We start from the raw sequence: 56894 nt of genomic DNA on the forward strand, positions 1-56894 counted from the left end.
GTTGCCCTGGGCGGACGGCTGCACGACCACGTATTTCTCGTTCAGGTGGAACAGCGCCAGGAAATCAACGAAATCGCTCTTGATGAAGCGCATGCCGCGCAGGTAGAGCAGTTCGTCGTCGGAAAATCGCAGTTCGCAGAGCTGGCGAATCTCGTCGCGGATGTCGTCGACATACGGCGTCAGGTCGACCCCGGCGTTGCGGCACTTGAAGCGGTATTCGACCTCGGCCTGCGGAAAGTGGTGCAGCACCACCTGCATCATCGTGAACTTGTACAGGTCGGTGTCGAGCAGGGAACGGATGATCATAGTGAAGCCAAGGCTTGGGGCGCGGCGAAGTCAGGCCACCATGCTAACCGAAAGTCACGCGCGGCATGGAGATGCCCGGCGGGGGCCAGGGGTCAGCCGCCGTCGAGCCCGCGCAGCGCCGGCGAAATCTCGCGTCCCGGCCGCTTCGACTGCAGGCACCAGAGCCGCTGACCCTGGTCGTCATGGCAGCTGACCAGCGTGGCCTGGCTGCGCGGCACGGCAGCGGGTAGCGGATCGGCGAAATTGGCCGATGCCACCATGATGCGCTCCTGGTACACCGACTGCCCGGCCCGGTCGAAGCGCAGCACCTGGATCAGGGTGTCCGGCGAGGGCTGCAGATCCTTGTCGCAGGGCAGGAAACCTTCGCGATTGCAGTTGGCCATGGCCATCCCGGCCGGGGTCCGGATCACGCTGAAACTGTCCCAGTCGAAGGCGGTCAGGACGGACAAGGTCACGGGCTGGTCGGTACGCGCTCGCCACGCCACCAGGCGCGACACCACGCTATCGGCCATCTCGCCCGGGCGGGGCGGCGCGGGCTGGGCGGCTGCCTCCAGGCCCACCATGGCGCAAAAAAGCACGGCGGCCCCGGTCAAAAACACCGTCCGACGACCCCTTTCGCACCCCATCAGGCTGGCTGCCATAAGCAAATCCCCTCGCAAGATTGCCCTCGATCAACGTAAGTGCATTGCACGGAAACGGAAGGAAAAGAGACTTCGGGGGTACCCGCCGGCCCGAAAAGCCACGCATAACACAGGGAAATACTAGCCCGGGCGGCCACCAAAAGGGAGATCGATCTGCCCGCAATCCGGCGCCGGAAGCCCCTTCGCGGCCAATTTCGCACCAAAAGTACATAAAGAAATAAGAAAACTATCTGACCCGGCTATATAGACTCACTATCCTTGCGAGAAGGCTCAGCTACAATATCGGTCTTTGAAAGGCCTCGGCCCTCGCTCGCCCCAAGTTATCCCGATTGACACGCGCGGTGTTTGGCGCGTAGCGGGCAACTCGCAAGAGCGACCGGCAAGAATCCGGCCTTGGACAAACTCCCCATCGAAGACCGATCCGTTTTTCTGGAACCGAAATGACTCACGTTGTCACCGAAGCCTGCATCCGTTGCCGTTACACCGACTGCGTTGATGTGTGTCCGGTCGATTGTTTCCGCGAAGGCCCGAACTTCCTGGCCATCGATCCCGACGAATGCATCGACTGCGCCGTGTGCGTGGCCGAGTGCCCGGTGAACGCGATTTACGCCGAGGAAGATGTGCCCGGCGACCAGCAGCAGTTCATTGACCTGAACGCCGAGCTGGCCCGCAACTGGCCGTCCATCACCAAGACCAAGGCCCCGCTGGCCGAGGCCGAGGAATGGAAGGACGCCACCGACAAGCTGCAATACCTGCAGCGCTGAGAAAAGACTGACGCACGGGTGACAGATACCTGCCGGCGGCACGCCGGATCTGCCTGCCCGCGTCGCAGAAAGCCGTCCCCACGCGCTTTCCCGTAATACCGGGCACCTGCCGTGCCCACAACGTATCAGGACGAATATGGACTTGAGCATTCCAAATCCCGTGGCCGACGCGACCCAGCAGGCTGGCGGCAACAACGGCGGCCAGCCGCTGGAAATCGACGCGCTGATCGTTGGCGCGGGCCCCGTTGGCCTGTTCCAGGTGTTCGAACTCGGCCTGCTCGAAATCAAGGCGCACGTGATCGACTCGCTCAAGGTGGTGGGCGGCCAGTGCGTGGAGCTGTATCCGGACAAGCCGATCTACGACATCCCGGCGGTGCCCATCTGCACGGGCCAGGAGCTGACCGACAACCTGCTCAAGCAGATCGAGCCGTTCTCGCCCACGTTCCACCTGGGCCAGGAAGTCAGCGTCGTCGAGCGCCGTGAAGACGGCCGCTTCTTCGTCGAGACGTCCCTCGGAACCCGCTTCATCACCAAGACCATCTTCATCGCCGCCGGCGTGGGCTCGTTCCAGCCGCGTACGGTGAAGGTGGAAGGCATCGACAAGTTCGAAGGCAAGCAGCTGTTCTACCGCGTGAAGGATCCGAGCCGTTTCCATGGCCGCAACCTGGTGATCGTGGGCGGTGGCGATTCGGCACTGGACTGGGCGCTGGACCTCCATGGCAAGGCCGAGTCGATCGTGCTGATCCATCGCCGCGACGGCTTCCGCGCCGCGCCCGCCTCGGTGGCCAAGATGCGCGACCTGTGCGAGCAGATGGAAATGCAATTCATGGTTGGCCAGATCGGCGGCTATGAAGAGAAGGACGGCGTGCTCACCGAGATCAAGGTGACGGGTGGCGACGGCGTGACGCGCCGCATGCCGCTGGACGACCTGCTGGTGTTCTTCGGCCTGTCGCCGAAGCTCGGCCCGATCGCCGAGTGGGGCCTGGACCTGGAGCGCAAGCAGATCAAGGTGGATACCGAGAAGTTCGAGACGAACATCCCGGGCATCTTCGCCGTGGGTGACATCAACACCTACCCGGGCAAGAAGAAGCTGATCCTGTCGGGCTTCCACGAAGCCGCGCTGGCAGCGTTCGGCGCCGCGCCGTACATCTTCCCGGACAAGAAGATCCACATGCAATACACGACGACCTCGCCGAAGCTGCACAAGGTGCTGGGCGTCGAATCGCCGGTGTTCGACTGACCTGTCGAAGGCCAACGCAAAAAAATCGCCTTCGGGCGATTTTTTTGTTTGCACAATTTAAAAAGCTGGCTATAATGCGGCCTCGCTGTTGAACACGGCAACGCAGCAAAAGGCGGAAACGCCCGGCGCTGGCCGGTTTCAAGGCGAACCAGAGTTCCAACGACAACTTCTGACGAAAACAAAACGTTAAAAAGTTGTTGACGAAACGAAGAGAAGCTGGTTATAATTTCTTTCTCAGCTGTTCCCCGATAGCTCAGTCGGTAGAGCGCCGGACTGTTAATCCGTAGGTCCCTGGTTCGAGCCCAGGTCGGGGAGCCAACCGATAGAAGAGGAAGGCCGATGCGAAAGCATCGGCCTTTTTCTTTTCAGCCGCGCATAGTCCCCGCGCGCCTCGCAACGGCCATCCCCTCCCCCGCACAAACGTTCCAGAAAGCCCTGGCCGATGTGGCTATGATGAACAGCCGCATACTCCGAACCAGGACCCCGCAGTGAGCCCCCAGAGCTGGATCGACCTCAAGCAGGATGCCGACACCGGCATCGAGACGATTCGCGCCCATTTCGAGGGCCATGCGTACGATCCGCACTGGCATGACAGCTATCTGGTCGGCTACACCGAACAGGGCATCCAGCAGTTTCATTGCCGCCGCGAGGTTCAGCGCAGCGTGCCGGGCAAGGTCTTCACGCTGGAACCGGGTGAAATCCACGATGGTTACGCCGTGGCGCCCGAAGGCTTTACCTATTCGATGCTGTATCTGGACCCCCAGTGGCTGGAGCGCGAACTCCGTGCGTTGTTCGACGATGCTCCGGCTCACTGCCAGCCCGCCTTCGCGCGTACGCTGAGCGAAGACCCGCAACTGATCGAAGCCATCGGCCATGCGTTCACGGTGCTGCAACAGCCGGAACTGCGCATCGTCCGGCAGTCCGCGCTCGACGCCCTGCTGGCCCGGCTGACGTCGAATCTGCGCTGGCGCACGGCACGCGCCATCGATCCGCGTCTGCCGCTGGCAGCCCAACGCGCGCGCGACTACCTGCATGACCACGTGGACCAGGACATCGGCCTGGACGACCTGGCCGCCGCCAGCGGCGTGGACCGCTACCGTCTGACTCGCGCATTCAAGACCGCGTTCGGCATTGCGCCGCACGCCTACCTGGTGCAATTGCGGCTGGCTCGCGCCCGCCATATGCTGGCCCGTGGCGCCACCCCCGCCGACGTGGCCATGGCGCTCGGGTTCGCCGACCAGAGCCATCTGGGCCGCTGGTTCCGGCGGGCCTATGGCCTGACGCCCGCACACTACCGCAAACGCTGCTCAAATCTTCCAGACGCCTAGGCAGCGCGGCCGCAACAATGGCCGCATGAGCGATACCCTGCCCTTCCTGCCCTTTCTGATGTTTGCCGTGGTGGCGTCGATCACGCCCGGCCCGACCAACGTTATCGTGCTGAGCCACAGCGCACGCCGTGGCGTGACGGCTACGCTGCCAATCATCATCGGTGGCTGCGGCGGCGCCGCGCTGCTGGTGCTGACTGTCGGCATCGGCGTCGGCGACGCCCTGGCCGCCTACCCGCTCCTGCAGCGCGCCATGGCCTGGACCGGCGTGCTTTGGCTGTCCTGGGTGGCCTGGCAGATCTGGCGCAGCCCGGCATCCGCCATGGCAACAGACGGCACGGAGGCACCCGGCAGGCCGCTCGGGCTCGCTGGCGCGGCCTGCCTACAGCTGGTGAACCCCAAGACGTGGATGATGGCGCTGGCCGTGGTCAGCGTCTTTGCCGGCCATGGGGCCGACCAGTCGCAACGGGTGCTGCTGCTGTCACTGATCTTCTTTGTCGTGTCCCTGCCGTGCATGGGGGCGTGGGCGGTGCTGGGCGCCGGGGCCGCTCGCTTCATTCGATCGCCCGTCCTGTTGAAGCGGTTCGAACGCCTCATGGCGCTCGTGTTGCTGGCGTCGGCTTGGGGCAGTCTGTTGCCTTGATGCAAAATCGTCGAAAAGGCGTTCTCACGCACATTTTCTGGGGTATAGTCTTGGATTGCCCTGAATAGCTTGACTCTCGCCCGGTATACCTGTAAAAGCTTACCGGCGTATTTCTTGCGCAATATCCACGGAAACAGGTAGTCGCCAAGTTTTTACCTAGCTAGGAAAATTTGGCCCGTCACCCCTGACACAGGCAGTATGGATTTCGGTCCGCAGCAGGTTCTAGGGGGCGCACCACGGCATTCGCCGCAGCGTGCGATACCAACGTCTCGGAAGGCTCCGGAGCCCGACGCGACACGTTTCCCTCCTATGAACCCACCGCCTCTGGCGGTTATTCCTGAAGGACTGAATTGACTAAGATCGTTCTGAAACCGGGCGAGCCCGTTGAAGTTGCAATGCGTCGTTTCCGTCGCTCCATTCTGCAGACTGGACTGATCGTGGAACTGAAGAGCCGCACCGCCTACGAAAAGCCGACGACCGAGCGCAAGCGCAAGAAGAAGGCTGCCGAGGCCCGTCTGCGCAAGCGTCTGCGCATGCAAATGCTGCCGAAGAAGCTCTACTGATTCGGGCTTTGCCAAAAGAAAAACCGCCAGTTCGCTGGCGGTTTTTTTTCGTCCACGCTCCCGGCCGCTGGGCGGGACACGATGAAGCGCTCAGGTACGCGTGGCAATCAGCGCACCGGCGCCGATCAGCGTGATGCCGCCCGCACGCTGCACATTGGCCTGCGCGCGCTGCGAGGTCAGCCGCGTGGCCAGCGAGCGCGCCAGCAGCGCATAGACCATGGCGTTGGCGGTGGCCAGCACCACGAAGGTCGGGATCAGGACCACAGCCTGCGGCCAGAACGCCAGATTGGCATCGATGAACTGCGGCACGAAGGCCACGAAGAACACGATGCTCTTCGGATTCAGCGCCGTCACCAGCCACGCCTTGGCAAATCGCTGGCATCCGCTACCGGACTGCGCCGCCACATCGAGCGAGCGCGCACGGCCGGCCGTGCGCAGCGCCTGCACGCCGAGATAGACGAGATAGGCGGCGCCCGCCCATTTCAGGCCCGTGAACAGCGTGGCAGAGGCTGCCAGGACGGCGCCCAGGCCGGCCATCGACAGGGTGAACGCGGTGAGGTCGCCGGCCGCCACGCCGGCCACCGTGGCGTAGGCGCTGCGGCCGCGGTGCGCCAGCGCATCGCCAATCACCAGCAGGATGGTCGGACCGGGAATGATCAGCAGCACCACGCTGGTCAATACGAATGTGATCCAGTGTTCGAAGGACATGGGTTCTCCTGTTGCGTCGTCGTTTTTGTTCGCAAGACGCCGAGAGTACGCCTGTCCGCCCGGCCCCGCCAGTCTGCCGATATGCCCCTGCGAATGGAATTGTCTTGCTGCGATGCGCCAACAATGCGTCACGCGATGGCCGGCATAATGGCGGATATCGCTCGCAAGGACTTCGCCTTGACTGCCATCCTCCAGATGCGCAATGTGCGCAAACGCTACGGCGACCAGCTCGTCGTCGACAACCTCGACCTGGAAGTCCAGCCCGGCCAGTGCTTCGGACTGCTGGGCCCCAACGGCGCCGGCAAGACCACCACGCTGCGCATGCTGCTGGGTCTGACCACGCCCGAATCGGGCACGCTGACGCTGTGTGGCGAACCCATCCCGCAGCGCGCCCCGCAGGCTCGCATGCGCGTGGGCGTGGTGCCGCAGTTCGACAATCTCGACCCCGACTTCTCGGTGATCGAGAACCTGCGCATCTTCGGCCGGTACTTCGGGCTGTCGTCGGCCCGGATTGCCGAGCAGGTGCCCCGGCTGCTGGAATTCGCGCGGCTCGAGAACAAGGCCAATGCGCAGGTGCGCGACCTGTCCGGCGGGATGCGCCGACGCCTGACCGTGGCGCGCGCGCTGATCAACGATCCCGACCTGCTCGTGATGGACGAGCCCACAACCGGCCTGGATCCGCAGGCGCGCCACCTGATCTGGGAGCGCCTCAAGTCGCTGCTTGCCGCGGGCAAGACAATTCTGCTGACCACGCACTTCATGGAAGAAGCCGAACGGCTCTGCAATCACCTGTGCGTGATCGATGCCGGGCGCAAGATCGCCGAGGGCAAGCCGCACGAGCTGATCGACCGCGAAATCGGCTGCGATGTGGTGGAGGTCTACGGCGACGAGCTCGAACCCCTGCGCGACACGCTGACGCCGCTGGCCGACCGCTGCGAAATGCGCGGCGAGACGCTGTTCTGCTACGTGCGGCAGCCCGATCCGCTGCTGGCCGCGCTGCACGGCAAGGGCGGCGTACGTTACCTGCACCGGCCCGCCAACCTTGAGGACGTGTTCCTCAAGCTGACCGGCCGCGAGATGAGAGATTGAGACACGGATGACCGAGATGAGCGAACAGGATCCACGCAATCCCGACATCGCAATTTCGCCAGGATCTGCGGCGTCGACAGCCCCCCAGCACTATCCCCAGCCCCTGCTGCCGCGCAACGAGCGCAACTGGATGATGGTCTGGTATCGCAACTACATGGTCTGGAAGAAGCTCGCCATCCCGTCGATGATCGGCAACCTCGCCGATCCGATGATCTACCTGTTCGGCCTGGGCCTTGGCCTGGGCCTGCTGGTGGGCCAGGTGCATGGTGTGTCGTACATCGCCTTCCTGGCGGCCGGCACCACGGCGTCCAGCGTGATGATGTCGGCCAGCTTCGAGTCGATGTATTCGGCCTTCTCGCGCATGCACGTGCAACGCACGTGGGAAGCCATCATGCATGCGCCGCTCACGCTCGGCGACGTGGTGCTCGGAGAAGTGCTCTGGGCCGCCAGCAAGGCCGTGCTGTCGGGCGCGGCGATCATGATCGTGGCTGGCCTGCTGGGCTATGCGCAGTTCCCGGGCGCACTGGCCGCACTGCCGGTGATCGTGCTGGCCGGCATCGCGTTTGCAAGCCTGGCGATGATTATCACGGCGCTGGCCCCAAGCTACGATTTCTTCATGTTCTACCAGACGCTGGTGATGACGCCGATGCTGCTGCTGTCGGGCGTGTTCTTCCCGCTGGAACAGTTGCCCGAGGGTGCGCAGAAAGCGACGATGGTCCTGCCGCTGGCGCACGCGGTGGCGCTGATTCGTCCGTTGATGCTGGGAAGGCCGGTGGAGAACGCCGCGGTGCATCTGGCCGTGCTGGCAGCCTATGCGGTGGTGGCGCTGGTGGTGGCCCTGGTACTGCTGCGCAGGCGACTGCTGCGCTGAGGCGATACCGAGGCAGAGGCCCTCTCCCGCCGACCGGGAGAGGGAACACGGATTTCGTTACTGACCCAGACCGCGCAGCAGATCGGCCTTCAGGTCATCCACCGATTCCAGCCCCACGGCCAGGCGGATCAGGCCTTCGCTGATGCCGGCGACGGCCTTCGCCTCCGGCGCCACGCGGCCGTGTGTGGTGGTGTACGGATGCGTGATCGTCGTGCGGGTGTCACCCAGGTTGCCCGTGATCGAGCACAGTTTCGTGCTGTCGATCACACGCCAGGCGTTGGCACGCATCTGCTCGGGCGTGGCGCCCTTCAACTCGAATGACACGATCGCCCCGCCACCGCTTTGCTGGCGCTTCGCGACCTCGTACTGGGGGTGCGAAGTCAGCGCCGGATGGAACACGCGGTTGACGGCCGGATGCGATTCCAGGAGTTGGGCCAGCGCCAGCGCGCTCTGCGAATGGCGCTCCATGCGGATGGCCAGCGTCTCCATGCCCTTGAGCATCACCCAGGCGTTGAACGCCGACAGCGTCGGGCCCGCCGTGCGCACGAACGGGAAGACCTTGCCCATGATGAAGTCGTGCCTGCCCAGCACGGCGCCACCGAGGACACGGCCCTGGCCGTCGATGTGCTTGGTGGCCGAATGCACCACCACGTCGGCGCCGAAACGGATCGGCTGCTGCAGCGCCGGCGAGCAGAAGCAGTTGTCCACCACGAACAGCGCGCCCGCGTTGTGCGCGATCTCGCCCACGGCCGCGATGTCAGACACCTCGGTCAGCGGATTCGACGGCGTTTCCAGGAAAAACAGCTTCGTATTGGGCTTTACAGCCGCACGCCAGGCGCCCAGGTCAGTACCGTCGACGTAGGTCGTCTCGACGCCAAACCTGGCCAGGACCGAGTTGAACAGCGTCATGGTCGACCCGAAGATCGAGCGCGAGCTGACCAGGTGATCGCCGGACTGCAGCGTGGACAGCGCCACCGACAGGATCGCGCTCATGCCCGACGCCGTGGCCATGCAGGCCTCGGCACCTTCCAGCGCCGCCAGGCGGGACTGGAACATCGACACGGTCGGATTGGTGAAGCGCGAATACGTGTAGCCCTCTTCCGAGTTGGCAAAGCGTTCGGCAGCCTCGGCGGCGCTGTTGAAGCAGAAGCTCGAGGTCAGGTACATCGCCTCGGAGTGCTCCATGAACTCGCCGGTGCGCAGTGTGCCTGCGCGCACGCCAAGGGTGTCAATGCCGTACAACTCGGGTTGGAACGGTTCGCTCATGCTGCTGTACTGCCCAATGTGATGGATTGTCGTTATTCGTTGCCGCCCGATCGTTGCAGGTGCAGCTGCGAACGTTCAGTTTCACCACCGTTGCTGCCTTCGCGGTCGGCCTGGCTGCGCGCCGTTTCCAGGCGGTCCAGGTAGGCCTCGTCGATATCGCCGGTGATGTACTTGCCGTCGAAGCACGACGCATCGAAGTCACGCAGGTTCGGGTTGATGTCGCGCACGGCCTGCTTCATCGATTCCACGTCCTGGTACACGAGCTGGTCGGCGCCGATCATGCGCGCCACTTCCTCGTCGGTGCGGCCGTGCGCCACCAGTTCGGCGCGCGTCGGCATGTCGATGCCGTACACGTTCGGGAACTTCACGGGCGGCGCGGCCGAGGCGAAGATCACCTTCTTGGCGCCGGCGTCGCGAGCCATCTGCACGATTTCGAACGACGTCGTGCCGCGCACGATCGAGTCGTCGACGATCAGCACGTTCTTGTCCTTGAACTCCACGCCCATGGCGTTGAGCTTCTGGCGTACCGACTTCTTGCGCACTGCCTGGCCCGGCATGATGAACGTGCGGCCCACATAGCGGTTCTTGAAGAAGCCCTCGCGGTACGGCACGCCGAGCGCGTTGGCTACCTGCATGGCGGCCGGGCGGCTCGAATCGGGAATCGGCATGACCACGTCGATCTCGCCGGCCGGCACTTCGCGGCGGATCTTCTCGGCCAGGTAGTCACCCATGCGCAGGCGGGCGTCGTAGACCGGCACGCCGTCGATGCACGAGTCCGGACGGGCGAGGTACACGAATTCGAAAATGCAGGGCGTCAGTTGCGGATTGTCAGCGCACTGCTTGCTGTGGAACTTGCCGTCCAGGTCGATGAAGATCGCTTCGCCCGGCGCCACGTCGCGCTCCATGGTGTAGCCCATGCCTTCGAGCGCCACCGACTCCGACGCAATCAGGTATTCCTTGCCGGTCGGCGTATCGACGCTGCCGATGCACAGCGGGCGGATGCCGAACGGATCGCGCACGGCCAGCAGGCCATAGCCCGAGATCTGCGCAGTGATGGCGTAGGCGCCCTTCACGCGGCGATGCATGCCGCTGACCGCCGTGAAGATGGTTTCCGGCACCAGCGACTTGCCATTGCTGGCGCGCTGCAGTTCGTCGGCCAGCACGTTCAGCAGCACTTCGGAATCCGAATGCGTGTTGATGTGGCGACGGTCGCGGCGGAACATCTCCTCGCGCAGCTGCTCCGAGTTGGTCAGGTTGCCGTTGTGGGCCAGGATGATGCCGTACGGCGCGTTCACGTAGAACGGCTGGGCTTCTTCCTCGCTCGACGCGGAGCCGGCGGTCGGGTAACGCACCTGGCCGATACCGGACGTGCCCGGCAGGCCGCGCATGTTGCGCGTGCGGAACACGTCGCGCACCAGGCCGTTGGCCTTGTGCATGTGGAAGGTGCTGCCATTGGCCGTGGCGATGCCGGCTGCATCCTGTCCGCGGTGTTGCAACAGCAGCAGGCTGTCATAAATGAGTTGGTTGACAGGGCTGGTGGAAACCACGCCGACGATACCGCACATGCCGAACTCCCAGGAAAGGCAAATTGATTCAGGGGCGCCATTCCGTCATGTACGCGACGGAACTGCGTTGATACTGCGCCGCGAGCGCCCAGGGTTCAAGCACTCGCGTCTTTGTTTCAGGTCTTTACGTACCTGGCCAGGTCGGGTGGCAGCCATTGGCGCAGCTCACCCATCGCCTGGATCACATACGGGCGCGACACCGCGTCGCGCCAGAACGGCTCCTCGGGCAGTTTCGTGAGCCCCGCCAGCACGACGATCAGCATCACGATCAGCACGCCCCGCGCCAGGCCGAACACCAGGCCCAGGCCACGATCCGCCGGCTTCAGGCCGGTCGTTTCCAGCAACTGGCCCAGGATCGCCCCGGCCAGCGCCGACACGATCCACGTGCCGAAGAACACGGTCAGGAAGCCCAGCGCACTGCGCGTCAGTTCGCCGCCCGGCAGCGATTCCGGCATCCACTTTGCGGCCACGCCGCCAAAGTGATATGCCAGCACGAACGCCACGACCCAGCCCACCAGTGCCAGCATCTCTCGCACCAGGCCGCGCAGCACGCCAATCAGTGCGGACGCCACCAGAATGAAGGCCACGCCATAGTCAAAAAAGGTAAAAGCCATGCGTGCGATGCGGGTTCCTGTCAGATGGGGGCAAACTGCCGCCCTGCAATCGGTACGTAACGGGACGTTATCGGCTACGTCGCTGCCCGGGAGGTTACTGCTCCACCACCTTCGAGGTCAGGCCGATCGACCGCACCTTCTTGTCGGCCGCATCGGCCGCATCGCGGCTGGCGAACGGACCGGCGCGCAGCAGGATGCGGTCGCCATCGGCCAGCGTCTTCTTTTCCACGAACGCCGGCACCTTGCTCTCCTTGAGCTTGGCCAGCCAGTTCTTCGCGCGCTCTTCCGACGAAAACGCGCCGATCAGGATCAGGTACTTGGTATTGGCGGCGGCAGGCTTGTCCGCCGGCTTGGCCTCGGCGGGCTTCGCGTCGGCCACTTTCGTCTCGACCTTCGCTTCAGCCTTGACCTCGCCCCTGGGCTTGTCAGCGGGCGGCGCGGTGACGATCTCCTCGCCTGCATCGAGCGCGGCGTCGTTGCGGCCGGCGTTGGCCGACGGCGGCAGCGCCTGGGCCTTGCGCGCCTCGACCTTGGGCTTCTGCGCGCCCTGGCCGTTGGCCACGCTGACGGCCACGTCGTCCGACACGGGGCGCGGCTTGTGCTCGAAGACGATCGGCAACACGATGACGGCCGCCGCAAGCAGCACCACGGCGCCGATCAGGCGGCGACGTGCACGTTGTTTCTGGGGGAAGTCGGGATCGAGGGTATCGTCCGCGTATTCGTCGGCCGTGCGGCGCGACGCGCCGATGCCGGCGCCGGTTTCCGCACGCGTGCGGCGACCGCGTTCGGGTGCCGGGTCAGTGCCCTTGCGGGACGAGAACAGCGAAAGCAGGCCCATAAATGCCCAAAGAGTGGTGTTCGGTGTGATGTCGTTCCGGCCCGGGAGTTCAGCCAGAAATGCAGCCTGGCATTCAGTTGGCCTGCGTGGCGCGATATGCCATCACGCCCGCCACGGTATAGAACGATCCGAAGACCAGGATTCTATCATTCTCGGTTGCACGCTCGACAGCATCGCGATACGCCAGTTCCGGACTTGAGAAGCACGCCGCCGTGTTATCCGGCCCTTCCCGGAAGCCCGTGGCGTCCAGTGCCTCGCGCAGGTCACTGGCCGTGGCGGCGCGCTCCGTGGGCAGGTCGCACAGGCACCAGTGATCGACCTTGTCGGCCACGTGGCGCAGCACGCCGGCGATGTCCTTGTCCGCCATGGCGCCGAACACCGCATAGGTGTAGCGGAAAAACCCCATGTTCTCCATGTTCTGGCCCAGCGTGGCTGCGGCATGGGGATTGTGCGCCACATCGAGGATCACGGCCGGACGCCCCGGCATCACCTGGAACCGCCCGGGCAGTTCCACGAACGCCAGCCCGTTGCGCACTTCCTGCGCACTGACCGGCAGGCGCGGGCGCATGGCCTGCAACGCAGCCAGCGCCGCCGACGCATTTAGCAGCTGGTTGGCACCACGCAGCGCCGGGTAGCCCAGGCCATTGAGCTTGCGGTCGCGGCCGGTCCAGTCCCACTGCTGGCGCTCCTGGCCCGGCGCGGCCTGGTGGCGGAAATCTCGGCCCACCAGCCACAGATCGGCGCCGATGGCCTCGGCATGGTCGATGACCGACTGCGGCGGCATCGGGTCACCGCAGATGGCCGGCACGTTGGGGCGGAAGATACCGGCCTTCTCGTAGCCGATCTTCTCGCGCGTATCGCCCAGGTACTGTGTGTGGTCGATATCGACACTGGTGATGACCGCGCAGTCCGTGTCGATCACATTGACGGCGTCGAGCCGGCCACCCAGGCCCACTTCGAGGATGATCGCATCCAGCCCGGCCGAGGCAAACATATGGATGATGGCCAGCGTCGTGAATTCGAAATACGTCAGGCTGATCGGATCCGCAAAACTCGTGCGGGCACGCTCCACGGCCTCGAAGTGCGGCAGCAGCTGCGCGTCGGTGGCTTGCTCGCCGTTCAGGCGGGCGCGCTCGTTGAACCGGATCAGGTGCGGCGACGTATGCAGCCCCACCTTGTAGCCGGCCTCCAGCAGGATGCATTCGAGCATCGCGCAGGTCGACCCCTTGCCGTTGGTGCCGCCGACGGTGAACACCGCGGCGTCGATGCGCAGCCCCAGTGCTTCCTTGACGCGCGTGATACGCGTCAAACCCATGTCGATGCCCACGGGATGGGCGGTTTCCAGGTGTTGGAGCCAGTCGGGGAGTGTGTGGAAGATGGGCATGCTGAGTTACGACACGACTAAAAACAAAATGGCGCGGGTGGGTACCCGCGCCATTGTCCTGCAAATCACGCTACCGCGTCAGGCCACTGCATCGGCCGGCTGCTTTTGCAGCAGCGCCAGCAGCTGGGCAATTTCCGCACGCAGGCGGCGACGGTCGACGATCATGTCAATGGCGCCCTTCTGCAGCAGGAATTCGGCGCGCTGGAAGCCTTCCGGCAGCTTCTCGCGCACCGTCTGCTCGATCACGCGCGGGCCGGCAAATCCGATCAGCGCCTTGGGCTCGGCGATCACCACATCGCCCAGGAACGCGAACGATGCCGACACGCCGCCCATGGTCGGGTCGGTCAGCACGCTGATGAACGGCAGTTTGGCATTCGACAGCTGGTTCAGCATGGCCGTGGTCTTGGCCATCTGCATCAGCGACAGCAGGCTTTCCTGCATGCGCGCGCCGCCCGTGGCGGTCACGCAGATGAACGGCACCTTCTGCTCCAGCGCGGCCTGCGCGCCGCGAGCGAAACGCTCGCCCACCACCGAGCCCATCGAACCGCCCATGAACTCGAACTCGAAGCAGGCCACGACCACCGGAATGGTGTGGATTGCACCGCCGACGACCACCATCGCGTCGGTTTCGCCGGTGTCATCCATGGCGGCCTTGATGCGGTCCGGGTACTTTTTCGTGTCCTTGAACTTCAGCGCGTCCACCGGCACGATTTCCTGGCCGATCTCGAAGCGGCCTTCCGCGTCCAGCAGCTTGTCCAGGCGCTCGCGCGATCGGATGCGCATGTGGTGGTCGCACTTCGGGCAGACGTGCAGATTGGCTTCCACGTCGGTACGGTACAGCGTCGACTCGCACGACGGGCACTTGACCCACAACCCTTCCGGAATGCCCTTGCGGGTGGAGGGGTCGGTCTGTTGAATCTTGGGAGGCAGGAGTTTATCCAACCAGCTCATGAAAGCTCCTTTCGGATAACTGCCGCCCGCGCATCGACGCCCCATTTTCGGGGGGCGGACACAGGGACGGCAGGGAATCAGGCCGCGAATTTACCACGCCCGGCACGTCTCGCCTAAGCAAAACGCGCCAATTGTGCCGCTTAAGTCTCAAACGGCAGCAATCGGCGACGTTTTTGCGGCGCTTATCGGGCAATCGTCACGCTTTGGACACGTTTTCAGGCGTCCAGTGCCTGGCGGATGTCGGCGATAAACGCGCGCAGGGCATCCACCGCCTTGTCACGCGGCGCATCTTCGAGCAGTTGCACCAGGCGGCTGCCGATCACCACGGCGTCCGCCACGCTGCCGATCGCACGCGCCGTTTGCGCATCGCGGATGCCGAAGCCCACGCCCACCGGCAGGTTGGCGTGCTGTCTGATCAGCGGCAGGCGCGCGGCCACGCTATCGAGGTCCAACGTGGCCGAACCGGTGACGCCCTTGAGCGACACGTAGTAAAGATAGCCGCTGGCGACCCTCGCCACGGCGGCAATGCGGTCGTCAGTGGACGTCGGCGCCAGCAGGAAGATCGGATCCATCTGGTTGGCGCGCATCAGGCCGGCAAACGACTCGCACTCCTCGGGCGGGTAATCCACCACGAGCACGCCATCCACGCCTGCCGCCGAGGCGGCCTTGGCGAACGTTTCCTCGCCCATGCGCTCGATCGGGTTCGCATAGCCCATCAGCACCACGGGGGTGGTGTCGTTGGTCTGGCGGAATTCCTTGACCCAAGCCAGCACCTGCGTCAGCGAGACGCCTTGCGCCAGCGCACGCTCGGAGGCGCGCTGGATGACCGGACCATCGGCCATCGGGTCGGAAAACGGCACGCCGAGCTCGATCACGTCGGCGCCGCCTTCCACCAGCGCGTGCATCAGCGGCACGGTCAGCGCGGGCGCGGGGTCGCCGGCCGTGATGAACGGAATCAGGCCCTTCTTCTGCTGCGCGGCCAGTGCCGCGAAAGTCTTCTGGATACGGGACATGTCGTTGGCCATCGGAATCAGATAAGGCGCTGCACCGGCGATGCCGCGTCGTTGGCATCGTCGTTGGCAGCGGCCGGGGTCGTTTCGGTGCCCGCGGGCAGGCTGTCGGCCACGCTGTCGGGCTGGATCGGCGCATACACGGGCTGCGCAGCCCTCACGCGATCGCGCACCAGCGCGGCATATTGCGGATTCATCTCGAAGCCGACAAAGCGCCGGCCGTGGCGCACGCAGGCCACCGCCGTGGTGCCGCTGCCCGTGAACGGGTCCAGCACCACGCCGCCCGGCGGGCAGCTCGACAGCACCATGCGTTCGACGATCTCCAGCGGCTTCTGCGTGGGATGATCGGCGCGCTCGGGGTCCTGCCGGTGGATGCGCGGCACGCTCCACAGGTCCTTCGGGTTGTAGCCCACCTCGAGCCACTTCTTGCCCTCGAAGCGCGGCCGGCTGCGGGCCTTCTTGGTCTCGGCATCGTACGGAATGCGCACCGGATCGAGGTCGAAGTAGTAGTCGCGCTGCCGGGCGAAGAAGCCGATGTTGTCGTGCACCGACGAGAACTTGCGCGTGGTGCCGCCCATGCTCGGCACGCGGCGATCCCAGATGATCTCGTTGATCATCGTCAGCCGCTTCTTGAGCATCACGAACAGCTCGGGCGAGTACTGCCACGTGCAGAACAGGTACAGGGTGCCCTTGGGGGCCAGCTTTGGGATGATGGCATCCATCCAGCGTTCGGACCATTCCAGGTAGGCGTCGCCCGACAGCAGGTCGGAATCGTTGCCATAGTCCTTGCCCAGGCCATAGGGCGGATCGGCGACGATCAGGTCGACCGATCCGTCCTCGATGCGCCGGATGCCTTCGAGCGCGTCTTCCTGGTACAGGCGGACGGCTTCGGTGTCGAGGATGTCGAACGGCGCCGCGGCGCCGCCCTCTTCTGCCGGGGTCGTGGTGTCGGGGGGCAGCGCACGCATTACAGCTTCAACCCCGCACGTTCGGCCACCGTGTGCATGTCCTTGTCGCCTCGGCCGGACAGGTTCACGAGCAGCAGCTTGTCCTTGGGCAGCGTCGGCGCCAGCTTGCACGCGTATGCGATGGCATGGCTCGATTCCAGCGCCGGGATGATGCCTTCGATGCGGCAGCAGTCGTGGAACGCCTTCAACGCTTCGTCATCGGTGATCGGCACATATTGCGCGCGGCCGATGTCCTTGAGCCATGCGTGTTCCGGCCCCACACCCGGATAGTCCAGCCCGGCCGACACCGAGTGGGTCTCGATGATCTGGCCGTTCTCGTCCTGCAGCAGGTAGGTACGGTTGCCGTGCAGCACGCCCGGCGACCCGCCGGTCAGCGATGCCGCGTGGCGGCCCGTGTCCAGGCCGTCACCGGCCGCTTCCACGCCGATCAGCTGCACGTCCTTGTGCTCGATGTACGGATAGAAAATGCCCATGGCGTTCGAGCCGCCGCCCACGCAGGCGATCACGGCGTCCGGCTGGCGGCCGGTCAGCTCGGGCATCTGCACTTTCGATTCCTCGCCGATCACGCACTGGAAATCGCGCACCATCATCGGATACGGGTGCGGGCCGGCTACCGTGCCGATGATGTAGAACGTGGTCTCGACGTTGGTCACCCAGTCGCGCATCGCCTCGTTGAGCGCGTCCTTGAGCGTCTTCGAACCGCTTTCCACGGGCACCACCGTGGCACCCAGCAGCTTCATGCGATAGACGTTGGCGGCCTGGCGGCGCACGTCCTCCGAGCCCATGTAGACCACGCACTCCATGCCGAAGCGCGCGGCGATGGTCGCCGTGGCCACGCCGTGCTGGCCGGCGCCGGTCTCGGCGATCACGCGCTTCTTGCCCATGCGCCGGGCCAGCAGCGCCTGGCCGATCACATTGTTGATCTTGTGCGCGCCGGTGTGGTTCAGGTCTTCGCGCTTGAAGAACAGCTGGGCCCCGCCGAGCGTCTCGCTCCAACGCTGTGCGTGGTAGATCGGCGACGGGCGGCCGACAAAGTGCTTCAGCTCGCGCTGGAATTCGGCGTTGAAGTCCGCGTCCTGCTGGTAGTGCGCATAGGCGTCGCGCAACTCGTCCAGCGCGTGGACCAGGGTTTCGGAAACGAAGCTACCGCCATAGGGGCCGAAATGGCCCCGGGAATCGGGCAAGTCGTACATGTCCAGGCTCTCAGGTGGCGCACCACGCACAATGGTGGTGGAGCGCATCAAATTCGGTATCGGGCGATCGGAGCGACCGGGGGCAATCGGGGATGGCAGCGCAGAGCCGGCGTGGCGTTACTGGCCGGCCTGTCCTGCATCCGCCCTGCGCACGGCGCGTACGAACGCGGCAATGCGGGCGTGGTCCTTCACACCCTTCGACGCCTCCACGCCGCTGCTGACATCCACGGCATAGGGGCGTACGCGTTCAATCGCACCAGCGACGTTTTGCGCGTTCAACCCACCACTCAAAACGATGCGAGGAGCGTCGTTTGCGTGCGGGCTGGTCAGATTGGGCGGAAGCCATTGAGCAGGAATCAGGGTCCAGTCGAAGACGTGGCCGCCACCGCCATAGCCTTCCACGAAGGCGTCGAGCAACAGGCCGGCGGCGTCACGGTATTGATCGGCGAATTCTACCAAATCAAGCCCCGGCTGGACACGTGCGGCACGCACAAACGGCAGCCTGCAGCGGCGCGCAATCTCGGTGCATTGCTGCGCCGTTTCGTCGCCGTGGAACTGGAGTAGCGTCAACGGCACACGCTCGGTGACATGCGCCACTTCCTCGGCATCGGCGTTGACGAACAGACCGGTCACAGTGACGAAAGGCGGCACCTGCTCGGCCAGGGCGGCCGCTCGCGCCACATCCACGAAGCGGGGACTCTTGTCGTAGAACACCAGGCCGATGGCATCGGCGCCGGCGTCAACGGCCGCGCGCACGTCCTCCGGACGCGTCAGCCCGCAGATCTTGATGCGGGTGCGGGGCGGCACGGGGCCGGAATCAGGCGCCATTGTCGGGACCATCGGCAAATACTCCGTGGAAGAAGCTGGCGGACGCGTCCGCCGTGGGTAGCTGGTACGGCTCAGGATACTTCACGTCGACCAGGTACAGCCCGTCGGGCATGAACGTCGGGGCGGCTTTCTGCCGGTTGCGGCCGGCCAGCACCTCGGCCATCCATTCGGCCGGGTAACGACCCCGCCCCACCGCCACCAGGCAGCCCATCAGGTTGCGCACCATGTGGTGCAGGAAGGCGCTGGCCCGGAAGCGCAGGAACACCCAGTTGCCGTCGTCCCGGATCGTCACGTCGTACATCGTCTTGACCGGCGACTTGGCCTGGCACTCGGCCGCCCGGAACGCCGAGAAGTCATGCTCGCCCAGCAGGCAGGCGGCCGCCGCGCGCATCGCGTCGACATCGAGCCGCTGGCCCGGCGGCAGCATCTGGTAGCCGGCGCGGCTGTGGATCATCGGCACGCGGTGCGGGCCGGTGTACAGCGCGTAGTAATACATCCGCTCGTAGGCGAGGAAGCGCGCATGGAAGCCGTCATCGACCGGCTCGGCCCATTGCAGCGCGATGGACGGCGGCAGGAACGCGTTGACGCCGCGCACCCACGAGAACTTGTCGCGATCCAGCTCGGTATCGAGGTGGATCACCTGGCCCAGCGCATGCACGCCGGTATCGGTCCGCCCCGCCACCGTGGTCAGCAGGCGCGTTCCGGCAAAACGCTCGATGGCGTCTTCCAGGTGGTCCTGCACGGTGTTGCGGTGGGGCTGCGACTGCCAGCCGGAAAAGGCCGAACCGTCGTAGTGGAGTCCGATGGCGATGCGATTCATGAATGTGGCGATGCCCAAAAACAAAATGCGCCGGAAGGGACGCTTCCGGCGCATCGCTTCGGGCTGCGGCACCCGTGTCAACGGCGTGCCGCAAACCCTGCATCATACCGGCCTTTGGGTCGGAACCCGCAGGCCAGCCCGCATCAGGCCACGTCGCGCAGCAGCGTGCGAGCCTCGGTCTGCAGCGGGTCTTCCGACTGCTCCACCACTTCCTGCAGCAGTTCGCGGGCACCTTCCTTGTCACCGATCTCGATGTAGGCGCGCGCCAGGTCGAGCTTGATCTGCATGTCGCGGCTGCCGTCCATGCCCGTGGCCGACAGCGTGCTGGCGGAAACGCCATGCGTCGAGTCGCCATTGCCCTCGGACGTGACACGGGTCAGGTCGATCGGCTCGACCAGCTTGCCGTTCTGGAGCATCGTCGGCGCGGGCAGCGGCACGGTCGACGCCGTCAGCGACGGCGCCTCGAACGTGGCCACCGAAGCCGGCTCTGCCGCCACGGCAGCACCCGGGCTCCCGGCATTCAGGTCCAGCGACAGGCTGGACATGTCGAACTCCAGCGGACGCGAGCGCGTCGGCGTATCAAGTGCCGGCACCCCGCCTGCGGGCAGGTCCAGGCCGGCGTCATGGCTTTCGTCCAGAACGTCGTCCAGACGCGCCACCGGTTCCGCAAGGTGCTCGTTACCGAATACCAGCGAGGCCGATTCCGGTGCCACGATGGGCTCCCCCGGCGCGGGCGCGGGGAAGGCATCGAGCGGCAGCGCCAGGTCGGGCATGGCCGATGCGTGGGGGGCCTGCTGCATCGACTGTGCAGGATCCTGCGTGCGCCACTGGTCGGCCACCGGCGTCGTCGTATCGGCTTCCGCCGTCGCGTCGGGCGCCACCGACAGGTACAGCGCGTTGCCCGGATCCAGCCTGCGACCCATTTCCGCGACCTGTTGCCAGTCCGCGCCTTGTCCGCCTACCTGGGCGAACATTTCTTCTGCGATCACTCGGAAACCTTCCACATCCTGACGAGTGTTGTAAATCTCCAGCAGCTTCAGGCGGATGGCCTGGCGCTCCGGATTCTGTTGCAACGCTTCGCGCAGGATTTCCTCGGCCTGCACGTCGCGTCCATACGCGATGTACACCTCGGCCTCGGCAATCGGATCCACTTCCGTCGCTTCGGGCGAGTTGTTGCCGATGCGGAAGTCGGCGCCAAACACGCTGTGCTGCGACGTGTCGACGCTCTGGCCACCGGCGGTGCCGAACAACGAGTGTCCGCCCGCCATGACCGTGCTTTCCTGGGACAGGATGCTGTCACCGAATCCGGTGTTTTCGCCCGCCTTCTGCTTCTGGCGGCGGCGATAGTACGCATATCCGCCAAGCAACGCAACCAGCACTCCCGCGCCCGGCAGCAGCATCGGGTTGGCGAGCAGTTCGTCGAGGAACGACGGCTGGGGCATCGGCTGGATGACCGGCGGCGTCTTTTTCGCGACGACCGGCGCCGAGGCGGCGGCTGCCGGTGCCGAAGCGCCTGCCTGCGGGGCGGACGCAGCAGCGGCAGCTTGCGGTGCCGACGCTGCAGCCGCGGCCGGGGCGGCCGCTGCGGGTTCCGGCGTAGCGGTGCTCGGGGCATCCGCGGCCTTGGCCGGCTCGGCCGGCACCACGGTCGGCGCAGGCGCGGCAGTATCGGCTGCCTTGCCAGCCGCCGGCGCGGCCGCGGCCGCAGCGGTGGCAGCGGTGGCAGCGGCAGCCTTGGCGCCCTGGTTGTTCTGGCTGTTCTGGTTGAGCTTGGCGATCTCCGCGTTCTTCAGCTCCATCAGGCGCTGCATGTCGGAGATGTTCTTCTCGAGATCGGCGACGCGCGATTCGGCGTCCTTCAGCTTGCGCTGGCTGGCCACGTCGGCTTCCGCCTTAGCCTGCGCGCCCTTCTCGGCCTTCGACAGCTTCAGTTCGTCACGCGGACCCGCGTTGGGCACCGTGGTGTCCTGCACCCGCGCGGTCACGTTGCCCGACTGCTCGCGGCCCGAACCGGCTTCCACCGACTTGGCGGCCGCCGCCGCGGCCAGGCGGCTGCGGTAGCTGTCGAAACCCTGCGTACGCGCCACCACTTCGCGGCGCGCTTCCCGCGGGCTCACCGACTGGGCCTGCTGGGCGCTCGGCACCTTCAGCACGGCGCCGGACTTGATCCGGTTGATGTTCCCGCCGATGAAGGCATTGGGGTTGTTGCGGTAGAGCGCCAGCAGCATCTGCTCCAGCGATACCGAATCCACGCCCTGCGAGGCATCGCCGGCGATGCCATACAGCGTGTCGCCTTGCTGGACCGTGTAGCTGCCATTGGCGGCGGTGCCATCGGCCACGGCGACCGGCGCGGCAGCGCGGCGCGGCTGACGGGCCGGGGCGGGGGCCGGGGCTGCCGTCGGCGCGGGGGCCGCGGCGGCAGGCGCGCCGGCGACGGGGGCCGGAGCGGGGACTGCCGACGGCGATGCGTCCGGCGTGGCGGCCTGCACCACGGTGGTGGGCGAGAACGCCTGGTTCGACGGCTTGGCGCCGGCCGGATCCAGCAGGAACGTATAGGCGCGCGTGATCTTGCCGCTGGACCAGCTCATGTCGACCAGGATGTCGACGAACGGCTCGCTGAGCGGCTGGTTGGACCGGACGGTGGCCACATAGGTACCGTTCGGACGCTTCTGCACGTCGAGCTTCACGGTCGAAATGGCCGACAGATAAGTCAGCCCGGCGCGCGAATAGGCGGACGGCGCGGCCAGCTTGACAGCCAGGCTGTCAGCTTCCTCGGGCGTCACGCCGGTGATATCGATTTCAGCCTGGAGCGGTTGCCCCAGATTGGATTGAACCCTTAATTGTCCGAACCCCGCGGCATACGCGGCAGGCTGCGCAAGCAGCAGACCAGCAGCCGTGATGGCCAGCGTTGACCAGCGCTGACGGACAGTAGGCGCATCTTTCCGGCGATGTAGGCTCACACTCACCTCGTGCTCCATTTATGGTTTTTAGTAGCAGAAATTAACCCGATCCCAACAAATGGCTGGCTGGCGGGCGACGAAACGGACAGGCTTGATACCCGCCCTGCTGCGCGCCCAATGTCGCGGCCGTGCATCCCCGATGCATGGTGGCGATGACCCCGTGGCCCAGCGCATGCCGGCTGTATTGTGACGCAAGCCTGCGAAAAAAAGCGTTCGGGATGCGACAACGCCGCGCACAGGCGCGGCGTTGCTTGGAAAGCGGCAGATTCTGTTGCCTCCCTGCAACGAAAGCAGCGAGGCAATCCGGGGGTCAACCCTCGATCAGAATGCGCAGCATACGCCGCAGGGGCTCGGCGGCGCCCCACAGCAGCTGGTCACCAACGGTGAAGGCGGACAGGTACTCGCCGCCCATCTGCATCTTGCGCAGACGGCCGACCGGAATCGTCAGCGTGCCCGTCACGGCGGCCGGCGTCAGGTCCTTCATGCTGGCTTCGCGCGTGTTCGGCACGACCTTGGCCCACTGGTTGTTGGCGGCCAGCATGCCTTCGATCTCGTCCAGCGGCACATCGCGGCGCAGCTTGATAGTGAGCGCTTGCGAGTGGCAGCGCATCGCGCCAATCCGCACGCACAGGCCGTCCACGGCGATCGGGCTGGCGCCGGTGGCACCGACGAAGCCTTCGCCACGCCCGAGGATCTTGTTGGTCTCGGCGCCGCCCTTCCATTCTTCCTTGGAAACGCCGTTGCCCAGGTCCTTGTCGATCCACGGAATCAGGTTGCCGGCCAGCGGCACGCCAAACTGTTTGGTTTCGTCAGCCGACAGGCCGTGCTGGGTCGACAGGATCTGGCGGTCGATTTCCAGGATGGCCGATGCGGGGTTGTCCAGCAGCGGCTTGACCGCGGCGTTCAGCGTGCCGAACTGCGTCAGCAGCTCGCGCATGTGCTGGGCACCGCCGCCCGAAGCGGCCTGGTACGTCATCGAGGTCATCCACTCGATCAGGTCATGCTCGAACAGGCCGCCCAGGCCCATCATCATGCAGCTGACCGTGCAGTTGCCGCCGATGAAGTTCTTGACGCCCTTGGACAGCGCGTCCTTGATCACACCGAGGTTCACCGGATCCAGGACGATGATGGCATCGTCCTTCATGCGCAGCGACGAGGCGGCATCGATCCAGTAGCCGTTCCAGCCAGCGGCGCGCAGGCGCGGGAACACATCGTTCGTGTAGTCGCCGCCCTGGGCGGTGAGCACGACGTCGCACTTCTTCAGTGCTTCGATGTCGTTCGCATCTTTCAGCGTGGTTTCGTTCCTGGCCATGGCCGGGGCCTTGCCGCCAGCGTTGGACGTGCTGAAGAAAACGGGCTCGATATGGTCGAAATCGCCCTCTTCCTGCATGCGCTGCATCAGGACGCTGCCGACCATTCCTCGCCAACCGACGAGACCTACAATCATGACTTACCTCGGATGTGATGTGAACTTCCCCGCCATTTTCCTCGCCCGGCGTGGCTGCGCGGGGAAGACGGGCAGGCACGACGAACGATCTAGGGGATCGTTTTGGTAATGGTTTTAATCGTCGTTGCGGTCAGGCCGAGCGAATCCGCGCCGATCGTGCCGCGGATAGCGGTGCGAGCAGCGGAGGCAGTCAGGAGGGACTGGTGGAATCGGGCCATGACGGGAGAGTCTACACGAATTTGCGGCGCTGCCGCAGGGGAAATGCGGGTGTTTTCGTGCTGGCAACGGGACTTCCTGCCTCTGCCGCGTGCGGCAGAGGGGTCGGGGAAGAGGGAATTGAGCATCAAATTGCGCATTTCGCACTTTCAGGCGCCCCGCCCTCTTCCCCGCCCCCTCCCCCGCGTTGCGGGAGAGGGGCGCAACACCGTCGGTGCCTGGCGTTACAGCGCAGCCAGCACCGCTTCGCCCATTTCCTTCGTGCCAACCTGCTTGCAGCCCGGCGTCAGGATGTCGCCGGTACGGTAGCCCTGTGCCAGCACCTTTTTGACGGCGTTCTCGATGCGGTCGGCCTGTTCGGCGCGGTTCAGCGAGTAGCGCAGCATCATCGCGGCGGACAGGATCGTAGCCAGCGGGTTGGCCACGCCCTTGCCGGCGATATCGGGCGCGGAACCGTGCGACGGTTCGTACAGGCCCTTGTTGTTGGCGTCGAGCGAAGCCGACGGCAGCATGCCGATCGAGCCCGTCAGCATGGCGGCCTCGTCCGACAGAATGTCGCCGAACATGTTGCCGGTGACGATCACGTCGAAGCTCTTCGGCGCCTTCACCAGCTGCATCGCGGCGTTGTCCACGTACATGTGCGACAGCTCGACGTCCGGATATTCCTTGCTGACATCGATCACGATGTCCTTCCAGAACTGGAACGTCTCCAGCACGTTGGCCTTGTCCACGCTGCACAGCTTCTTGCCGCGCTTGGCGGCCGCCTGGAACGCCACATGGGCGATGCGGCGGATTTCCGGCTCGCTGTAGCGCATCGTGTCGAAGCCTTCGCGAGCGCCCTTGAACAGGCCGTCCGGCGCCTCGCGCACGCCGCGCGGCTGGCCGAAGTAGATGTCGCCGTTCAGTTCGCGCACGATCAGGATGTCCAGGCCGGCCACCAGCTCGGGCTTCAGGCTCGAGGCGCCGGTCAGTTCCGGATAGCAGATCGCCGGGCGGAAGTTGGCGAACAGCTGCAGGTGCTTGCGCAGGCCCAGGATGGCCTGCTCGGGGCGCAGCGGACGCTCCAGGCTGTCGTACTTCCAGTCGCCCACGGCGCCGAACAGGATGGCGTCGGCATCCTTGGCCAGCTTCAGCGTGTTTTCCGGCAGCGGGTGGCCTTCGGCCTCGTAGCCGGCGCCGCCCACCGGGGCGGTTTCCATTTCAAACTTCTCGTCAAGGGCGTTCAGCACCTTGACGGCTTCGGCAATGATCTCGGGACCGATGCCGTCGCCCGGCAGGACTGCAATCTTCATGTGTCTTCCTATATAGGTGTGATCCGGTCGATCCGGCTCAGCCGACCACGCGGTTGCCCAGCCACGGCATCTTCGTCAGACGCTCGGCTTCGTAGGACTTGATCTTGTCCTTCTGGCGCAGTGTCAGGCCGATATCGTCAAAACCGTTCAGCATGCAGTACTTGCGGAACGGGGCGATGTCGAATGCATAGCTGTCGCCACCCGGTGTGACCACGACCTGCTTGTCGAGGTCGATGGTCAGCTTGTAGCCCGGGAACGCCAGCGTCTCGTTGAACAGGCGGTCGACCTGCAGGTCGGTCAGCGCCACCGGCAGCAGGCCGTTCTTGTAGCAGTTGTTGAAGAAGATATCGGCAAAGCTCGGCGCGATGACCGCGCGGAAGCCGTACTGCGTGAGCGCCCACGGGGCGTGCTCGCGCGAGCTGCCGCAGCCGAAGTTGTTGCGTGCCAGCAGGATCGATGCGCCCTGGTAGCGCGGCTGGTTCAGCACGAAATCCGGGTTCAACGGACGCTTGCTGTTGTCCTGGCCGGGCTGGCCCACGTCCTTGTAGCGCCATTCGTCGAACAGGTTCGGACCAAAGCCCGTGCGCTTGATCGACTTCAGGAACTGCTTCGGGATGATCGCGTCCGTATCGACGTTTTCGCGATCGAGCGGCGCCGCGAGGCCGCTGTGTACGGTGAACTTATCCATGATGTGTCCTTACTTCCGGGCAGCGTTCTCGAGCGCCTGCCCGGCAGCCTGCGTGTCCTTGCCAAAGCCGGCAATCGTGTTGCAGCCAGCCAGTTGCAGCATGCCCAGGCATGCCAGCAGTGTGATCACGATCTTTTTCATGTTGTCTCTATTCGAAAGCCGTGGTTGACCAGTTGACCCGTCGCGGCCGTTCAGCCGAGTTTGCGGATGTCGACGAAATGCCCTTCGATCGCGGCCGCCGCGGCCATGGCCGGGCTGACCAGGTGCGTACGGCCGCCGGCGCCCTGACGGCCTTCGAAGTTGCGGTTCGATGTGGACGCGCATCGCTCGCCCGGTTCCAGGCGGTCGGCGTTCATCGCCAGGCACATCGAGCAGCCCGGTTCGCGCCATTCGAAGCCGGCGGCCTTGAAGACCTTGTCCAGCCCTTCGCGCTCGGCCTGTTCCTTGACCAGGCCCGAACCCGGCACCACCATCGCCAGCTTCACGTTGGACGCCACCTTGCGGCCCAGCTTCTGCACCACCCACGCGGCGGCGCGCATGTCCTCGATGCGGCTGTTGGTGCACGAACCAATGAACACCTTGTCGATGTTGATCGACTCCATCGGCGTGTTCGGCTGCAGGTTCATGTATTCCAGCGCGCGCTCCATGGCGTTGCGCTTGTTCGAGTCCTTTTCCTTCTCGGGATCGGGCACGCGGTCTTCGATGCTGACGACCATTTCGGGCGACGTGCCCCAGGTCACCTGCGGGCGGATGTCCTCGGCGCGCAGCTCCACCACCTTGTCGAAGTGGGCGCCAGCGTCCGAATGCAGCGTGCGCCAGTAGGTGACGGCCTGGTCCCATTCCACGCCCTGCGGCGCGAACGGACGGTTCTTCACATATTCGAGCGTGACGTCGTCCACGGCTACGAGGCCCGCGCGCGCACCCGCTTCGATGGCCATGTTGCAGACCGTCATGCGGCCTTCCATGGTCAGGTCGCGGATGGCCGAGCCGGCGAATTCCATCGTGTAGCCCGTGCCGCCGGCCGTGCCGATCTTGCCGATGATGGCCAGCACGATGTCCTTGGCGGTGCAGCCACGCGGCAGCTTGCCTTCCACCTTGATCAGCATGTTCTTGGCCTTCTTGCCCAGCAGCGTCTGGGTGGCCAGCACGTGCTCCACTTCCGAGGTGCCGATGCCGTGCGCCAGCGCGCCGAACGCGCCGTGCGTGCTGGTGTGCGAATCGCCGCAGACCACGGTCATGCCGGGCAGCGTGGCGCCCTGCTCGGGCCCGATCACGTGGACGATGCCCTGGCGGTGGTCGTTCATCTTGAACTGCGTGATGCCATAGGCGTCGCAGTTGGCGTCCAGCGTATCGACCTGGAGCTTCGAGATCGGGTCGGCGATGCCCTGGGTGCGGTCGGTGGTCGGCACGTTGTGGTCCGACACGGCCAGGTTCGCGCTGATGCGCCACACCGGACGCTCCGCCAGCTTCAGGCCTTCGAAGGCCTGCGGGCTGGTCACTTCATGCAGCAGATGACGGTCGATGTAGAGCAGCGTCGTGCCGTCTTCCTCGACGTGGACGGTGTGGTCATCCCAGAGTTTGTCGTAGAGCGTCTTGGCCATGATGCGGGGGCAGACCGTCCGTTCGTATCCCGGGGGATGCGAACGGCGCGAATCCGCGCGTTGTTTGCAGGGGAATGTGTTTTCCGGATGCCTTCGCGGGCAAGCAGGCTATTTTGCTGCTTTTCCGGCGCAGCCGGTGATTGCTTGACATCGCAAGCGATTATGCCATGTGGCCCCGCCGCCGAAGGGCAGGCCGGACCGCCTGGGCGGCGGTCATTGGCGAAAGGGGGATTTCGCGGATGGCGAAGGGGCTCGCGCTGGCCCTGGTTTCTCCCCTCTACCGCGTGCGGGAGAGGGGAGCCGGTGCTTCAACCGCCCAGGTAAGCGGCCCTGATGCGGTCGTTGGCCAGCAGGTTGGCACCGGTATCGGCCAGCACCACCTTGCCGGTCTCCAGCACATAGCCGCGGTCGGCCACCTGCAGCGCCTTGTTGGCGTTCTGCTCCACCAGGAACACCGTGACGCCCTCTTCGCGGATCGTGCGGATGATGTCGAAGATCTGCGCGATGATCAGCGGCGCCAGGCCCAGCGTGGGCTCGTCCAGCAGCAGCAGGCGGGGCTTGCTCATCAGGGCGCGGCCGATGGCCAGCATCTGCTGCTCGCCGCCGCTCATCGTGCCCGCCCGCTGGCTCGCGCGCTGGTTCAGGCGCGGGAACAGCTTGAACACGTGCTCGATGCCGGCCTCGATCTCGTGACGGCTGGCAAAGAAGCCGCCCATCTTGAGGTTTTCGAGCACGGTCAGGCTCGGGAACACGCGCCGGCCTTCTGGCGAAATTGCCATGCCCATGCGCATGATCTCGTGCGTGTTACGGCGGGTGATGTCCTGGCCTTCGAACAGCACACGGCCGCTGGACGCGCGCGGCGTGCCGCACACGGTCATCATCAGCGTGGTCTTGCCGGCGCCGTTGCTGCCGATCAGGGTGACGATCTCGCCCTTGTTGACTTCGATCGATACGCCCGACAGCGCCTCGACGGCGCCGTAGTGAGTGTGGACGTTTTCCAGCTTCAGCATCAGTCCTCTCCCAGGTAGGCCTTGATCACGCGCGGGTCGTTGCGCACCTCGTCGGGCTTGCCGATCATGATCGGCTTGCCGTGCTCCATCACCAGGATGCGGTCCGACACGCCCATCACCAGGCTCATGTCGTGCTCGATCAGCAGCACCGAAATGCTGAATTCACGGCGCAGGCGGTCGATCAGTTGCTGCAGCTCGATCTTTTCCTGCGGGTTCAGACCGGCCGCCGGTTCGTCCAGCATCAGCAGGCGCGGCTTGGTGATCATGCAGCGCGCGATCTCCAGCCGGCGCTGGTGGCCGTACGACAGCGTGCCTGCCTCGCGGTTGGCCACGCTCGTCAGGCCCATGCGCTCCAGCCATTCGGCGGCACGCCCCAGGGCCTCGCGCTCGGCGCGGCGGTAGGCCGGCGTGGCCAGCAGCCCGCGCAGCAGCCCGGCCTTGACCTGCAGGTGCTGCGCAACCATCAGGTTTTCCACGACGGTCAGCTGCTTGAACAGGCGGATGTTCTGGAATGTGCGCACCAGCCCGTGGCGTGCCACCACGTGGCTGGGCTTGCGCGCGATCGAATGGCCGTCCAGCGTCACCTCGCCGGCGGTGGGCTTGTAGAAGCCGCCCACGCAATTGAACACGGTGGTCTTGCCCGCGCCGTTCGGGCCGATGATGGCGAAGACCTCGTCGCGGCGCACATCGAACTCGATGCCATCCACGGCCAGCAGACCGCCAAAGCGCATCTGCAGGCCCGATACTTTCAGCATTTCAGTGCTCATCGCGGCAGCTCCACGTGCGGACGGCTAGCGGGCAGCAGGCCCTGCGGACGCCACATCATCATCAACACCATCACCAGGCCGAAGATCAGCATGCGGTATTCGGCAAAGTCGCGCGCCACTTCGGGCAGGATCGTCAGCAGAATGGCCGCCAGGATCACGCCCAGCTGCGAACCCATGCCGCCCAGCACCACGACGGCCAGGATCAGCGCCGACTCGATGAACGTGAACGATTCCGGATTCACCAGGCCCTGGCGCGCGGCGAAGAACGCTCCGGCCAGGCCAGCGAACGATGCGCCCAGCGTGAACGCCGACAGCTTGATGCGCGTCGGGTTCAGGCCCAGCGAGCGGCAGGCGATCTCGTCCTCGCGCAATGCCTCCCACGCACGGCCCATCGGCATGCGGATCAGGCGGCTCGTGACGAACAGCGTGAAGCCCACCAGCAGCAGCGCCAGCAGGTACAGCCAGATCACCATGTGCTGCCCGGCATAGGGAAGGCCGATCAGGTCATGGAACGTCTTCGCGCCTTCCACGCTGGCACTGCGTGCCATTTCGATGCCGAACACGGACGGCTTAGGAATGCCCGACACGCCGTCCGGACCGCCGGTCAGGCTGGTCAGGTTGTTCAGCAGCAGGCGGATGATTTCACCGAAGCCCAGCGTCACGATGGCCAGGTAGTCGCCACGCAGCCGCAGCACCGGAAAGCCCAGGATGAAGCCGAACGTGGCCGCCAGGCCGGCCGACAGCGGCAGGCATTCCCAGAACGTCAGGCCGAAATACTGGTTCAGCAGCGCATAGGTATAGCCGCCGACCGCGTAGAAGCCCACGTAGCCCAGATCGAGCAGGCCGGCATAGCCCACCACGATGTTCAACCCGAGGCCCAGGATGACGTAGATCAGTGCCAGCGTAGCCACGTCCACCGCGCCGCGAGAGCCGAAGAACGGGAACACCACGCCCACCACCAGCAGCACCCAGATGGCCGACCGCTGCTGCCGGGCGCCCATTGCCGGCACCGACGGCAGCTTGACCGCGTTGCGGGCACGCAGCAGGAACGGCTTGCACAGCTGGAACAGGAACACCAGCCCCACGGCGATCCACACCGGACGCCAGTGCGGCTCCAGCACCACCTTGTAGCCGTCGAGCTTGAGCTGCAGGCCCAGCACCGGGATCGTCAGGATGGCCGTCAGCACGGCGGCGGTCACGGCATGCTTCAGCGTGTCCGAGACCGACGTTTGCGGGACCGACGCCCGCGAAATCGAAGTCGCTTGTGTCATGTTGCCCTCCCCTCAGACCTTTTCCACATCGGGCTTGCCAAGCAGGCCCGTGGGACGGAACAGCAGCACCAGCACCAGCAGGCCGAATGCCACGACGTCCTTGTACTCGGACGGCATGTAGCCCGACGCGAACGTCTCGGCCAGGCCCAGCAGCACGCCGCCCAGCATCGCGCCCGGAATGCTGCCGATGCCGCCCAGCACCGCGGCCGTAAAAGCCTTGATGCCGGCGATGAAGCCGATGAAAGGATTGAGCTTGCCGATCGTCAGCCCGATCAGCACGCCGCCCACGGCAGCCAGCATGGCGCCGAGCACGAACGTGAACGAGATCACGCGGTTCGTATCGATGCCCAGCAGGTTGGCCATGCGCATGTCTTCGGCGCAGGCGCGGCAGGCGCGGCCCATGCGTGAATGGCCGATGAACAGCGTCAGCGCGATCATCAGCACCAGCGTCACGCCGACGATCAGCAGGCGCGAATACGGCACGGTCACCGTGAAGTCGCCGCCCATCTGGAACTCGATGGCGCCCGAGATCAGGATCGGCACCGACACGTCACGCGCGCCCTGCCCGATCTGGACATAGTTCTGCAGGAAGATGGACATGCCGATGGCCGAGATCAGCGGCACCAGGCGCGGGCCGCCGCGCAGGGGGCGGTATGCCACGCGCTCCACGGCAAAGCCGTAGCAGCCGGTCACGACAACGGCAACGAGCAGCGCCGCGCCCAGCACCAGCGGCAGCGGATATCCGGCTTGCGCGCCAATGGCGGTCAGCGTCACCAGACCCACGTAGGCGCCGATCATGTAGATCTCGCCGTGGGCAAAGTTGATCATGCCGATGATGCCGTAGACCATCGTGTAGCCGATGGCGATCAGCGCATAGATCGCGCCCAGCGTCAGGCCGTTGACCAGCTGCTGGGTGAACTGTGGAAGGAATTCGTTCATGCGGGGGACCTTGTGGATCGGATGAGTCCGATGCGCGATGCCGACCGCCCTTATGTGGCGGCTAACCGACATCGAACCGATACCAAAACGCCCCGCAGGCCGGTTGGCCGCGGGGCGTTTCGCCAGGATGGCGCCGGGTTTAGTTTGCGGCGGTCTTCGTGGCGTCCTTGTGCCACGTGTAGACGACGAACTTGAACGACTTCAGGTCGCCCTTGGCGTCGTATTCGACCTTGCCGATCGGCGTGGTGAACGCGTTCTTGTGCATGTAAGCGGCCACCTTCGTCGGATCCGTGCTCTTGGCACCGGCGATGGCGTCGCCGATGATCCTGACGGCTGCATAGGCAGGCATCTGGAACGGACCGTTGGCGTCACGCTTCTTGTCGGCAAAGGCCTTCACCAGCGCGGCGTTGGCCGGGTCGGCCGAGAAGTCGGCGGGCAGCGTCACGAGCATGCCTTCCGAAGCGGGGCCGGCAATCGCCGTCACGTCCTTGTTGCCCACGCCCTCGGGGCCCATGAACGTGGCCTTCACGCCCTGCTCGCGCGCCTGGCGCAGCAGCAGGCCCATTTCCGGGTGGTAGCCGCCGAAGTACACGAAATCCACGCCCTGCGACTTCAGCTTGGTGATCACGGCCGAGTAGTCGGAATCGCCGGCGTTGATGCCCTCGAAGACCGCCACGGGGATCTTGGCCGCTTCCAGGTCCTTCTTCACCGAGCTGGCGATGCCCTGGCCGTACGACTGCTTGTCATGCAGCACGGCAACCTTCTTCGGCTTGACCTTGCCGATGATGTACTGAGCGGCGGCCGGGCCTTGCTGGTCGTCGCGGCCGATCGTGCGGAAGATGAAGTTGCGCTTCTTCGTTTCGGTCAGCTGCGGCGCGGTGGCCGACGGCGTCACCATCACGATGCCTTCGTTTTCGTAGATATCCGAAGCCGGAATCGTCGAACCCGAGCACACGTGACCGATCACGTAATGGATACCCTGGCTGACGATCTTGTTGGCCACGGCCACGGCCTGCTTCGGTTCGCAAGCGTCGTCCATCAGCACGGCTTCGAACTTGTTGCCGTTGGCACCGCCCGCCGCGTTGATCTGTTCGATCGCGGTCAGGGCACCGGCCTTGACCATGTCGCCGTACTGGGCGACCGAGCCGCTCATGGGGCCGGCAATGGCGATCTTGACGGTTTCGGCGTTGGCCGACGTGAAGGCAGCGAGACCGGCAGTGGCAAGCACGGCGGCCATGGCAGTGGACGTGAGACGGGACAGCGTCATCAGGAGCTCCTCGATTATGTATGGGTCATTCCGGGCAGAGTCGGCATGACCGGCGCAATCGAACAACACCCGCGAGGAAGAAGCGCCGCCTGACGTGGCGAACGTACGGCCCATGAGCGGAAACCGGGCCAGCGATGAAGACAATGAAGCGAATGCGGGGCCCGGCATGTGTCGGCGTACGCACATCTCAGGGATGCCGCGGCCGCCGTAAGTTCGGAAAGACAACGTTGATGCGTTCTCTATTGCGCAAGCGCTTCGCCTGCCCCGCTTCTCCAACACGGCTGGCCGGAAGGGTGGCCCGGCTGCCGGTCGGCAAAGCAGCCCGCATTATAGGGGGAAAGTTGCACCCTGATGAAGTGGAGTTATTCGGTTTTGGAGAAAATCCGACAACTTATGCATCCCGTTGCAACCGTGTGAAGGCAGGAATCGTCGTCAAATTCGTGTTTCACAACAATTGTGCAAAGCCGCATTTGTGGCTTTTTCAACGCTTTGCGCCACCTTGCGCAACCCGGCTGCCCAGGTCCCGGACCGGCATCGGCCCAAAAAAAACGCCCCGGCGGGCCGGGGCGTTCTTCGTGCAGCACGGACGCGGCTTAGCGCTTGGCCATGTCCGGCACGTTGCGGGCGGCGTTGCCATTGAACAGCTGACGCGGACGGCCGATCTTGTATTCCGGATCGGTGATCATCTCTTCCCACTGCGAGATCCAGCCCGGCGTACGTGCCAGGGCGAAAATGCAGGTGAACAGCGAGGTCGGGATGCCCAGCGCGCGCTGCACGATACCCGAGTAGAAGTCCACGTTCGGGTAGAGCTTGCGGCTCACGAAGTACTCGTCTTCCAGCGCGATCTTTTCCAGTTCCATGGCCAGCTTGAACAGCGGGTCGTTGTGCAGGCCCAGTTCGTTCAGCACTTCATGGCAGGTTTCGCGCATCAGCTTGGCGCGCGGATCGTAGTTCTTGTACACGCGGTGGCCAAAGCCCATCAGGCGCACGCCCGAATTCTTGTCCTTGACCTGCTTGATGAACTCGCCGATGTGGTCGACGCTACCGATTTCTTCCAGCATCTTCAGCGCGGCTTCGTTCGCGCCGCCGTGGGCCGGACCCCACAGGCAGGCCACGCCGGCGGCGATGGCTGCGAACGGGTTCGTGCCCGACGAGCCAGCCAGGCGCACGGTCGACGTCGACGCGTTCTGCTCGTGGTCGGCGTGCAGGATGAAGATGCGGTCCAGCGCGCGCTCCAGCACCGGGTTCACGGTGTACGGCGCGCACGGCGTACCGAACATCATGCGCATGAAATTGCCCGAGTAGGACAGGTCGTTCTGCGGATAAATGTACGGCTGGCCGATGTTGTACTTGTACGCCATGGCGACCAGGGTCGGCATCTTGGCGATCAGGCGGATGGCCGAGATCTCGCGCTGGTGCGGATCGTCGATGTCCATCGCGTCGTGGTAGAACGCGCTCATTGCGCCCACCAGGCCCGTCAGAACGGCCATCGGGTGCGCGTCGCGGCGGAAGCCGCGCAGGAAGAACTGCAGCTGCTCGTGAACCATCGTGTGGTTCATCACCGAATTCACGAACTCTTCCTTCTGCTTGGCGTTGGGCAGTTCGCCCTTCAGCAGCAGGTAGCAGGTTTCGAGGTGATCGCACTTCTCGGCGAGTTGCTCGATCGGGTAGCCGCGGTACAGCAGTTCACCCTTGTCACCGTCGATGTAGGTGATCTTCGAGTTGCACGAAGCGGTCGACATGAACCCCGGGTCATAGGTGAACTTGCCGGTTTGACCGTACAGCTTGCGAATGTCGATCACATCCGGGCCAACCGTGCCCTTGTAGATCGGCAGCTCAACGCTGGGGGAACCATCGGAAAACGATAGCGTGGCTTTCACATCGGACGGCGTCATGTCGATTCCTTCAAATACTGTGAATATTAATGTTGACCAAACTCAGACCGAACGCAGCAGGCTGAGTACCCGTTGCATCGGGGGCGTGTCGAGCTCACCGTCAAGCTCCTTGCGGACAAGCAGCAGGTCCATCAACTCGTTGTCGCTGAGCTCGAACAGCTCGCCCAGCGAAGCCACGTCCTGATCGGACAGGCTCTCCTCGTAACGGTTGAAGAAACGTTCGACGATGATGTCGTTCTCCAGGAGGCCGCGGCGGGCGCGCCAGCGAAGACGGGCACGTTTGTGCGGGTCGGCCTGATGGGAGAAAGTGGTGGAATGACTCATGGTCAGCCTTCATTGACCGGCGCCCCAGCCCGACTTGATACCGCATCGGGCTGACGCGCCGCTTACAACAACTTGCATTGACTGCAGACTGCCTGTCTGCACCGCGAACGGTGGGGGCGCAGAAGGCAGTTTATACCGGGCAATTAAACAGCGCGGCGAACCATCAGTTCCTTGATCTTGCCAATCGCCTTGGTCGGATTGAGGCCCTTCGGGCACACGTCGACGCAGTTCATGATGCTATGGCAACGGAACAGTCGGTACGGGTCGTTCAGGTTGTCCAGACGCTCGCTGGTGGCCTGGTCGCGGCTGTCCGCGATGAAGCGGTAGGCTTGCAGCAGGCCGGCCGGGCCGACGAACTTGTCCGGGTTCCACCAGAACGACGGGCACGACGTGGAGCAGCTGGCGCACAGAATGCACTCGTACAGGCCATCCAGCTCGTCGCGTTCCTGCGGCGACTGCAGACGCTCCTTCTCGGGCGGCGGCTCGTCGTTGATCAGGAACGGCTTGATCGAGTGGTACTGCTTGAAGAAGTTCGTCATGTCAACGATCAGGTCGCGCACCACCGGCAGGCCGGGCAGCGGACGCAGCACGATGCGGTCCGGCAGCTCGCGCATGTTCGTCAGGCAGGCCAGGCCGTTCTTGCCATTGATGTTCATCGCGTCCGAGCCGCACACGCCTTCACGGCACGAACGACGGAACGAGATGGTTTCGTCCAGCTTCTTCAGCTTGACCAGTGCGTCCAGCAGCATGCGCTCGTGACCGTCCAGCTCGACCTCGTAGGTCTGCATGCGGGGGGCGGCGTCCTTGTCCGGATCGTAGCGGTAGACTTCGAAAATACGCTTCATTTCTGGGGGTCCTGTTTTCTCTACGAGGCGGGTATCAGAACGTACGAGCCTTGGGCGGAACCGATTCCACCGTCAGCGGCTGCATCTTCACCGGCTTGTAGTCGAGGCGGTTGCCTTCGCTGTAGAACAGCGTGTGCTTGAGCCAGTTGTCGTCGTCGCGGTTCGGGAAGTCGCTGTGGGCGTGGGCGCCACGCGATTCCTTGCGGGCCGCGGCCGAGATCATCGTGGCCTTGGCCACTTCCACCAGGTTGGCCACTTCCAGGGCTTCCACCAGCGCGGTGTTGAAGACCTTGGACTTGTCCTTCAGGTGGATGTTGTCGGCACGCTCGGCCACTTCGAGGATGCGCTCGACGCCTTCGTCCATCAGCTTCTGCGTACGGAACACGCCGGCATGCGACTGCATGTTGCGGCGGATGTCGTTGGCCACGTCCTGGGTGTATTCGCCCGAGGTCGTTGCCTGCAGCTTGGCCAGACGGGCCATGGCGCGGTCGGCGGCATCGGCGGGCAGCGGCTTGTGTTCCTTCTGCTTGCTGGCGTTGGCGACGATGTGGTTGCCGGCGGCACGGCCGAACACCACCAGGTCCAGCAGCGAGTTGGTACCCAGGCGGTTGGCGCCGTGCACCGACACGCACGAGCATTCGCCGATCGCGTAGAAACCGTTGACCACTTCGTTCGGGTTGCCGTTCTTCGGCACCACGACCTGACCGTGGAAGTTCGTCGGGATACCACCCATCTGGTAGTGGATGGTCGGCACGACGGGGATCGGTTCCTTGATCGCGTCGACGTTGGCGAACTTCATGCCGATTTCGCGGATCGACGGCAGGCGCTTCATGATGGTCTCGGCACCGACGTGCGTCAGGTCGAGCAGCACGTAGTCGCCGTTCGGGCCGCAACCACGGCCTTCCTTGATTTCCTGGTCCATCGAGCGCGACACGAAGTCACGCGGCGCCAGATCCTTCAGCGTCGGGGCATAGCGTTCCATGAAACGCTCGCCATCCTTGTTACGCAGGATGCCGCCCTCGCCACGCACGCCTTCCGTGATCAGCACGCCCGCGCCGGCCACGCCGGTCGGGTGGAACTGCCAGAATTCCATGTCTTCCAGCGGGATGCCGGCACGCGCCGCCATGCCCAGGCCGTCACCCGTATTGATGAAGGCGTTGGTGGAAGCCGCGTAGATCCGGCCGGCGCCACCGGTCGCGAACAGCGTGGTCTTGGCTTCGAGGATATAGACTTCGCCGGTTTCCATTTCCAGCGCGGTCACGCCCAGCACGTCGCCTTCTTCGTCGCGGATCAGGTCCAGTGCCATCCATTCGACGAAGAAATGCGTCTTGGCGCGCACATTACGCTGATACAGCGTGTGCAGCAGCGCGTGGCCGGTACGGTCAGCGGCCGCGCAGGCACGTTGCACCGGCTTTTCGCCGTAGTTGGCGGTGTGGCCGCCGAACGGACGCTGGTAGATCGTGCCGTCGGCGTTACGGTCGAACGGCATGCCGAAGTGTTCGAGCTCGTACACGACCTTCGGGGCTTCACGGCACATGAACTCGATGGCGTCCTGGTCACCCAGCCAGTCCGAGCCCTTGATGGTGTCGTAGAAGTGATAGTGCCAGTTGTCCTCGCTCATGTTGCCGAGCGAGGCACCGATACCGCCCTGCGCCGCCACGGTGTGGGAGCGGGTCGGGAAAACCTTCGACAGCACGGCCACGCTCAGGCCGGCTTCCGCGAGCTGGAGGGATGCGCGCATCCCGGCGCCGCCCGCCCCGACGATGACCACGTCAAATTTGCGACGCGGCAATCCAGTCTTGACTGCGACCATTTATTACACCCTCCAGAGAATCTGAGCAGCGTAGCCCGCGCATCCGACGAGCCACAGAATCGTAAGAACTTGCAGCACGAGGCGCACGGCCATCGGCTTCACATAGTCCATCCAGATGTCACGAATGCCGATCCAGGCATGGAACAGCAGCGACAGGATGGTCAGGAACGTCAGGAGCTTCATCCATTGGTTGGCGAAGAGACCCGACCAGCCTTCGTAAGAAGGATTGCCGAAGGCGAGATACACCACGGCGAGCACCACGGTGAACACCACCATGATGACTGCGGTAACGCGTTGCGCGAGCCAGTCTTTCAGACCGTAATGCGCACCGACGACAAGACGCTTGGGACCGATATTGTTATTTGCCACGTGACTCTCCTCAGAACAGGCCGAAAAGCTTCAGCCCGAAAACCAGGGTGAGCAGCAGGCTGACGACCAGCACGGCCTTGGCCGACGTGGCCGAGGCGGGCTTCGAGACGCCGACGTGAACGTCCAGCAGCAGGAAGCGGATACCGGCGCAGAAGTGATGCAGGTAACCCCAGATCAGGGCCAGGATCACCAGCTTGACGAAGCCGTTGGACAGCAGGGCCGAGAACTTGGCGAAGCTCAGTTCGGAGGTGACGCTCTGTTCGAACAGGTACAGAACGAAAGGGAGGAGGAGGAACATCAAGGCACCGCTTACGCGATGCAGGATGGATACCTTGCCGGCCCAGGGCAACCGGTAGCGCGAGATTTGCGCGATACCGATATTCCGGAACTCCGGCCTGGCTTGTTTGGCGGCTTCAGCCATGCGAGACCCCATTTGCGATGAAAAGAAAACTGCAAAAGAACGACACTGCCATTACCCCCGATTGCATTGGCGCCGCACAGCGGTTACCGTGAATGCACCAGATTGCATCAAGCGTGTGGGTCCGCTGGATGCAAATGGATGCAGGGGAGCAAATCCACGTGATTTTAGCGCCTTTGTTGCGCGCCGCACCAATAATTTTCGCCTATCACGCACCAGCGCGGCGTGCCCGACAATCGCACGCGACAATGTGCGCACCACTCCAGACATGAATCGTCCAACCATTGCATTCATGAATGACAATGGTCGGCGCACGTCCCATACACGCATGACAATAGTCAGCGTGCGGAACAGACTTTCCATGGTCATGGCACTTCAGCTCAGGTCGTTCTGATAATAGTGGCGCGTCGTGACATAAAGCCCACGGCGAACTTCCACCGGGCGGTCGCCGTAGGTGAACGACACACGTTCCACCGACAGCAGCGGCGAACCGGGCGCCACGGACAACAGCTCGGCAGCCGTGTTATCGGCAGCAACGGCCCGGATCTTTTCCGTGGCGCGAATCATCCGCGTGCCGAACTCGGCCTCGAAGAGCGCATACATCGGGCCCTTCCATTCGTTGAGCTTCTCGGCCGTCAGGCCCTTGAAGTTGGCGCCCAGCAGCCAGATTTCGTCCAGCACCGTGGCTTCGTTGGAAAAGGTCAGCACGCGGCGGATCTGCACGACGCTGTCGCCGGTGCGAATATCGAGCAGCCGGGCGATTTCGGCCGGGGCGCGCAGCCGCTTGCATTCGAGCACGCGGCTGGCGCCGTAATGGGGTTCACCCTCGTCGGGTACCAGGCGAAGGAAGCGGAACTTGACCACATCCTCGTGATGGGTCGTCACAAACGTGCCCTTGCCCTGGCGGCGGGCCACCAGGTTGTCCGCGGCGAGTTCGTCGATGGCCTTGCGCACCGTGCCCTGGCTGACCTTGTAGCGGGCCGCCAGATCCATCTCGCTCGGGATCATTTCGCCAGGCTTCCACTCGCCCGTCTGCAGGCTCTGCATGATCAGGGCCTTGATCTGCTGGTAGAGTGGACTGAACGTCGGGGACGGCGCCGCGGCCGGCGTATTGGCCGATGCGGGCGTGGACGACTGCGTCCCGGCACCGCTCTGTGGGGCGGCAGATTCCGGCGCGCCATTGGCGGCGGCGGAGAGCGGGGACGTAGGCAGGGAAGACATAGCCCGGATTCAACCACAAAAGCGAGAATCGCGTCCAGCGCACTATGAAATGTCTTATGTCTTATATAAGACATATGAATTGACATCAATGAGGGCTCACCCTACACTCGCGCAGGTCCGCGCTACCGCCTCCGCCAGGTCTCTTCCGGGCTACCTGCCCACCTTTTGAAGCCTTACGGATGCGGCGCACCACACAGCAGTAGTAGACTTACGCCTTGTCGCCCTCGACGCCTGCCCACGGCGCGCGCGCTCCTCGTCGCGCCCCCACGGCAAGCCGCGGGCTCCCGGCGGACGCCCGCCTGCCCCGTGGCGACACGCGAACCAGCTCCCGGTGATGCGCCGGCCCGCTCCATACCCTGGATGGCCAGTTGCCACCGACCGGTTACCCCATCTTTTCGTTTGGAGACTTACTCATGGCTAAAGCCCCAATGCGCGTCGCAGTCACCGGCGCCGCTGGCCAGATCGGCTATTCCCTGCTGTTCCGCATCGCCAACGGCGACATGCTCGGCAAAGACCAGCCGGTCATCCTCCAACTGCTCGACCTCCCGCAAGCCCAGGCCGCCGTCAAGGGCGTGGTGATGGAACTGGAAGACTGCGCGTTCCCGCTGCTGGCCGGCGTGGTCATCACCGACGACCCCAAGGTTGCCTTCAAGGACGCCGACGTCGCCCTGCTGGTGGGTGCCCGTCCGCGTAGCAAGGGCATGGAACGCAAGGACCTGCTCGAAGCCAACGCCCAGATCTTCACGGTGCAGGGCAAGGCCCTGGACGAAGTCGCCAGCCGCGACGTCAAGGTGCTGGTGGTCGGCAATCCGGCCAACACCAACGCCTACATCGCCATGAAGTCGGCGCCGAACCTGAAGCGCGAGAACTTCACGGCCATGCTGCGTCTGGACCACAACCGTGCCCTGTCGCAAATCGCCGCCAAGACCGGCAAGCCGGTGTCGTCGATCGAGAAGATGTTCGTCTGGGGCAACCACAGCCCGACGATGTACGCCGACTACCGCTACGCCACCGTCGACGGCAAGAGCGTCAAGGACCTGATCAACGATCCGGTGTGGAACAACGACGTGTTCCTGCCGACCGTGGGCAAGCGCGGCGCCGCCATCATCGAGGCCCGTGGCCTGTCGTCGGCTGCCTCGGCCGCCAACGCCGCCATCGACCACGTGCACGACTGGGTGCTGGGCTCGAACGGCAAGGTCGTCACGATGGGCATCCCGTCGAACGGCGAATACGGCATTCCGAAGGACGTCATGTTCGGCTACCCGGTGACCACGGCCAACGGCAAGTACGAAATCGTGCAAGGCCTGGAAATCGACGCCTACAGCCAGGAAAAGATCAACATCACGCTCAAGGAACTGGAAGAAGAGCGTGCCGGCGTGCAGCACCTGCTGGGCTGATCTTCCCTAGAGCCTCCCGCTCATGAAACCGGGGTCCGCATCGATCTGAAAATCGGCGCGGACCCCGGTTTTTCATTTGGGCACCCGTTTTGTCTTCACAATAACCCCCCGCTCCATACGTATATCAACGTGCATCCATCCGAGGTCTTGTTCCAGGGCGAAGCCATTCCGGTACAACTGCCGGTCTGCGACCACTATGCGGGCAGCGAAAAGCTCATGCGCAAATCGCTTGCCCTGCAGCAGGCGCTTGGCCCCGTATTCGACATTACGTTCGATTGCGAGGACGGCGCCGCCGTCGGGCTGGAGCGCGAGCATGCCCTGCTCTGCGCGCAGCTCATCAACAGCGCCGACAACCTGCACAACCGCGTGGGCGTACGCATCCACGACCCGGCGCACCCGTGCTGGCGTGAAGACGTCGATATCCTGGTGGGTGCCGCCGGGGCCCGCCTGGCCTATGTGGTGGTGCCCAAGGTCACCGACGTGGTCGAAGTGGCACGCGTGACCGACCACGTGAACCAGGTGGCCCGCGCGGCCGGCATCGCTCGCCACATTCCGATTCATGTGCTTATTGAGACACATTCAGCGCTGGAGCAGGCGTTCGATATCGCGTCGCTGGTCCAGGTGGAATGCCTGAGCTTCGGGCTGATGGATTTCGTCTCGGCGCACCACGGCGCCATTCCGGGCGACGCGATGCGGTCGCCAGGGCAGTTCGAACATCCGCTGATCCGGCGCGCCATGCTGGAGATCTCCGCCGCTTGCCACCGCCACGGCAAGGTGCCATCGCACAACGTCAGCACCGATGTACAGCAGCCGGAGCGCGCCGGCAACGACGCGCTGCGTGCCCGCGCCGAATTCGGCTACCTGCGCAAGTGGAGCATTCACCCGGGCCAGATCGAACCCATCGTGGCTGCGTTCCGGCCCAGCGACGGCGAGATCGGTGCGGCCAGCCAGATCCTGCTTGCCGCGCATGAAAACAACTGGGCGCCGATCCGCCACGACGGGCAGCTGCACGATCGCGCCAGCTACCGCTATTACTGGTCGCTGTTGCAACGGGCCCACGCCACGGGCACACGCCTGCCGCCGCCAGTGAACGATCTGTTCTTTGATTGAGCGCAACACCCCGCGATCACACGCGAAAACTGCTCATTTTTGCCTGCAAGTGGCCGATGACAAACCATTCGCGTGCGATTGTGTAACCAATATCCGACGGGCTTCGCCCCGTCAGACAAATCGTAGAGAATAGCGGCGGAAAGTTGCCGCGGCGCCGCGTGAAGCAGCGTGGCGCCCGCCGGACTGTTCACCACAACGAGCCCCTTGACTACCCAAGCAATCCGGAAGGAACCCACATGAAACAACTCGTGCTGGCAGCCTGCATTGGCGCCCTGACCCTGACCACCGGCGCCGCAATGGCGCAGGAACCGGCCAAGAAGCCGGCCGCCACCAAGAAGGCGCCCGCCAAGAAGTCGACGAAGGCCGCTGCCGCCGCACCCGCCGCCGTGCAGCCCACGGGCGAAAAGTGGCAGTGCGAACTGGGCCATGCCATCTGGATCAGCGGCAACATGCAGCGCGATGAAGTGATCACCGTGCATTGGGACGGCCGCAACTACCGCCTGCCGCGCCAGAGCACCGTCACCGGCGCTGACCGCTATTTCGATCAGGCCTCGGGTCTGGATCTGGTCGTGATCCCGAGCAAGGCCATGCTGTTCAACAAGAACCTGGGCCAGCGCCTGGCCGACGAATGCCAGAACGCCGACATGCAGGCCGGCGGCGCGGCCCCGACGCAGGCCGGCGCACTGCGCGCCCCGGTGTCCACGCCGCTGCTGATGGCGCCGGCCCAACCGGCTGCGCAGCCGGCCGACGCCGCCCAGCCTGCTGCACAAGCCGCGCCGAAGCAGTAAAGTCTCACCTTGCCTTACCCTGCGCGGCGCCGCTCTGGCGCCGCGCGGGTATCAGCTGCACTGAATCGTTGTAACGGTGCGCGTCCGGGTCCTTGCCGGCCGCGCCGCATGCATGGCGGCGGAACCCTTCCGCGCACCGGGGTCTGAAGAATAAGTATCCACAAGCAGAGTCCCGCGTCATCCCTCGATTGGAGTCAGGCAATGCCCCACAATCTCAATAACACCCTCAAGGAATTCAAACTCGCCACGGGCGGCTCGGGTCAGTATTACTCGCTGCCCGAGCTGGGCCGCGCCCTGGGCGTGAAGATCGAGCGTCTGCCGGTCTCCATCCGCCTGGTGCTGGAATCGGTGCTGCGCAACTGCGACGGCAAGAAGGTCACCGAGGAACACGTCAAGCAGCTCGCCAACTGGAAGCCCACCGCCGACCGCGTGGACGAGATCCCGTTCGTGGTGGCGCGCGTGGTGCTGCAGGACTTCACGGGGGTGCCGCTGCTGGCCGACCTGGCCGCGATGCGCAACGTGGCCGAGAAGATGGGCAAGAATCCCAAGAAGATCGAGCCGCTGGTGCCGGTGGACCTGGTGGTCGACCACTCGGTGCAGATCGACCACTTCCGCGAGAAGAAGGCGCTGGACCTGAACATGCAGCTGGAATTCCAGCGCAACAACGAACGCTACCAGTTCATGAAGTGGGGCATGCAGGCGTTCGACACGTTCGGTGTGGTGCAGCCGGGCTTCGGCATCGTCCACCAGGTGAACCTGGAATACCTGGCGCGTGGCGTCCACAACAAGGACGGCGTCTACTATCCGGACACGCTCGTCGGCACGGATTCGCACACCACGATGATCAATGGCATCGGCGTGGTGGGCTGGGGCGTGGGCGGCATCGAGGCCGAAGCCGGCATGCTGGGCCAGCCCGTGTACTTCCTGACCCCCGACGTGGTGGGCGTGGAACTGAAGGGCCGCCTGCGCGAAGGCGTGACCGCCACCGACCTGGTGCTGACGATCACCGAGATGCTGCGCCGCGAGAAAGTCGTCGGCAAGTTCGTTGAATTCTTCGGCGAAGGCACGGCCAGCCTGTCGACGCCGGACCGCGCCACCATCGGCAACATGGCTCCGGAATACGGCGCCACGATGGGCTTCTTCCCGGTCGACGAAAAGACCATCGAATACTTCCGTGGCACGGCCCGCACCGACGAGGAAATCGCCGCGTTCGAAGGCTACTTCCGCGCCCAGGAAATGTTCGGCGTGCCGCGCGCTGGCGAGATCGACTACACCAAGACCCTGACGCTGGACCTGGGCACCGTGGCGCCGTCGCTGGCCGGTCCGAAGCGTCCGCAGGACCGCATCGAAATTGGCAACGTGAAGAGCACCTTTGCGTCGCTGTTCTCGAAGCCGGTGGCCGAAAACGGGTTCAACAAGGATGCCGCCGACCTGGGCCGCGAGTTCGTCAACGCCGACGGCGTCAAGGTCAAGAACGGCGATGTGCTGATCGCGGCCATCACGTCGTGCACGAACACGTCGAACCCGAGCGTGCTGCTGGCCGCCGGCCTGCTGGCCAAGAAAGCCGTGGAAGCCGGCCTGAATGTGGCGCCGCACATCAAGACATCGCTGGCGCCGGGCAGCCGCGTGGTGACCGAATACCTGACCGCCACCGGTCTCCTGCCCTACCTCGAAAAACTGGGCTTCGGCGTGACCGCCTATGGCTGCACGACCTGTATCGGCAACGCGGGCGACCTGACGCCGGCCCTGAACGAGACCATCGTCCAGAACGATATCGTGGCCGCCGCCGTGCTGTCGGGCAACCGCAACTTCGAAGCCCGTATCCACCCGAACATCCGCGCCAACTTCCTGGCCTCGCCGCCGCTGGTGGTGGCTTATGCCATCGCCGGTACGGTCACGCGCGACCTGATGACCGAGCCGGTTGGCAAGGGCCGCGATGGCCGCGACATCTGGCTGGGCGACATCTGGCCGACCTCGGAAGAAATCCACGCGCTGCTGAAGTATGCGATGGACGCCAAGACGTTCAAGGGCAACTACGAGCAGGTGAAGAAGCCGAGCAAGCTCTGGGCGAACATCAAGGGCACCAAGGGCCAGGTGTACGACTGGCCGACCTCGACGTACATCGCCGAACCGCCGTTCTTCCAGGACTTCACGCTGGAACCGGGCAACGAGGCCGTGACGATCCGTGGCGCCCGCGCACTGGGTGTTTTTGGCGATTCGGTGACGACCGACCATATCTCGCCGGCCGGGTCGATCAAGGAGACCTCGCCGGCGGGCAAGTACCTGCTGTCGCACGGCGTGCTCAAGGCGGACTTCAACAGCTACGGTTCGCGCCGCGGCAACCACGAGGTGATGATGCGTGGCACGTTCGCCAACGTGCGCATCAAGAACCTGATGATCCCGCCGAAGGCCGACGGGTCGCGCGTGGAAGGCGGCATCACGCTGCACCAGCCGACCGGCGACGAGATGTCGATCTACGACGCCGCGATGAAGTACATCGCCGAAGGCACGGCCACCGTGGTGTTCGGCGGCGAGGAATACGGCACCGGCTCCTCGCGCGACTGGGCGGCCAAGGGCACCCAGCTGCTGGGCGTGAAGGCTGTGATCGCGCGCAGCTTCGAGCGGATCCACCGTTCGAACCTGGTGGGCATGGGCGTGCTGCCGCTGCAGTTCAAGGGCAGCGACAGCGTGCAGTCGCTGGGCATCATCGGCAACGAGACCTTCGACGTGGAAGGCATCGAGGGCGAACTGAAGCCGCAGCAGGATGTGGTGCTGGTGATCCACCGCGCCAACGGCGACACCCAGCGCGTGCCGGTGCTGCTGCGCATCGATACGCCGATCGAAGTCGACTACTACAACCACGGCGGCATCCTGCCGTTTGTACTGCGTCAACTGCTGGTGGCGTAACCTGCGCTGCCGGCACCCCGCCGGCAGCCCTGACCGCCGCTTCCGCTCGCGCGGGGCGGCGGTTTTTTATTGCCGGCAACCCCGGGGATGTCGCGGGGGGAAGCCGCGGGCCATGTGGCGGGTGGCTTGCGGGTAATCCCCACCCCGGCGCGTAAGTTCCGCGCAAGCCTGCGCTGCCAGACTGGTCAGCACGCCTTGCGGCGTGACCTATACCTACAGACTCGGAGACACCAGATGGTCAAGATCCTGATCGCATTCGTCGTCATTGCCGGCGCGGCCCTGTACCTGCTGACCAAGGGCGGCGGCGACGTGTCGATGGGTGGCGAATCGCACAGCACCGAATCGCACGCCCCGGCCACGCAAAAGTAAGCGGCCAAACAAGGGTTCGCGACAACTGCGGCTGTCAACGCAGCGGGTAGAATACCGTTTTACGAAAAAACGGACGCTTTCTATCTATGGCAGGTTTTCGCCCCAAGTCTTCTACCCGACTCTCGCCCGACGCCGAGCGACTGGTGGCCGATGCACTGGCCCTGGACGCCTCGGGCAGCCGCATGGAGGACGGATACTGGGAGCGGCGGCTGTCCCAGCGGCTCTATCGCCTGCTGAAGAACGGCAGCCAGACCGCCCTCGACGCGGCGCTCGAACACCTGTTCAAGCACAATGCCGACGCGTCCGACGTGCTGGCCGAACAGGCCGAGACGCTGGCCGAATCGGCAACGATCGAGATTGACGGCGTCAAGCATGACGCCCTGCTGATCGCCGCCCCGATCCTGGCCCATACCCGCTACGCCATCCCGTCGGGCGCGCTGAAGCCCGAACTGGCGCTGACGCTGGCGGCACACCTGCAGGCCCACGTGCTGGCCACCAGTACCAAGGTGGCCCTGTCGCCCTACCTCTACAGCATCGACCAGCTGCCGCGCAGCCATAGCGACACCTTCGCACTGACGCACAAGCTGGCGTCGGCCGCGCTGGCCGGATCGATGCCCAAGGTGGATCTGAAGGACCTGCCCGAGACCGCCCCGATCCTGGCCGATCCGCGCTACCTGCTGGCCGTGGTGGTGGCGCCGCACGAAGGCGCGCTGTTCCGCTGGCAGGAAGACGCCAAGGAGCACCACGCCGAGCGCTCGGTCTGCCTGGAACAATGGCGCAACCAGGTGCAGCCGACCGTGGCCGTGCTGCTGCCGGGCTGCGAGTTCGAACTGCTGCTGCCCGACGCCTTCTTCCTGTCGTGCCGCGAATCGGACAAGAGCATCCGCCCGCTGACCGTGCGCGCCGCCGTGAACTACCTGTGCGGCACGCTCGACATTCCGGCCGGCCAGCTGGCCGCCGTTGTGGCCGGCTTTGGCGAGGAAGTGGTCGAGGAATACCGCGTGGGCTTCACGATGCGCGGCGAGAAGGATGTGATCTACGGCATCGTCTGGCCGGTGTACGGCCGAGAGTCCGGCGAGATCGACGCCGAGGAGAAAGGCAACCCGGTGGAGCAGATCTGCGAGGAACTGCGCAACGCCGGCGTGGAAGACATCTTCCGCCACGCTGCGCTGTTCGATCCGGAGTACTGCGAGGATTGCGGTACGCCGCTCTATGCGGACCGCTCCGGCGAGATCGTCCACGCCGAACTGCCCGAGGATGCCCCCACGCAGCAGCCGCTGTTCCACTAAGGCATCGCACTTCAATGAAAAACCCGCCAGTCACGGCGGGTTTTTTCATGCCGGCCGCACGCTGGTGCACCGCCAGAGCCCATGGCCTGACGCGCCGTACTTGCGCTCGAACGGGGTCATCGGGGTTTCCGGCTGCCAGGCTTCGGTCCGTGCCGGGCGTCCGACCATCGTCAGCGCCGCCGCGAATTCGTCGATATAGATCTTCCAGTTGCTGCGGCACTCCAGATAATCGCCGCAGGCTGCCAGCGCGGGAAATACCGCATGCCCCTGCCAGCGCCGACCCAGGTGACCGATCTTGGGCCACGGGTTCGGATACAGCACATAGTGCCGTACCACATGCACGCCGCCCTGCTGCAGCAGACGCCAGAAATCGACCAGATCGGCACGCGCCCAATGATAATTCACCGGCATCTCGGCGTCCCACCAGTCCTTGCCCGCGGTTAATCGCTTTTCCGACTGATCGATGCCGATCACATAGTGGTCGGGAAACGCCGTGGCCAGCCGCAACGTGCTCTCGCCGATGCCGCAGCCGGCATCGACAATTAGAGGCTTGCCGTCGGCACGCTGCCAGGCTTCCATGGCCGCATCAAACGCCTGTTGGCTCGGTGCGCCGATGGGCTTGCGGAACGGCTCGGCCAGATGACGCTGGACGCGCGCCGCGAGATGCTCGTGGATATCGGTCTGCGCCGATGAAATGGTGCGGGAATTGGCAAACATGGGCGCGATTGTACCGGGCGCCCTGCCGCGCCCCCATCCCGCCGTCTCCCACCGCGCATCCTTCGCGGATGTATCGGACATGGAAGTACATTTGACGGCACAATAGCGGCCAACACCGTACGAGGAGCCCACTCATGATCCGCCGCACGCTGCTGCAAGCATCCCTTTCGATGGCGCTGAGCGCCGCCGCGCTGACGCTGATCCCCGTCCACGCCGCCCACGCGGAAGACCTGCGCATCGGCCTGGCTGCCGACGTCACGTCGATGGACCCCCACTGGAACAACGCGGGCCCCAACAACGCCATCGCGCTCCATATCTTCGAGTCGCTGGTGTTCATGGACAAGAACGCCCGCTACATTCCCGGCCTGGCGCTGTCCTGGAAGCCGGTCAACGCCATCACCTGGGAAATCAAGCTGCGTCCCAACGTGAAGTGGCACGACGGTTCGCCGTTCACCAGCGAGGACGTCAAGGCGTCGCTGGAACGCCCCGAGAAGCTGACCAACGCGCCGGGCTCGTTCACCAGCTACACCAAGCCGATCGCCCGCATCGACACGCCCGACGCCCTGACGGTGCGCCTGACGATGAATGTGCCGAACTACGCCAATCTGGCCAACGATCTGAACAGCGTGCCGATCATGCCGAAGAAGATCGCCGCGGACCTGGGCCAGGCCGATTTCGACTCGGGCAAGGCCATGATCGGCACCGGGCCGTACAAGTTCGTGCGCTTCGCGCGGGGACAGGAAATCGTGATGCAGCGCAACCCCGACTACTGGGGCCCGAAGCCCGAGTTCGACCGCGCCATCTTCCGCATCCTGACCGATAACGGCGCGCGCACCGCCGCGCTGCTGGCCGGCGATGTCGATGTCATCGAGAGCATTCCGGCCGCAGACGTCGCCAAACTTAAGCAAAATCCGAAGTTCAAGATCGAGCAGACCACGTCGTGGCGCACCATCTTCTGGCAGATGGACCAGTCGCGCGACAACCCGCCGTTCGTCACCGACAAGGCCGGCAAGCCGCTGGGCAAGAACCCGTTCAAGGACGCCCGCGTGCGCGCCGCGATCAGCAAGGCGCTGAACCGCGACGCCATCGTCAGCCGCATCATGGAAGGCCTGGCGGTGCCGGCGTCGTCGATCGTCTCGCCGCAGATCTTCGGCCATCCGGGCACCAAGCCCGACGCCTATGACGTGGAAGGCGCCAAGAAGCTGCTGGCCCAGGCTGGCTATCCGGACGGCTTCGCGCTGACGCTGCACGCCACCAACAATCGCTACCTCAACGATGCCCAGGTGGCGCAGGCCACCGCCGGCATGCTGACGCGCATCGGCATCCAGACCAAGGTCGAAACGCTGCCCGTGGCCGCCTACTTCACGCGCGCCCGCCAGGGCGATTTCGCGTTCGAGATGCTGGGCTGGGGCTCGGCCGCCGCCGACGTCGCGCTGCGCTCGATCACCGGCACGCCAAACCCGAAGACCGGTTATGGCACGTGGAACTGGGGCAAGTACAGCAATCCGAAGCTGGATCAGCTGATCGAGAAATCGCTGACCACCGTGTCGAGCGACAAGGACCGCGAGCAGAACGCCCGCACGGCCGCGAAATTCGCGCTGGACGACCACGCCATCATCCCGTCGCACAGCCAACTGGCGATGTGGGCCATGCGCAAGGGGCTGAAGTACGAGGCGCGCACCGACGAATGGTCGCTGGCGCAGTTCTTCCACAAGGAGTAAAGCGGCCAACATCGCCGCCGGTTGTCTGCGCTTTCCCTCAACGCGGGAAAGCGGAGACAACCGTCAGATCACCAGCCGTTCTTCCTGCCGCGCATTCGCCGCGCGCAGTTTCCTGACCCAATCCCGGGCCGGCAGCCCGGTCGAAGCCTCGACCACTTCGGCCCTCGCTTCCAGCGTTTGCCACGACACATCGATCGCCGGGCCGTTGAACGCCAGCGCGATGATGTTGCCGTCGTGCACCTCCGGGAACACCAGCACGCGGTTGTCGAAGGCGTCGCAGATCCGCTCGATGTTCTTCGGGAAGCTGTCGTGGTCCCCGAACAGGTTGATGGTCATCACGCCGGGCGCCTTCAGCACGCGGCGGCAGGCGCGGTAGAACGCCGTGGTGTCCAGCACCGGCCCACGCGCCGTGGCGTCGTACAGGTCCACCTGCAGCGCGTCGATGGCGGCGGTATTGGCGCCATCCATCACGTAATCCCAGGCGTCCTGCTCGCGCACGGTCAGCCGGGCGTCGTCCTCGCGCAGGCCGAACATGCTGCGGCCCGCCACGATCACGGCCGGGTTCAGTTCCACTGCCGTCACCCTGGCTTTGGCGAAATGGCGATGGCAGAACTTGGTCAGCGCGGCCGCGCCCAGCCCCAGCTGCGCCACATGGAAATCGGCCGAAGACGGCGACTGGAACAGCAGCCAGGCCATCATCTGCTGCGCGTATTCCAGTTCGATGGCCTCCGGCTTGCGCAGACGCATGGCTCCCTGCACCCACTCGGTACCGAAATGCAGGTAGCGCACGCCGTCCATCTCGGAAAACGTCACCGGCGCGAAGCGCGGCGTCATGCGCTTTTCGTCGGCGTCTTTGGAAAGGTTCTTGCGCGAGGACTCACGGTTGCCGCGTGCGGGGCGGCGCGAGGCCACTGCCTCGATCGATTTGCGTTTCAGAAGCATCATGGAAGAAAGAAGTGCGCCCAGGGCGCGGATCATTGGCCCAGCGCGGTTTGCGCGCGCTGCAGCCATTCGCGATTGTGTTCGCGGGCATGACGCGGCCAGTGGCGCGCGTCATGAACGATTTCGGAATACAGCGACTTCGCGCGCTCGCGGTCGGCCGCATCGGGCTGCTTGGCCAGCCAGTCGGCGAACAGGCAGCGCGCGGCCACATCGCTGGCGTTGGTCAGCGCCCGCTCGAAGGCTTCTCGCGTGCCGGGCGCACCCTGCGCGGCCAGTGCCCGGGCGTAGAGCAGCGACGGATCGGACTGGTCGCGCGCACGGGGATTGCCCGCGAACAGCTTTTCCAGCGTGACCTGGGCTTCCGCATGACGGCCCGTAGCCAGTTGCGCGCGGGCCAGCCCTTCCAGCAGCGCGGGGTCGGAGGCAAACGGGCCATTGGCCGCGGCTTCGTAGTGCTCCAGCGCCTCGGCCGGATTGCCTGCATCGAGCAGCGCGGCCCCCAGGCGCATGCGATGGTCGACGGTCGGCGCGCGGTCGAACGCCTGCCGCGCCTCGCGCACGGCGCGGCCCGGGTCGACGATCTGGCCGATGGCGCGCTTGGCCACCTGCGCACCGCGGCTCTGGCGCAGGCCCGGCAGGTAGATCGCAAAGAAATAGACCACGCTGCCGAGCCCCGGGAAGAGGAACAGCAACAGCAGCCAGTACATGTTCTGGTGGGTGCGGACGGCGTGCACGGCAAAGAAGATCGCCACGATGACATGCAGGCCGATGCCGCCAATACCGCCGAGACCGAGGGAAGACAACATGGGAATCCAGTAAGGTGCGGGGGCGTCCGATACGCCGGACAGCCGCGATTGTGACAGATGCCGATCAGACCGCGCCCGCATCGCTAAAGTTTTCACGATGAATGGCCGAAGAAGGATGTGGGCTCTCTCTTCGATCGGACTCCAACAATGACAACCATCAGCAGCGTTACCCCTCAGGTCATGGTGGCCAGTGACGCGACGGTCACCAACACCCGCCGCTTCACGCAAACCACCGAAGACACCGCCGCGCAGACCGGCGACGGCCAGGCCACCGGCGCCTCCCAGGGCGCATCGGCTTCGGGCTCCGCCTCGTCGGCCGACGCCGGCGGCCGCATCACGGGCCCGGCTGGCGCGGGCAAGGCCGGCGGCGCAGCCGGCGCGGACAGCAGCAGCGACGACAGCGAATCGGCCGTGATCAAGGCCCTGAAGCAGCAGATCGAAGCCCTGCAGAAGCAACTGGCCGCCCAGATGGCCCAAATACAGGCCGCCCAGGCCGCCCCGACCGACGACCAGAGCAAGGCCACCACGGTGGCCACGCTGCAAGCCGGCGTGTCGGCCACCCAGGCCGCACTGTCCGAAGCCATGGCCAAGCTGACGGAGGCCTACAAGCAAGCCACAGGCACCAGCACCGGCAACAACGTCAATACGACGGCCTGAACGGCCGCATCTTTTCTCTCTTCGAGAGGCCCGACGTTCCGGCCGGAACTGGTTTTCCGGCCGGACGCTTTTCCCTCCCCCTCCCTCCCCCGCTCCCTCGCCGTTCCCGCTACCCGCTGCACGGCCGCTTGCCCGGCAAACCGAGTTGTAACACCCCTTGATCTTCATTTAACCAATGCGTTAAATGACCACATGCCCAATGTTACCGATCCGCTTTCGTCCGTGTTTGCCGCGCTGGCCGATCCCACGCGGCGTGCGATTCTGGCGCGGCTGGCGCAAGGCGAGGCGCCGGTCAGCGAGCTGGCGCGTCCGTTCGACATGTCGGCGCCTGCCATCTCGCGGCATCTGCGCGTGCTGGCCGATGCCGGTCTGATCGAGCGCGAGGTCAATGCGCGCTGGCGCATCTGCCATCTGCGACCTGGCGCGCTGCGTGATGCGCACGGCTGGCTGGACGCCTACCGGCGGCACTGGGAAGACAACCTCGACAGGCTGGTGGCTTTTGTCGAGCAGGCGCAATCCGACACCGATGTCACATCGAAGCAGGGGAACAAGTCATGAGCGAAGCCGCGACCTTTCATCTGGAAATGACCCGTCAGATCCGCGCCCCACGCGAGCGCGTGTTCGATGCCTTCACCGACCAGGCCGCGCTGGCCACCTGGCATTGCCCGCGCGGCATGACCGTGCTGGAAGCGCGTGCCGATGCCCGGGTGGGCGGGGCATACCGGCTGGTGATCGGCGCCCGGGACGGCGAGAAGCACATCGTCAACGGCCAGTACCAGACGCTCGACCGGGCCAATTTCCTGGCGTACACGTGGGAATGGGAGGGCGGCGCCGAACTGCCCGCCGGCCTGCGCACGCTGATCGAGGTGACGCTGACCGACAAGGACGGCGGCACCCACATGCATATGCGGCACAGCGGCTTCCCCGATACGGCGATGCGCGATGCGCACGTCAGCGGCTGGCAGTCGGTGTTCAACAACCTCGTCGATTATCTGGACCCGGAGGGCAGCGCCGGCACGCTGACCGTGTACGGCGACGCCCGCAGCACCTATGTGCGCACCGTCCGCCTGGCGCTGGAAGAGAAGGGGCTGCGCTACAGGCTGGACCCTGTGACGCCGCGCGACGAGGCGTTGCTGGCCCATAATCCGTTCGGCCGCATTCCGGCTTTCGCCGATGGTCCGATCGAGTTCTACGAAACCCGCGCCATCCTGAGCTATCTCAACGACGTCTTCGGCGGCATCAACCTGATTCCGCAGACCGGCCCCACCGCCCGCGCGCGCTGCGAGCAATGGATCAGCCTGATCAACTGCCACGCCTACGACACGATGGTGCGCCGCTACGTGCTGCAGTACGTGTTTCCGAAGGGTGAAAACGGCCAGCCGGACCGCCAGACCATCGACGCCGCCGTGCCAGAAATGGCCAAACAGCTAGATGCGCTGGAACAGGCGTACGGCGGCCGGGATTTCCTGGTGGGCAATGCGCTGTCGATGGCCGACCTGTTCTTCGCGCCGATCGTCGAGTATCTGGGGATGTTTCCGGAAAGCCAGGCGCTGCTGGAGACGCGACCGAATATCCGGCGCGGCCATGCAGTCATGCGCGCCCGGCCCAGCTATGCGGCGACGCAGCCGAAGTTTCAATAACATAAGGGTGCGCTACGCCAGCCACTCGCGCAGCGCCTGCCAAGCGATCAGCTTCTGCGCATACGCCAGCGTGTAGGCGGGACTGCTGGATGGCAGTTTTACGATGGCGTGCCGGTCACCATGTCCGGCCAGCGCCTTTTCGCCGATCCTTGCCGCCGTGCCGCCGTTGAAGGCAATCGCCCGCAGTTTCGGCAGGGTGGCGATCAGGCCGATCAGGTCGTTGCCCTGATGATCGCGGATGCTGCTGTCGAGGCTGCCTTCGCGGCGGGCCTCGGCCACCACGTCCCACAGGCCCACGCGGTGCTGGCGTAGCGTGGCCAGCCGGCTGTCATAGTCCAGGCTGACCAGGTCAACGCCCAGCACGTCGCCCATCAGGTGCCAGAAGCGGTTCTGCTTGTGCGCGTAGTACTGCGCCTGGGCCAGCGAGACTTCACCGGGCAGGCTGCCCAGCACCAGCACGCGGGTGTGCGGGTCGACGACCGGAGGGAAGCAGCGTTTGGTGGTCATCTTTGAGCGCGGTGAGACATGGAGCGGCCCGCCCTCTCCCCGGCCCCTCTCCCGCTCGCGGGAGAGGGTAGCAAACCACCGCGAGCACTTGAGGATGCCTTTGGTGTTCTCCCTCTCCCGCCTGCGGGAGAGGGGCCGGGGGAGAGGGTCAGCGCGTCAAACCACGACAGCGCAGGGATCAGGCCAGCAGGCGGTTCACCCGCTGCACATAGGCTGCCGCGTCGTCGAGCATGCCGCCCTCGGCCAGCAGGGCCTGGTCGAACAGCACGAACACGCGGTCGGTGAAGCCATCGCCTTCAGGCAGGTCGCGCAGCTTCTTCACCAGCGCGTGCTCGGGGTTCAGTTCCAGGATGGGCTGCGCATCGGGCGCCTTCTGGCCGGCCTGCTTGAGCAGGCGTTGCAGATAGCCGCTCATGTCGCCCTCGTCGGACACCAGGCACGATGCCGAATCGGTCAGGCGCAGCGTCACGCGCACGTCCTTGGCCTTGCCTGCCAGCACGGCCTTCGCGCGTTCCACCACGTCCTTCCATTCGGTGGCCGCCTTCTCCTGCTCCGCCTTCTCGGCCTCGTCGGCCAGCGCGCCCAGGTCCAGGTCGCCACGGGCCACGGACACCAGTTCCTTGCCATCGAACTCGTGCAGGTACGACAGCATCCATTCGTCCACGCGTTCGGTCAGCAGCACGACCTCGATGCCCTTCTTGCGGAACACTTCCAGGTGCGGGCTCGACTTGGCCGCGGCCCACGTATCGGCCGTGACGTAGTAGATCTTGTCCTGGCCTTCCTTCATGCGGCCCACATAGTCGCCCAGCGACACCGACTGCTCGGCCGTGTCGTTATGCGTCGTGGCAAAACGCAGCAACTTGGCGATGCGTTCGGCGTTGGCGTGGTCCTCGCCCATGCCCTCCTTGAGCACCTGACCGAACTGCTCCCAGAACGTCTTGTACTTGGCGCGATCGGCTTCATCCTCGCTGTCGGCCAGCGCCTCCAGCATCGACAGCACGCGCTTGGTGCAGCCTTCGCGGATGGCCTTCACGTCGCGGCTTTCCTGCAGCAGTTCGCGCGACACGTTCAGCGGCAGGTCGGCCGAATCCACCACACCCTTGACCCAGCGCAGGTACGACGGCAGCAGCTGGTCGGCGTCGTCCATGATGAACACGCGCTTCACGTACAGCTTCAGGCCGGCCTTGCGGTTGCGGTCCCACAGGTCGAACGGTGCGCGGGCCGGGATGTACAGCAGCTGCGTGTACTCGCTGCGGCCTTCCACGCGATTGTGCGTCCAGGCCAGCGGCGCCTCGTGATCGTGCGCGATGTGCTGGTAGAACGCCTGGTACTGCTCGTCGGAAATATCGGACTTGTTGCGGGTCCACAGCGCGCTGGCCTGGTTCACGCTTTCCCACTCGCCCGTCGGCTTCTGCTGCTGGGCCTCAGCATCCCACTGTTCCTTCGGCATGCGGATCGGCAGCGAGATGTGGTCCGAATACTTGCGAATGATGTGCTGCAGGCGGTACGACGACAGGAAATCGTCCTCGCCTTCGCGCAGGTGCAGCGTGATCGTGGTGCCGCGCTCGGCGCGGTCGATCGCGTCGATCGTAAATTCGCCATCGCCGGCGCTTTCCCAGCGCACGGCTTCGCTTCCGGCCAGGCCGGCGCGGCGCGATTCCACGGTGACCTTGTCCGCGACGATAAAGGCAGAGTAGAAGCCCACGCCGAACTGGCCAATCAGCGCGGCGTCCTTCTGCTGGTCGCCGGACAGCTGCTGGAAGAATTCCTTGGTGCCCGAACGGGCGATGGTGCCCAGGTTGCGGATCGCCTCGTCGCGGCTCATGCCGATGCCGTTGTCGGTGATCTTCAGCGTGCGGGCGGCCGGGTCGGCTTCGATGCGGATCGCCAGGTCTGCGTCGTTCTCGAGCAGGGCCGGATTTGCAATCGCCTCGAAGCGCAGCTTGTCGGTGGCGTCCGAAGCGTTCGATATCAGCTCGCGCAGGAAGATTTCCTTGTTGCTGTACAGCGAGTGGATCATCAGGTGCAGCAACTGCTTCACTTCCGCCTGGAAGCTCATCGTCTCGTGCGGTGCGGTCATGGTTCTCCTCTTGAAAACGGATCTATGCGCAAGG

General features: G+C 64.9%; 54 protein-coding genes and 1 tRNA gene (1 of these 55 running past the window's edge). 18 read left to right on the forward strand and 37 right to left on the reverse strand.

Translation table 11 applies throughout. The features are described from left to right. Positions 1-306, reverse strand: partial view of a nicotinate phosphoribosyltransferase gene (pncB, locus tag BLQ58_RS01790; RefSeq protein ID WP_092594284.1) — the start only. 873 nt of this gene lie to the left of the window's left edge; 306 of the gene's 1179 nt are visible here — the first part of the coding sequence; it begins with the start codon at positions 304-306; the stop codon falls past the left edge of the window. A gap of 92 nt (positions 307-398) precedes the next feature. After that, entirely contained in the window at positions 399-869 is a 471-nt protein-coding gene (locus BLQ58_RS01795) for a hypothetical protein (protein ID WP_254775793.1), read from the reverse strand. Positions 870-1387: 518 nt separating this feature from the next. On the opposite strand from BLQ58_RS01795, the gene fdxA reads away from it, so the two are divergent. From fdxA to rpsU, 6 genes are all read left to right on the forward strand, one after another. Further along, positions 1388-1711, forward strand: a complete 324-nt coding sequence (gene fdxA, locus BLQ58_RS01800) for a ferredoxin FdxA (protein WP_066731019.1) — start codon at positions 1388-1390, stop codon at positions 1709-1711. Between the two features lie 136 nt (positions 1712-1847). Continuing rightward, positions 1848-2951 carry an NAD(P)/FAD-dependent oxidoreductase gene (locus tag BLQ58_RS01805; RefSeq protein WP_092594285.1) on the forward strand — a complete coding sequence of 368 codons (1104 nt, stop codon included), beginning with the start codon at positions 1848-1850 and terminating at the stop codon, positions 2949-2951. Positions 2952-3193: 242 nt separating this feature from the next. Then, positions 3194-3269: transfer RNA gene (locus tag BLQ58_RS01810), tRNA-Asn, on the forward strand. Positions 3270-3439: 170 nt separating this feature from the next. Beyond that, positions 3440-4279, forward strand: coding sequence for an AraC family transcriptional regulator (locus BLQ58_RS01815; protein WP_092594286.1), 840 nt, complete (start codon positions 3440-3442; stop codon positions 4277-4279). A gap of 25 nt (positions 4280-4304) precedes the next feature. Next, positions 4305-4919 (forward strand): LysE family translocator, encoded by a 615-nt coding sequence (locus tag BLQ58_RS01820; RefSeq protein ID WP_092594287.1) that lies wholly within the window; start codon positions 4305-4307, stop codon positions 4917-4919. Between the two features lie 350 nt (positions 4920-5269). After that, complete coding sequence (gene rpsU, locus BLQ58_RS01825; protein ID WP_066731027.1) at positions 5270-5482, forward strand: 30S ribosomal protein S21; 213 nt, start codon at positions 5270-5272, stop codon at positions 5480-5482. 90 nt (positions 5483-5572) lie between these two features. Here the strand turns inward: rpsU and BLQ58_RS01830 are convergent, their stop codons facing one another. Next, on the reverse strand, positions 5573-6190 hold the full coding sequence (locus tag BLQ58_RS01830; RefSeq protein ID WP_092594288.1) for a LysE family translocator: 618 nt from the start codon (positions 6188-6190) through the stop codon (positions 5573-5575). Positions 6191-6337: 147 nt separating this feature from the next. Between BLQ58_RS01830 and nodI the strand changes: the two genes are divergently transcribed. Together nodI and BLQ58_RS01840 are read left to right on the forward strand one after the other, a co-directional pair. Further along, a complete protein-coding gene (gene nodI, locus BLQ58_RS01835; protein WP_092594559.1) occupies positions 6338-7279 on the forward strand; it encodes a nodulation factor ABC transporter ATP-binding protein NodI in 942 nt (313 codons plus the stop codon). A 16-nt stretch (positions 7280-7295) separates the two neighbouring features. Beyond that, entirely contained in the window at positions 7296-8150 is an 855-nt protein-coding gene (locus tag BLQ58_RS01840; RefSeq protein WP_092594561.1) for an ABC transporter permease, read from the forward strand. A 57-nt stretch (positions 8151-8207) separates the two neighbouring features. On the opposite strand, the gene BLQ58_RS01845 is transcribed toward BLQ58_RS01840, so the two are convergent. The 29 genes from BLQ58_RS01845 to BLQ58_RS01985 form a co-directional block, all read right to left on the reverse strand. Beyond that, a complete protein-coding gene (locus BLQ58_RS01845; protein ID WP_092594289.1) occupies positions 8208-9416 on the reverse strand; it encodes an O-succinylhomoserine sulfhydrylase in 1209 nt (402 codons plus the stop codon). A gap of 32 nt (positions 9417-9448) precedes the next feature. Further along, positions 9449-10981 (reverse strand): amidophosphoribosyltransferase, encoded by a 1533-nt coding sequence (gene purF, locus BLQ58_RS01850; RefSeq protein ID WP_092594290.1) that lies wholly within the window; start codon positions 10979-10981, stop codon positions 9449-9451. A 116-nt stretch (positions 10982-11097) separates the two neighbouring features. Continuing rightward, a complete protein-coding gene (locus BLQ58_RS01855) occupies positions 11098-11595 on the reverse strand; it encodes a CvpA family protein (protein WP_092594291.1) in 498 nt (165 codons plus the stop codon). A 94-nt stretch (positions 11596-11689) separates the two neighbouring features. Beyond that, on the reverse strand, positions 11690-12433 hold the full coding sequence (locus BLQ58_RS01860; protein WP_092594292.1) for an SPOR domain-containing protein: 744 nt from the start codon (positions 12431-12433) through the stop codon (positions 11690-11692). 73 nt (positions 12434-12506) lie between these two features. Beyond that, on the reverse strand, positions 12507-13817 hold the full coding sequence (folC, locus tag BLQ58_RS01865) for a bifunctional tetrahydrofolate synthase/dihydrofolate synthase (RefSeq protein WP_092594293.1): 1311 nt from the start codon (positions 13815-13817) through the stop codon (positions 12507-12509). A 78-nt stretch (positions 13818-13895) separates the two neighbouring features. Further along, the gene (accD, locus tag BLQ58_RS01870; RefSeq protein ID WP_066731042.1) at positions 13896-14768 is read right to left on the reverse strand and encodes an acetyl-CoA carboxylase, carboxyltransferase subunit beta; all 873 of its coding nucleotides are present in this window, start codon (positions 14766-14768) and stop codon (positions 13896-13898) included. Positions 14769-14983: 215 nt separating this feature from the next. Continuing rightward, positions 14984-15781: a tryptophan synthase subunit alpha gene (trpA, locus tag BLQ58_RS01875; RefSeq protein ID WP_092594563.1), complete on the reverse strand. Its 798-nt coding sequence runs from the start codon at positions 15779-15781 to the stop codon at positions 14984-14986. Between the two features lie 17 nt (positions 15782-15798). Next, a complete protein-coding gene (locus tag BLQ58_RS01880; protein WP_092594294.1) occupies positions 15799-16746 on the reverse strand; it encodes a DNA-methyltransferase in 948 nt (315 codons plus the stop codon). After that, positions 16746-17939, reverse strand: a complete 1194-nt coding sequence (gene trpB, locus BLQ58_RS01885; RefSeq protein ID WP_092594295.1) for a tryptophan synthase subunit beta — start codon at positions 17937-17939, stop codon at positions 16746-16748. Before trpB ends, BLQ58_RS01880 begins: the two co-directional genes overlap by 1 nt. Before the next feature lie 117 nt (positions 17940-18056). Further along, positions 18057-18767, reverse strand: a complete 711-nt coding sequence (locus BLQ58_RS01890) for a phosphoribosylanthranilate isomerase (protein ID WP_092594296.1) — start codon at positions 18765-18767, stop codon at positions 18057-18059. Continuing rightward, positions 18757-19587, reverse strand: coding sequence for a tRNA pseudouridine(38-40) synthase TruA (truA, locus tag BLQ58_RS01895; protein ID WP_092594565.1), 831 nt, complete (start codon positions 19585-19587; stop codon positions 18757-18759). The genes BLQ58_RS01890 and truA overlap by 11 nt, the downstream gene beginning before the upstream one ends. A 143-nt stretch (positions 19588-19730) precedes the next feature. Beyond that, positions 19731-22553, reverse strand: coding sequence for a motility hub landmark protein FimV (locus BLQ58_RS01900; protein ID WP_092594567.1), 2823 nt, complete (start codon positions 22551-22553; stop codon positions 19731-19733). A 304-nt stretch (positions 22554-22857) separates the two neighbouring features. Next, positions 22858-23994 (reverse strand): aspartate-semialdehyde dehydrogenase, encoded by a 1137-nt coding sequence (asd, locus tag BLQ58_RS01905; protein WP_092594297.1) that lies wholly within the window; start codon positions 23992-23994, stop codon positions 22858-22860. A gap of 440 nt (positions 23995-24434) precedes the next feature. Beyond that, positions 24435-25502 (reverse strand): 3-isopropylmalate dehydrogenase, encoded by a 1068-nt coding sequence (gene leuB, locus BLQ58_RS01910; protein ID WP_092594298.1) that lies wholly within the window; start codon positions 25500-25502, stop codon positions 24435-24437. A 37-nt stretch (positions 25503-25539) separates the two neighbouring features. Beyond that, positions 25540-26190 carry a 3-isopropylmalate dehydratase small subunit gene (gene leuD, locus BLQ58_RS01915; protein ID WP_092594299.1) on the reverse strand — a complete coding sequence of 217 codons (651 nt, stop codon included), beginning with the start codon at positions 26188-26190 and terminating at the stop codon, positions 25540-25542. A gap of 9 nt (positions 26191-26199) precedes the next feature. Next, positions 26200-26331: an entericidin A/B family lipoprotein gene (locus BLQ58_RS01920; protein WP_066733342.1), complete on the reverse strand. Its 132-nt coding sequence runs from the start codon at positions 26329-26331 to the stop codon at positions 26200-26202. Between the two features lie 50 nt (positions 26332-26381). Continuing rightward, on the reverse strand, positions 26382-27791 hold the full coding sequence (gene leuC / locus BLQ58_RS01925; RefSeq protein WP_092594300.1) for a 3-isopropylmalate dehydratase large subunit: 1410 nt from the start codon (positions 27789-27791) through the stop codon (positions 26382-26384). 308 nt (positions 27792-28099) lie between these two features. Next, positions 28100-28801 carry an ABC transporter ATP-binding protein gene (locus tag BLQ58_RS01930; RefSeq protein ID WP_066733338.1) on the reverse strand — a complete coding sequence of 234 codons (702 nt, stop codon included), beginning with the start codon at positions 28799-28801 and terminating at the stop codon, positions 28100-28102. Then, positions 28801-29568 (reverse strand): high-affinity branched-chain amino acid ABC transporter ATP-binding protein LivG, encoded by a 768-nt coding sequence (livG, locus tag BLQ58_RS01935; protein WP_092594301.1) that lies wholly within the window; start codon positions 29566-29568, stop codon positions 28801-28803. Before livG ends, BLQ58_RS01930 begins: the two co-directional genes overlap by 1 nt. Further along, positions 29565-30839, reverse strand: a complete 1275-nt coding sequence (locus BLQ58_RS01940; RefSeq protein ID WP_092594302.1) for a high-affinity branched-chain amino acid ABC transporter permease LivM — start codon at positions 30837-30839, stop codon at positions 29565-29567. Before BLQ58_RS01940 ends, livG begins: the two co-directional genes overlap by 4 nt. Before the next feature lie 12 nt (positions 30840-30851). Beyond that, complete coding sequence (gene livH / locus BLQ58_RS01945) at positions 30852-31778, reverse strand: high-affinity branched-chain amino acid ABC transporter permease LivH (protein ID WP_092594303.1); 927 nt, start codon at positions 31776-31778, stop codon at positions 30852-30854. A 139-nt stretch (positions 31779-31917) separates the two neighbouring features. Next, positions 31918-33045 (reverse strand): branched-chain amino acid ABC transporter substrate-binding protein, encoded by a 1128-nt coding sequence (locus tag BLQ58_RS01950; RefSeq protein WP_092594304.1) that lies wholly within the window; start codon positions 33043-33045, stop codon positions 31918-31920. A 593-nt stretch (positions 33046-33638) separates the two neighbouring features. Continuing rightward, positions 33639-34940, reverse strand: a complete 1302-nt coding sequence (gene gltA, locus BLQ58_RS01955; protein ID WP_092594305.1) for a citrate synthase — start codon at positions 34938-34940, stop codon at positions 33639-33641. 42 nt (positions 34941-34982) lie between these two features. Further along, positions 34983-35270 (reverse strand): FAD assembly factor SdhE, encoded by a 288-nt coding sequence (locus tag BLQ58_RS01960; protein WP_092594306.1) that lies wholly within the window; start codon positions 35268-35270, stop codon positions 34983-34985. Positions 35271-35407: 137 nt separating this feature from the next. After that, complete coding sequence (locus tag BLQ58_RS01965) at positions 35408-36109, reverse strand: succinate dehydrogenase iron-sulfur subunit (protein WP_092594307.1); 702 nt, start codon at positions 36107-36109, stop codon at positions 35408-35410. A gap of 34 nt (positions 36110-36143) precedes the next feature. Beyond that, positions 36144-37922: a succinate dehydrogenase flavoprotein subunit gene (gene sdhA, locus BLQ58_RS01970; protein WP_092594308.1), complete on the reverse strand. Its 1779-nt coding sequence runs from the start codon at positions 37920-37922 to the stop codon at positions 36144-36146. A gap of 3 nt (positions 37923-37925) precedes the next feature. Next, complete coding sequence (gene sdhD, locus BLQ58_RS01975; protein ID WP_066733321.1) at positions 37926-38291, reverse strand: succinate dehydrogenase, hydrophobic membrane anchor protein; 366 nt, start codon at positions 38289-38291, stop codon at positions 37926-37928. A gap of 10 nt (positions 38292-38301) precedes the next feature. Continuing rightward, entirely contained in the window at positions 38302-38712 is a 411-nt protein-coding gene (gene sdhC / locus BLQ58_RS01980) for a succinate dehydrogenase, cytochrome b556 subunit (protein ID WP_092594309.1), read from the reverse strand. Positions 38713-39084: 372 nt separating this feature from the next. Further along, the gene (locus BLQ58_RS01985) at positions 39085-39930 is read right to left on the reverse strand and encodes a GntR family transcriptional regulator (RefSeq protein WP_092594310.1); all 846 of its coding nucleotides are present in this window, start codon (positions 39928-39930) and stop codon (positions 39085-39087) included. A gap of 413 nt (positions 39931-40343) precedes the next feature. On the opposite strand from BLQ58_RS01985, the gene BLQ58_RS01990 reads away from it, so the two are divergent. From BLQ58_RS01990 to BLQ58_RS02010, 6 genes are all read left to right on the forward strand, one after another. Further along, complete coding sequence (locus BLQ58_RS01990; protein ID WP_061959458.1) at positions 40344-41327, forward strand: malate dehydrogenase; 984 nt, start codon at positions 40344-40346, stop codon at positions 41325-41327. A 129-nt stretch (positions 41328-41456) separates the two neighbouring features. Then, on the forward strand, positions 41457-42437 hold the full coding sequence (locus BLQ58_RS01995) for an HpcH/HpaI aldolase/citrate lyase family protein (protein ID WP_092594311.1): 981 nt from the start codon (positions 41457-41459) through the stop codon (positions 42435-42437). Positions 42438-42673: 236 nt separating this feature from the next. Beyond that, positions 42674-43225 (forward strand): hypothetical protein, encoded by a 552-nt coding sequence (locus BLQ58_RS02000; RefSeq protein WP_092594312.1) that lies wholly within the window; start codon positions 42674-42676, stop codon positions 43223-43225. Between the two features lie 201 nt (positions 43226-43426). Further along, entirely contained in the window at positions 43427-46132 is a 2706-nt protein-coding gene (gene acnA, locus BLQ58_RS02005; protein WP_092594313.1) for an aconitate hydratase AcnA, read from the forward strand. Positions 46133-46366: 234 nt separating this feature from the next. Continuing rightward, positions 46367-46501, forward strand: a complete 135-nt coding sequence (locus BLQ58_RS29640; RefSeq protein WP_302847619.1) for a hypothetical protein — start codon at positions 46367-46369, stop codon at positions 46499-46501. An 86-nt stretch (positions 46502-46587) separates the two neighbouring features. After that, positions 46588-47790, forward strand: a complete 1203-nt coding sequence (locus BLQ58_RS02010; protein ID WP_092594314.1) for a DUF2863 family protein — start codon at positions 46588-46590, stop codon at positions 47788-47790. 45 nt (positions 47791-47835) lie between these two features. Here BLQ58_RS02010 and BLQ58_RS02015 read toward each other — a convergent pair whose 3' ends face one another. Further along, a complete protein-coding gene (locus BLQ58_RS02015) occupies positions 47836-48507 on the reverse strand; it encodes a tRNA (guanine(46)-N(7))-methyltransferase TrmB (RefSeq protein ID WP_175459816.1) in 672 nt (223 codons plus the stop codon). Between the two features lie 134 nt (positions 48508-48641). Between BLQ58_RS02015 and BLQ58_RS02020 the strand changes: the two genes are divergently transcribed. Continuing rightward, entirely contained in the window at positions 48642-50228 is a 1587-nt protein-coding gene (locus tag BLQ58_RS02020; RefSeq protein WP_092594315.1) for an ABC transporter substrate-binding protein, read from the forward strand. A gap of 63 nt (positions 50229-50291) precedes the next feature. Here BLQ58_RS02020 and BLQ58_RS02025 read toward each other — a convergent pair whose 3' ends face one another. Both BLQ58_RS02025 and BLQ58_RS02030 read right to left on the reverse strand, forming a co-directional pair. Continuing rightward, positions 50292-51173: a class I SAM-dependent methyltransferase gene (locus BLQ58_RS02025; protein WP_092594571.1), complete on the reverse strand. Its 882-nt coding sequence runs from the start codon at positions 51171-51173 to the stop codon at positions 50292-50294. 29 nt (positions 51174-51202) lie between these two features. Further along, positions 51203-51976, reverse strand: coding sequence for a tetratricopeptide repeat protein (locus BLQ58_RS02030; RefSeq protein WP_092594316.1), 774 nt, complete (start codon positions 51974-51976; stop codon positions 51203-51205). Positions 51977-52123: 147 nt separating this feature from the next. Between BLQ58_RS02030 and BLQ58_RS02035 the strand changes: the two genes are divergently transcribed. The 3 genes from BLQ58_RS02035 to BLQ58_RS02045 all read left to right on the forward strand — a co-directional run bounded on the left by BLQ58_RS02035 (position 52124) and on the right by BLQ58_RS02045 (position 54273). After that, positions 52124-52633 (forward strand): hypothetical protein, encoded by a 510-nt coding sequence (locus tag BLQ58_RS02035; protein ID WP_092594317.1) that lies wholly within the window; start codon positions 52124-52126, stop codon positions 52631-52633. Positions 52634-52825: 192 nt separating this feature from the next. Then, positions 52826-53191 carry an ArsR/SmtB family transcription factor gene (locus tag BLQ58_RS02040; protein ID WP_092594318.1) on the forward strand — a complete coding sequence of 122 codons (366 nt, stop codon included), beginning with the start codon at positions 52826-52828 and terminating at the stop codon, positions 53189-53191. After that, positions 53188-54273, forward strand: a complete 1086-nt coding sequence (locus tag BLQ58_RS02045; RefSeq protein WP_092594319.1) for an SRPBCC domain-containing protein — start codon at positions 53188-53190, stop codon at positions 54271-54273. Before BLQ58_RS02040 ends, BLQ58_RS02045 begins: the two co-directional genes overlap by 4 nt. A 12-nt stretch (positions 54274-54285) precedes the next feature. On the opposite strand, the gene BLQ58_RS02050 is transcribed toward BLQ58_RS02045, so the two are convergent. Both BLQ58_RS02050 and htpG read right to left on the reverse strand, forming a co-directional pair. After that, positions 54286-54780, reverse strand: a complete 495-nt coding sequence (locus BLQ58_RS02050; RefSeq protein WP_092594320.1) for a DNA-deoxyinosine glycosylase — start codon at positions 54778-54780, stop codon at positions 54286-54288. 178 nt (positions 54781-54958) lie between these two features. Further along, positions 54959-56860, reverse strand: coding sequence for a molecular chaperone HtpG (gene htpG, locus BLQ58_RS02055; RefSeq protein WP_092594321.1), 1902 nt, complete (start codon positions 56858-56860; stop codon positions 54959-54961). Between the last annotated feature and the right edge of the window lie 34 nt (positions 56861-56894).

It is taken from the genome of Ralstonia sp. 25mfcol4.1 (assembly GCF_900104095.1).
Taxonomy (GTDB): Bacteria; Pseudomonadota; Gammaproteobacteria; order Burkholderiales; family Burkholderiaceae; genus Cupriavidus.

Bases quoted from the DNA above. Each gene is read 5' to 3' on its own strand.
- BLQ58_RS01845 (WP_092594289.1), bottom strand. From the start codon at position 9,416: ATGAGCGAACCGTTCCAACCCGAGTTGTACGGCATTGACACCCTTGGC.
- accD (WP_066731042.1), bottom strand. From the start codon at position 14,768: ATGAGCTGGTTGGATAAACTCCTGCCTCCCAAGATTCAACAGACCGAC.
- sdhA (WP_092594308.1), bottom strand. From the start codon at position 37,922: ATGGTCGCAGTCAAGACTGGATTGCCGCGTCGCAAATTTGACGTGGTC.
- BLQ58_RS01985 (WP_092594310.1), bottom strand. From the start codon at position 39,930: ATGTCTTCCCTGCCTACGTCCCCGCTCTCCGCCGCCGCCAATGGCGCG.
- BLQ58_RS02035 (WP_092594317.1), top strand. From the start codon at position 52,124: ATGACAACCATCAGCAGCGTTACCCCTCAGGTCATGGTGGCCAGTGAC.
- acnA (WP_092594313.1), top strand. From the start codon at position 43,427: ATGCCCCACAATCTCAATAACACCCTCAAGGAATTCAAACTCGCCACG.
- BLQ58_RS02040 (WP_092594318.1), top strand. From the start codon at position 52,826: ATGCCCAATGTTACCGATCCGCTTTCGTCCGTGTTTGCCGCGCTGGCC.
- BLQ58_RS01880 (WP_092594294.1), bottom strand. From the start codon at position 16,746: ATGCGTGCGCTGCCCCCCGACACCACGACCCCGGCAGAAGAGGGCGGC.
- BLQ58_RS01820 (WP_092594287.1), top strand. From the start codon at position 4,305: ATGAGCGATACCCTGCCCTTCCTGCCCTTTCTGATGTTTGCCGTGGTG.
- BLQ58_RS01805 (WP_092594285.1), top strand. From the start codon at position 1,848: ATGGACTTGAGCATTCCAAATCCCGTGGCCGACGCGACCCAGCAGGCT.
- BLQ58_RS01830 (WP_092594288.1), bottom strand. From the start codon at position 6,190: ATGTCCTTCGAACACTGGATCACATTCGTATTGACCAGCGTGGTGCTG.
- BLQ58_RS01950 (WP_092594304.1), bottom strand. From the start codon at position 33,045: ATGACGCTGTCCCGTCTCACGTCCACTGCCATGGCCGCCGTGCTTGCC.
- BLQ58_RS29640 (WP_302847619.1), top strand. From the start codon at position 46,367: ATGGTCAAGATCCTGATCGCATTCGTCGTCATTGCCGGCGCGGCCCTG.
- BLQ58_RS02015 (WP_175459816.1), bottom strand. From the start codon at position 48,507: ATGTTTGCCAATTCCCGCACCATTTCATCGGCGCAGACCGATATCCAC.
- BLQ58_RS01840 (WP_092594561.1), top strand. From the start codon at position 7,296: ATGAGCGAACAGGATCCACGCAATCCCGACATCGCAATTTCGCCAGGA.
- BLQ58_RS01990 (WP_061959458.1), top strand. From the start codon at position 40,344: ATGGCTAAAGCCCCAATGCGCGTCGCAGTCACCGGCGCCGCTGGCCAG.
- leuD (WP_092594299.1), bottom strand. From the start codon at position 26,190: ATGGATAAGTTCACCGTACACAGCGGCCTCGCGGCGCCGCTCGATCGC.
- trpA (WP_092594563.1), bottom strand. From the start codon at position 15,781: ATGTCCCGTATCCAGAAGACTTTCGCGGCACTGGCCGCGCAGCAGAAG.
- BLQ58_RS02025 (WP_092594571.1), bottom strand. From the start codon at position 51,173: ATGATGCTTCTGAAACGCAAATCGATCGAGGCAGTGGCCTCGCGCCGC.
- BLQ58_RS02000 (WP_092594312.1), top strand. From the start codon at position 42,674: ATGAAACAACTCGTGCTGGCAGCCTGCATTGGCGCCCTGACCCTGACC.
- BLQ58_RS01965 (WP_092594307.1), bottom strand. From the start codon at position 36,109: ATGAAGCGTATTTTCGAAGTCTACCGCTACGATCCGGACAAGGACGCC.
- BLQ58_RS02010 (WP_092594314.1), top strand. From the start codon at position 46,588: ATGGCAGGTTTTCGCCCCAAGTCTTCTACCCGACTCTCGCCCGACGCC.
- BLQ58_RS02045 (WP_092594319.1), top strand. From the start codon at position 53,188: ATGAGCGAAGCCGCGACCTTTCATCTGGAAATGACCCGTCAGATCCGC.
- BLQ58_RS01930 (WP_066733338.1), bottom strand. From the start codon at position 28,801: ATGCTGAAGCTGGAAAACGTCCACACTCACTACGGCGCCGTCGAGGCG.
- BLQ58_RS01795 (WP_254775793.1), bottom strand. From the start codon at position 869: ATGGTGGGCCTGGAGGCAGCCGCCCAGCCCGCGCCGCCCCGCCCGGGC.
- BLQ58_RS02020 (WP_092594315.1), top strand. From the start codon at position 48,642: ATGATCCGCCGCACGCTGCTGCAAGCATCCCTTTCGATGGCGCTGAGC.
- truA (WP_092594565.1), bottom strand. From the start codon at position 19,587: ATGAATCGCATCGCCATCGGACTCCACTACGACGGTTCGGCCTTTTCC.
- asd (WP_092594297.1), bottom strand. From the start codon at position 23,994: ATGATTGTAGGTCTCGTCGGTTGGCGAGGAATGGTCGGCAGCGTCCTG.
- BLQ58_RS01855 (WP_092594291.1), bottom strand. From the start codon at position 11,595: ATGGCTTTTACCTTTTTTGACTATGGCGTGGCCTTCATTCTGGTGGCG.
- fdxA (WP_066731019.1), top strand. From the start codon at position 1,388: ATGACTCACGTTGTCACCGAAGCCTGCATCCGTTGCCGTTACACCGAC.
- nodI (WP_092594559.1), top strand. From the start codon at position 6,338: ATGGCGGATATCGCTCGCAAGGACTTCGCCTTGACTGCCATCCTCCAG.
- gltA (WP_092594305.1), bottom strand. From the start codon at position 34,940: ATGACGCCGTCCGATGTGAAAGCCACGCTATCGTTTTCCGATGGTTCC.
- htpG (WP_092594321.1), bottom strand. From the start codon at position 56,860: ATGACCGCACCGCACGAGACGATGAGCTTCCAGGCGGAAGTGAAGCAG.
- BLQ58_RS01940 (WP_092594302.1), bottom strand. From the start codon at position 30,839: ATGACACAAGCGACTTCGATTTCGCGGGCGTCGGTCCCGCAAACGTCG.
- BLQ58_RS01920 (WP_066733342.1), bottom strand. From the start codon at position 26,331: ATGAAAAAGATCGTGATCACACTGCTGGCATGCCTGGGCATGCTGCAA.
- sdhC (WP_092594309.1), bottom strand. From the start codon at position 38,712: ATGGCTGAAGCCGCCAAACAAGCCAGGCCGGAGTTCCGGAATATCGGT.
- folC (WP_092594293.1), bottom strand. From the start codon at position 13,817: ATGCCCATCTTCCACACACTCCCCGACTGGCTCCAACACCTGGAAACC.
- trpB (WP_092594295.1), bottom strand. From the start codon at position 17,939: ATGTACGACTTGCCCGATTCCCGGGGCCATTTCGGCCCCTATGGCGGT.
- livG (WP_092594301.1), bottom strand. From the start codon at position 29,568: ATGAGCACTGAAATGCTGAAAGTATCGGGCCTGCAGATGCGCTTTGGC.
- BLQ58_RS01890 (WP_092594296.1), bottom strand. From the start codon at position 18,767: ATGGCGCCTGATTCCGGCCCCGTGCCGCCCCGCACCCGCATCAAGATC.
- BLQ58_RS02050 (WP_092594320.1), bottom strand. From the start codon at position 54,780: ATGACCACCAAACGCTGCTTCCCTCCGGTCGTCGACCCGCACACCCGC.
- livH (WP_092594303.1), bottom strand. From the start codon at position 31,778: ATGAACGAATTCCTTCCACAGTTCACCCAGCAGCTGGTCAACGGCCTG.
- purF (WP_092594290.1), bottom strand. From the start codon at position 10,981: ATGTGCGGTATCGTCGGCGTGGTTTCCACCAGCCCTGTCAACCAACTC.
- leuC (WP_092594300.1), bottom strand. From the start codon at position 27,791: ATGGCCAAGACGCTCTACGACAAACTCTGGGATGACCACACCGTCCAC.
- BLQ58_RS02030 (WP_092594316.1), bottom strand. From the start codon at position 51,976: ATGTTGTCTTCCCTCGGTCTCGGCGGTATTGGCGGCATCGGCCTGCAT.
- BLQ58_RS01860 (WP_092594292.1), bottom strand. From the start codon at position 12,433: ATGGGCCTGCTTTCGCTGTTCTCGTCCCGCAAGGGCACTGACCCGGCA.
- leuB (WP_092594298.1), bottom strand. From the start codon at position 25,502: ATGAAGATTGCAGTCCTGCCGGGCGACGGCATCGGTCCCGAGATCATT.